A 56,951-nucleotide genomic window follows, 5' to 3' on the forward strand; every position below is an offset into this window, starting at 1 on the left:
CATGCCCCAGCGGCTCATGGCGAAAAGTCCGCCGGTGCGTCGCGGCTGCAGGCGTTCGGCCGCGAAGACGCCGAACTGGCAGCTGAAGGAACTCGACACCAGGATGATGGTGTTGATGAGGGCGAAGGGCACGTTCAGCTTCTCCGTCTCCATGGCCCAGAGCTCGCTGGAGGTGGAGCGGAGCGTGAAGTACATGGCAAAGAGGCCGGCGAAGAACATCAGCTCGCTCGACAGCCACACCACGGTCCCGACGGAGACCATGTTGGGGCGGTTGAGCGCAGGATGGGGAGCGGCGCTGGGGGCTTGGGTCGCAGATGTCACGGACTCATTATGTCCCCATGATCAGCACGATCACCAACGCGGAACGGCGTTCCCGTGTTCCCGTCGTCATGGACCGGTGGTCGGAGGCCCGCCATTCCGCGGAAGTACCCGGTACGGATCTTCTACGATTCGTAGATAATCTTGGACGGTGAGTCGAACTACGAGCCCCGCAGCGGTCGAACCCACCTGGCCGACGATCTTCGCGTCCCTCCTGGGCGGAGAGGACCTCAGTGCCGCACGGAGCCGCTGGGCCATGGACGAGATCATGGCGGGCGAGGCCAGCCCTGCCCCGGGCGCGGGCTTCCTGATCGCCCCCCGCGCGAAGGGGGAATCGGTCGACGAACTGCTGGGGCTGGTCGAGGCCATGCTCGGCAGGGCGCAGCGGATCGGGGTGACGGGGAGCACCCTGGACATCGTGGGGACCGGTGGCGACGGCCTCGGCACCCTGAACATCTCCACCATGTCCTCGCTGGTGGCGGTCGGCGCCGGCGCCAAGGTGGTGAAGCACGGCAATCGGGGCGCCTCCTCCGCCTCGGGCGCCGCGGACGTGATCGAGGAGCTGGGCGTGCGGCTCGACCTTGCTCCCGCTGACGTCGCCCGGACAGCGGAGCGCGCGGGGATCACCTTCTGCTTCGCGCAGGTGTTCCACCCGTCGATGCGGCACGTCGCCGTGCCCCGCCGTGAGTTGGGCGTGCCCACGACGTTCAACTTCCTCGGTCCGCTGAGCAATCCTGCGGGTGTCTCGGCGCAGGCGCTCGGGTGCGCGGATGCCCGGATGGCACCGCTGATGGCCGGGGTGCTGGCGGCACGGGGTGTCCGGGCACTGGTGTTCCGCGGATCGGACGGGCGGGACAAGCTGACCACCAGCGGATCGTCGACCGTCTGGGAGGTCCGGGACGGGCTGGTCGGTGTCCACGAGGTGCACCCCGACGACTTCGGTCTCGACGTGGTGTCGGTCGACGCCTTGCGCGGGACGGACGCGAAGGGCAACGCGGCGGTGGTGCGCGCCGTCCTGGCGGGGGAGGAGGGCCCGGTGCGCGACGCCGTCCTCCTCAACACCGCCGCCGGCCTCGTCGCGTCGGACGAGCGCGCGGAGGGCCCGCTCACGGAGCGGATCCGCGTCGCCATGGACCGGGCGCGCGAGTCGATCGACTCCGGCGCGGCCGGGCGTGCGCTCGTCCGCTGGGTGGAGGTCAGCCGGTCCTACTGACGTCCCGGCTCCGCGGCGATCGCCGACGGCAGGGGATCAGCTGTCGAAGCCGAGGGAGAAGGCCGCGTCGAGATCGTGCTGCGAGTAGGAGCGGAAGGCGATCTGCGTCGTCGTCGACCGGATCCCCTCCACCTTGGAGAGGCGGTCCGCGATCACATCGGCGAGATCCTCGTGACGGCTCACGCGGGCGATCGCGATCAGGTCCCACTCGCCTGTGACCGAGTAGACCTCGCTGATGCCCTCGATCTCGGAGATCGCCCGGGCACTCTCGGGGATACGCGATGCGTCGGTCTGGATGAGGACGAAAGCGGTGATCATGGCGTGCCTTTCGAGCGTGGGAGGTCGTCCACCACGCTACCGCGGCGCTGGCGGCGGCGTCGCAGGGCACCGACCAGGGCGCGCGGCAGGAGGAGGAAGATGCCGAGCACCAGCAGGGTGACCACCTGGAAGCTGAAGGCGACGCCGTCGCCGGACAGCGCGCGCAGGCCCAGTCCGAGGGCCACGGTCCCGAGCCACAGGACGACGGCGGTGGGCCGGGGCGCGGCCGGCGAGCGCCGGGCCCGCACCGCGAGCGCCGTGAGCGCATAGGCGAGGAGGAACGGCCACGCGGTGTCGAGCACACCGGGAAGGCTCACCCCGTGCTCGTGCGTCCGCCGCCCGGACGCCGCGAAGACGAGAATGAGGACGACGTCGACGACATGCCACCCGGGCACCGCACCCGACCGTCCGGGGTACGGCGAGGACGGGCGGGAGGTGTCGCTGCGGGGCATGGGGGACACCCTACTGGTTGTCGCGGACCGCACCCTGGACTAGGTTCGAGCCACGGACCGCGCACCCGCGGCTGGGACGAAGGACGGTTGCCGTGGGATCGATCACGCCGTGTCTCTGGTTCGACGGCCGGGCGGAGGAGGCCGCGATCCTCTACACCTTCGTGGTGCGCAACTCGCGCATCGTCCAGGTGTCCCGTGCGGGCCCGTCGGAGGACGATCCTGCTCTGGCGGTGTCCTTCGAGCTCGACGGACAGCCCTTCGTGGGACTGAACGGCGGACCGCTGTACTCCTTCACCGAAGCCGTCTCGTTCCAGATCCCCTGCGGGGGCCAGGAGGAGGTGGACCGGCACTGGGACGCCCTGACCGACGGCGGCGAGGCAGGGCGGTGCGGGTGGTTGAAGGACCGCTTCGGGGTGTCCTGGCAGATCGTCCCGTCGGCTCTCCCGTCGCTCATCGGAGGACCCGACGCCAAGGGGGCGCAACGTGCCGTCGCCGCGATGCTGACCATGCAGAAGCTGGACATCGCGGCCCTGGAGGCGGCCTACCTGGGCGCCTGACCGCGCAGTACGGGGCGGGACCACGGGGACGGATCCGACCTCCGGTCAGGGCAGCCTCGAGGGTCGGAGGACCGAGGCCATGGCTGCCCGTGCGGCATCGAGGGGCACCGGGCTCACGAGCACGGCCGGCCCGCGGCGGAGCGTGCCGCTGCTCAGCGGCCGGCAGCGCAGGCCTCCGCGGCCACGCATCGCCTTATGCGCGCCTGGGGCGAGCACGCGGTCCATCCAGGCGCACGGGTGGGCGTGGCGTCCGCCGTGGAGGTCCACCCGGCCACCCGCCGACTCGATCGAGAAGTCGTGCCCGATCAGGGGCGTGAGCTCGGCACCGCGCAGCACCACGTTGCGGCGGGGGGGCAGCGGGGCGCAGGGCTCCGCGCCGAGCTCCCCGGCAATCGCCTCCCGGGCCTCGACGGCGAACAGCGTCACGGCCGCGTCCATGTGCGCCGCCTTCCCGAAGAAGCGGTCTCCCACGATCCCCTTGCCGTCCACCACGTCCACGTGACCGGCATCTGTGGTGACGACGTCCGCGACGCCGTCCCGCGCCCGTCCGAAATAGGCGTGGGCGGGGGAGACGAGGAGGTGCAGGATCTCGACGTCGTACCGGTGCTCGGACATCATGCCCCCACGGTATCGGCTCACCACGCCTCGCCGGACACCGGGCACCGGGGCAGTCGGCGCATCCTGCAGGTCGATGCGGGGTGGAGACCCCAGGATGGACGGACGGATGGATGCTGTTCAGGGAACCGGAGGGGTCCGATCGGTTCGTGATGCTCTCGAGGGCCGCAGCCGCCGAGAACAGGAACTGCAGCATATAGGACGGCGGCGCAGCCCAGGGCGTGTCGTGATCGGTGCCGCTGCCCCGCGGAGGACAGGATGGCGGAGTGGATCGCCGGACCTTCATCAGCACACTCCTCGTCAGCGGTACGAGCATCGCTCTCACCGCCTGCACGACGCCGTCGTCCGCGCCCACGACGAGCGCACCCACGACGAGCGCACTGGCGCCGCCGTCGTCGCCGTCGGCCGTGCCGTCCGCGGCTCCGTCGCCGGCAGCGCCACCGGTTCCGGTCCCGTCGCCGCTTCCGCCCGTGGTCACGAAGATGCCATTACCGGCCGGTGTGATCACGGGGCTGCCCACGGCGGAACCCGTCCTCGCCTGGACGGTCGACGACGGGTCCGACGCCGAGGTCGTCCGCCTGTACATCGACTTCGCCCGGACGACCGGCACACGGCTGACGTTCTTCCTCAACGGCTCCTACCCGGCGTGGTCACAGCATGCGCGCCTGCTCCAACCCCTGGTCGCCTCGGGGCAGATCCAGCTGGGCAATCACACCTGGTCCCACGCCGACCTCACCGGTCTCGACGACGCCGGCATCGTCGACGAGCTGCAGCGCAACCACGATTTCATCGTCTCCACCTACGGCATCGACCCCCGCCCTTACTACCGGCCCCCCTACGGCTACCGGGATGGACGGACCGACGCAGCAGCCGCTTCGATCGGATACACCTGCCCCGTCATGTGGTACGGCTCCCTGGCCGATTCGGGTCTCCGCACCGATCAGGAGATCATCGATCTCGCCCACCGGTGGTTCCAGCCCGCCCACATCGTCATCGGGCACCTGAACTTCCTCCCCGTCACACGGGTCTTTCCCCACCTCCATCAGCTCCTGACCGACCGTGCACTGACGACCATCACCCTCGACGACCTCTTCCGGGCCTGAGAGTCCCGGGCCGTCGACCTTTCGCGGCACGCCGCGGGAAACAGATGACGGGTCCGACCGCGATCCACGACCCGGGAGGTTCCGTACTTCATCCTCGGCGGCTGCGTCGACGACGGAACCGTCGGGGATCGGCCTGGTGGGCGTCATGTGCACCGGCCCGTTCCCCGCTGACCGCCGGGGTGCGGTCGACGAGCACCCCGGCGTCCGCGCGGGGGCACAGGGTGTCGATGTCGCGGCGCAGGTCGGTGAGGACCACCGGAAGGGCCCGCAGCGGACGCAGGTGGGGACGGCGGGCGTGGTCGACGTCGTCCGGTGGGGTACGGGCCAGGCGGGCCAGGGCGTCCAGAGAGCACTCCATCCCTGCCGGAGTCATCCGCTCCGACCCGATGTGTTGGTGCGGAACCCCTTCGCGATCCGCGATCAGGTCCTGGTCCGGGGTCACCACGGCGTAGGCGAACGGCCACCGGCTGCCGGCTGACGGGTGCGCGAGGATGTCCAGGAGCGCATGGGCGGTGTCCCGGGCCTGCACCCAGGGGCTGCGTCGCAGCGCATGCCGGTTGCCCTGCCGGTCCGTGGAGTACCAGGGGCCTTTCCCGGACCGTCCGATCCGGCCCCCCTTGACCTCCAGGACGAGGATCGTGCCCTTCCACAGGACCACGAAGTCGGCCTCCCCCACCGCCTGCCCGGGGCGGCGGGGAAGACGGACCGAATGGTAGGCGACACCGTCGTCGGAGCAGACCGCGGTGAGGAGCCCGGCGACCCTGCGTTCGGCGTGGCTCCGGACGTCGACGTCCTCGGCGGGTGGGACCAGCCTCATGCATCCTCCGCCCTCCCGGTGCCCAGTGGGAACACGGTACGTCTGCTCCGGGTCGATGTCCTCGATCGTATCCTCGGGTCCCGTCACCGGGCGTCCGACGTGCAGCGGTGCAGGTCGACGGTGCAGGTCGACAGTGCCCCGGTCAGGCGGTGTAAGGGTCGCTGATGCCGATGTACTGGGTGGTGGTGTACTCGGCGATGCCCTCGGCTCCGCCCTCGCGGCCGAGACCCGAGTGCTTCACACCACCGAAGGGTGCGGCGGCATTGGAGATGACACCGGTGTTGAAGCCGACCATGCCGAACTCGATCTGCTCGGCGACGCGCAGCAACCGGTTCAGGTCACGGCTGTACAGGTAGGAGGCCAGCCCGTACTCGGTGGCGTTGGCCAGGGCGATGGCCTCGTCCTCCGTGGTGAAGGTGGTGACGGGGGCCACCGGCCCGAAGATCTCCTCGCGGAGGATCGCGGCGTCGTTGGGCACGTTGCCGAGGACGGTGGGCCGGTAGAAGTACCCAGGGCCCTCCACCGGTGCCCCACCGGTGACGGCGACGGCTCCGGCGGCCACCGCCGCACCGACGAGGGCATGGACGTCGTCGCGGGCGCCGGCGTCGATCAGCGGTCCCACCTGGGTGGACGGTTCGGTGCCACGTCCGGTCGAGAGCGCACCCATCACGGCGGCGAACTTCGCGGTGAACTCCTCGGCGACGCCCTGGTGGACGAGGAACCGGTTCGCGGCGGTGCACGCCTCGCCCATGTTCCGCATCTTCGCGGCCACGGCTCCGTCGACCGCCGCGTCCAGGTCGGCGTCCTCGAAGACGACGAAGGGCGCGTTGCCACCGAGTTCCATCGAGGTGCGCAGCACGTTCTGTGCGGCGTCGGCCATCAACTGCTTGCCGACGGGCGTGGACCCGGTGAAGGAGAGTTTCCGCAGGCGGGGGACCGCCAGCAGGGGCCGCGAGACCCCGGCGGCACTGGCGGGGGACCCCACGGGCAGGACGCCGGCCGGCAGACCGGCCTCGAGCATGGTCTGCGCGAAGAGGTGGGCCGTCAGCGGGGTCAGCTTCGCGGGCTTGAGGACCATGGTGCACCCGGCGGCGACGGCGGGTGCCACCTTGCGGGGGGCCATGGCGGGCGGGAAGGTCCAGGGGGGGATCAGCAGGCAGGGTCCCACCGGTTTGTGCTGGACGAGGATCCTGGTGGTGCCCTCGGGTGCGGTGAGGTAGCGGCCGTAGTCGCGGACGGTCTCCTCGGAGAACCAGCGCAGGAACTCGGCGCCGTACTTCACCTCACCGCGGGCCTCCGCCAGGGGTTTGCCCATCTCCAGGGTCATGAGCAGTGCGAAGTCCTCGGCGCGTCCGGTGACCAGGTCGAAGGCCCGCCGCAGGATCTCGGCCCGTTCCCGGGGAGCGGTCCGTGCCCAGGAGGACTGCGCCGCGGAGGCGGCATCGAGCGCTGCAAGGGCGTCGTCGCCGGTGGCCGAGGCGAGGGTGGCGAGTGTTGCGCCGGTCGCCGGGTCGTGGACGTCGAACGTGCCGCCGTCGGAGGCGTTCCGCCACCGGCCGTCGATCAGCACACCGGTGGGAACGGTGGCGAGGAGCCCGGATTCGCGGGCTGCGGTGGAGGCTGGTGCTGTCATGGGTGATCTCCTTCGATCGATGGCTGAAGTCAGTAGCCGGCGGGAGGGGCGCTGCCGTCGGCAGGGGGGACGAAGTTCGCGGCCAGGGCCTCGGACCCGCGGGCGAGCAGGGCGACGTCGGCCCCGACCAGGATGAACCGGGCGCCGGCGTCCAGATAGGACCGCGCGGTGCCGGGGTCGAAGGCGTTGACGCCGGCAGGTTTGCCGGTGCGCTGCGCGGCTGCGAGGCAGCGTTCCACGGCTGCTCGGACCTCGGGGTGCTCCTGTTGTCCGAGCAGTCCCATGGACGCGGCGAGGTCGGAGGGTCCGACGAAGATCGCGTCGACGCCGTCGACCGCGAGGATCGCCTCCACCGCGTCGACGGCTGCGGTGGACTCGATCTGCACGGTGACGCTGATCGTCGACGCAGCGGATCCGAGATAGCCCGGAACCCGGTTCCAGCGGGCGGCGCGCGCCAGGGCGGAACCCACACCGCGGACCCCCTCGGGCGGGTAGCGGGTGGCGGCGACGGCGGCCCGCGCGTCGTCGACGGTGTTGACCATCGGGATCAGGAGATTCTGCACCCCGAGGTCGAGGTACTGCTTGATGAGCACGGTGTCGTTGGCGGGTGGCCGGACCAGAGTCCGCACGGGGTACCCGTGGACGGCCTGGAGCTGCGCGAGGATCGATTCGAGCCCGTTGGGGCTGTGCTCGGCGTCGACGAGCAGCCAGTCCAGTCCGGCTCCGGCGCAGATCTCGGCGATCAGCGGGCTGCCGGAGCAGACCCACATGCCGGCCAGGGGGCGCTCCGCCTCCGTCAGCGCGACGGCGAAGGAGGGTGCTAGCGGAAGTGGCACGTCACTGCTCCCAGGGGTCCGTAGTCGGCGTGCACGGTGTCCCCGGCGGAGACCCACATGGGGCGGGTGAAGGACCCGGCGAGGATGATGTCGCCGGCCTTCAGGGTGTCCCCGTGGGGGGCGATCTTGTTGGCGAGCCAGTGCACGCCGGCGGCGGGGTGGTCGAGCACCCCGGCGGCGACGCCGGTCTCCTCGACCACCTGGTTCCTGTAGAGGATCGCGGAGACCCAGCGCAGGTCCACGGCGTCGGGGCGCACGGGTCTGCCGCCGATCACCATGGCGCCCATGGCGGCGTTGTCGGAGATGGTGTCCACGATGGTGCGCCCCTCCATCTCGATGCGGGAGTCCAGGATCTCCAGCGCCGGCACCACGTAGTCCGTGGCGTTCAGCACGTCGAAGAGCGAGCAGCCCGGACCTGCGAGGTCCTCCTTCAGCACGAACGCGAGTTCCACCTCCACCCTCGGGTGCGTGTAGCGCTCCCACTCCACGGAGCACCCGGTCTCGAGGACCATGTCGTCGAAGATGGCGCCGTAGTCCGGCTCGGTGATGCCGGTGGCCGCCTGCATGGCGCGGGAGGTGAGACCGATCTTCCGTCCCACCAGCGTCCGGCCGGCGTCCTCGTTGCGCTGCCGCCACAACCGCTGCACGGCGTAGGAGTCCTCCACCGCCATGCCCGGGTAGCGCGCGGTCAGCAGCGGGACGGGAACCCGGCTCCGGCCGGCCTCCAGCAGTTCATCGGCGATCGCCTCGATGGTCGCGGGGTCGAGCATCACGTACTCCTCACGTGTTCAGGGGATTCGGGTGACTCAGGGGATCTCGGCGCCGGTCCCGCGCCGAGCGGGACCGACACCGAGGGGAGCTTCAGAGCTGCGAGCCGACCTTGAAGCCCTTGTCCTCGCCGTCCTGCCGGGTGTACGAGAAACCGTCGGCGCCGATGGTGACGGCCAGCTCGCTCTTCTGCTCGCGTTCGACCACGGGCTGGGGATTCCCGTCCAGGTCCAGGACGAGGGAGGCCTCGGTGTACCAGGACGGGACGACGGCGTTGCCCCACCAGTCACGGCGCTGGTTGTCGTGGACGTCCCAGGTGACGGTCGGGTTGTCGGGGTCCCCGGTGTAGTAGTCCTGGGTGTAGATCTCGATGCGGTGGTCGTCCGGGTCGAGGATGTAGAGGTAGAACGCGTTGGAGACGCCGTGCCGTCCGGGCCCGCGCTCGATCCGGTCGCTGATGCGCAGGGCGCCCATCTTGTCGCAGATCTGGATGATGTTGTGCTTCTCGTGGGTCGCGAAGGCAACGTGGTGCATGCGGGGGCCGTCGCCGCCGGTCAGCGCGGTGTCGTGGACGGTCTGCTTGCGGTGCATCCACGCCGCGTAGGTGACGCCGTCGGAGTCCTTGATGTCCTCGGAGACCCGGAAGCCGAGATCCTCGAGGTACTTCCGTCCGCGGGGGACGTCGGGGGTGACCTGGTTGAAGTGGTCCAGGCGGACGAGTTCCCCGGCGGAGTAGAGGTCGTAGCGCTGGGTGAGGCGTTCGACGTGCTCGACGTCGTGGAAGAACTCGTAGGGGAAGCCGAGCGGGTCCTCGACGCGGATCGAGTCGCCGACGCCCCTGGTGAAGCCGTCGCGGCGGCGTTCGGTGCGGCATCCCAGTTCCTTGTAGTACGCCTCGGCGGCATCGACCTCCGCGGGGGACCTCACCCGGTAGGCGAACGCGGCGACGGCGGCGACCGGGCCCTTGCGGAGCACGAGGTTGTGGTGGATGAACTCCTCGAAGGAACGGAGGTAGATCGCCTCGTCGTCCTCCTCGGTGACGTGCAGGCCGAGGACGTCGACGTAGAACTGCCGGGAGCGCGCGAGGTCGGTGACCACGATGTCCATGTAGGCGCAGCGCACGATGTCCGGTGCGGGCAGGGACGGGGTGGGGATGAGATCGGTCATGGGGCTCTCTCTTCTTCGAGGGGGAGGGATGGAGGTGCGTCGGGTCTAGCCTTCGCCGACCGCGGAGTCGGCGACGGCACCGAACTTCGGCGTGTGCACGGTGCCGAGGGTGATGTGCACGGCCTGCTGGTCCGTGTAGAAGTCGATGGACCGGTATCCGCCCTCGTGGCCGAGGCCGGAGGCCTTGACGCCGCCGAAGGGGGTGCGCAGGTCGCGGACGTTGTGGCTGTTGAGCCACACCATGCCGGCCTCGACGTCCTGTGCGAAGGTGTGCGCCCGGGTCAGGTCCTGCGTCCAGATGTAGGCGGCGAGGCCGTAGCGCGTGTTGTTCGCCAGGGCGAGGGCCTCCTCGTCGCTGTCGAAGGGCGTGATGGCCACCACGGGGCCGAAGATCTCCTCCTGGAAGATTCGCGCCTCGGGGGAGACGTCCGCGAAGACCGTGGGGGCGATGTAGTTGCCGTGCGGGAGGTTCTCCGGGCGGCCGCCGCCGGCGAGCAGGCGGCCCTCGGACTTGCCGATCTCCACGTAGGAGGCCACCTTCTCGAAGTGCTCGGGATGCACCAGGGCCCCGACCTCGGTGGCGGGATCGTGCGGGTCCCCCACCACGATGGTCCTCGCGCGGGCCGCGTACTTCTCGCAGAACTCCTCGTACACCCCGCGCTCCACGAGGATGCGGGAGCCCGCGGTGCAGCGCTCGCCGTTGAGGGAGAACACCCCGAACAGGGCCGAGTCGATGGCGGCGTCGACGTCGGCGTCGGCGAACACGACGCAGGGCGACTTCCCGCCGAGCTCCATGGACAGGCCCTTGAGGTTGGCTGCGGCGTTGCGGAAGATCGTCTGACCGGTGGTCGTCTCGCCGGTGAAGGAGATCAGCGGCACGTCGGGGTGTTTCACCAGGGCGTCCCCGGCCTCCTCGCCGAGACCGTTGACGAGGTTGAACACGCCGTCGGGCAGACCGGCGTCCTTGAAGATCTGCGCCCAGAGCGAGGCTGACAGGGGGGTGAACTCGGCCGGTTTGAGCACCACCGTGTTGCCCGTGGCCAGGGCGGGCGCGAGCTTCCAGGACTCCAGCATGAAGGGGGTGTTCCACGGCGTGATCAGCCCGGCGACGCCGATGGGCTTGCGGTTCACGTAGTTGATCTGGGAGCCGGGGACCTTCATGGCGTCGTCGAACTGGGCCACGATCAGGTCCGCGAAGAAGCGGAAGTTCTCCGCCGCACGCAGCGCCTGACCCTTGGCCTGGGTGATCGGCAGACCGGTGTCGAAGGTCTCGAGCTCGGCCAGGCGCGACTCCTGGGCCTCGACGGCGTCGGCGATCCGGTTCAGCACACGGGCGCGCTCGCGGGGCTTCATCCGCGGCCAGGGACCCGTGGTGAAGGCTTCACGGGCGGCGGCGACGGCGGCCTCGACGTCCTCCTTCTGCCCGGCGGCCGCGGTGGCGTAGTTCTCGTTCGACACCGGGTCCAGGACGTCGAAGGTGGCCCCGTTGATCGAGTCGACGAACCTCCCCGCGATGTAGTGCTGGAGGTGGCTGGGCAGCTGCTCGGGGATGTGGTGCACGATGGTGGTCTCCGCGGAACGGGTCATGATGTGGGTCCTAACTGTGGTCGGTGCCGGTGTGGGCGAGATAGGCGTCGAGGGTGGCACTGCGGTGCAGGCGTGCTGCGCGCTCCACCTCGTCGGCGTCGGCCCGGGACTCGATGAGGTGCAGGAGTTCCTCGTGCTCCTCGACGGACTCGCGGGCGCGGCCGGGCACGAACCGGAAGGTCGAGGAACGTACCGAGGCCAGGCGGGCCCACCCGCGGTGCACCAGGTCCAGGATGTGGGGGTTGGGGCAGTTCTCGTACAGGACGTTGTGGAAGTCCTGGTTGAGCCGGGTGAAGCGGACGGGGTCGAAGTGCTGGAGGCACTCGCGCATCTGTGCGTTGATCGCGCGGGCCCGGATGATGTCCTCCGGCCCGATCAGGGGGCTGGACAGCGCCGTGGCGGCGCCCTCGATGATGCTCAGCGTCTGCATGGTGTAGAGGTACTCGGTGGGGTCGATGCCGGCGACGGTGGCGCCGACGTTGCGCTGGAAACTCACCAGCCCCTCGGCCTCGAGCCTGCGGATGGCTTCGCGGACCGGGACGACGCTGACGCCGAGGTCCTCGGCGATCTTCGAGAGCACCAGGCGGTACCCGGGCGAGTACGTGCCGTCCGCGATCTGTCCCTTGAGCGAGATGTAGGCACGTTCGGACTTGCTGCCCGTGACGGTTTCCGCCTCAGTCATCGGAGGCCCCGGCCGTCCGTGCCTCGTAGCGTGAGCGCCAGCGCGCGTTCATGGGGTAGAGGCCGTCCACGCCGTGGCCCTGCTGGACCATCTCGGCGATGAACTCCTCCTCGCGTTCCTGGGTCAGGGCGTCCTCCGCGAGCTCCTGTGCCAGGTGGGGCGGGATGACGAGGATGCCGTCGGAGTCGGCGACGATGATGTCCCCGGGCTGGACCGTGGTCCCGCCGCAGGCGATGGTGACATCGGTGTCCCAGGGGATGTGCCGTCGGCCGAGGACTGCCGGGTGCGGGTTCGCGTAGTAGGTGGGGATGTCCATGGCCGAGACCAGGGCGAAGTCGCGGACGCCGCCGTCGGTGATGATCGCCGCGGCGCCCCGGACCTGGGCGCGCAGGGCGAGGATGTCCCCGATGGTCCCGGTGCCCTTCTCGCCGCGGGCCTCCATGACGAGGATCTCTCCTTCGTTGACGGAGTCGATCGCCCGCTTCTGGGCGTTGTACCCGCCGCCGTGGGACTCGAAGAGGTCCTCGCGGTTCGGCACGTACCGCAGGGTGCGGGCCAGACCCACGACGCGCCGGTCGGGGCGGGTGGTGTGCAGGCCGTCGATGCTGACGTTGTCGAGGCCGCGCTTGCGCAGCAGGGAGGACAGGGTGGCGGTCGCCACGGATTCCAGGGCGTTCCGCAGTTCGACGGTGAGGACCGGGGTGGGGGCCGGCAACCCTGCCGCTTCGCGGGAGCCGAAGGCCTCCTCGCGCTGGACGTCGTCCGTCCTCGGGCGGGCACCGAAGTCCTCCAGCGGCGTCGTACCCTCGGTGGCCGTGGTGCTCAGGCGTCCGGTGGTCAGCCGTCCGTCGACGGTGGTGACCTCGACGTCGACGGTGTCGCCGGGGACGGCGACCGACGCCCCTGCCGGGGTGCCGGTGAGGATGATGTCCCCGGGTTCGAGGGTCAGCAGCTGGGAGAGGTCGGCGACGAGCCGCGCGAAGGGGAAGAGCAGGTCCGCGGTGGTGTCGTCCTGGACGAGGACGCCGTTGTGCCAGGTGCGCAGACGCAGTGCCGCAGGATCGACGTCGTCGGCCGGGAGCAGTCCTGGTCCCACGGGGGTGAAGCCGTCCCCGCCCTTCGAGCGGAGGTTGGAGCCCTTGTCGGCGTGGCGGAGGTCGTAGACCCCGAGGTCGTTGCCTGCCGTCACCCAGGCGACATGCTTCCAGGCGTCGTCCACGCGCACCCGGCGCGCAGGGGACCCGATGACCAGCGCGATCTCCCCCTCGAACGCGAGCAGCTCACACCCCGCGGGACGTTCGACGACCGACCCCGTCAGGGCCAGCGAGGACGACGGCTTGAGGAAGTAGGACGGCTGGTCGGGGGTGCGGCCGCGCTGCGCGGCCCGGCTGGGGTAGTTGATGTGCACGGCGATGACCTTGCCCGCCGCACCCAGCACATCCTGTATCACGTCCTGCATGGTCCGCTCCTTTGGGAATCCGATCAAATACTAAATCGTATACGAACTGTAGGAGGTGATCCGGGCCCCGTCAACAGCTCGTCCCCGGACGGTGCCACCGGTGCGGAACTGTTGCCCCCGTCACAGGTGGGACGTACGATTCGAGTGCAACAGTGGAACTCGTCGTTCGCATATAGAACAGATAGCGGTCCACACCACGATGAAGTGAGGAAAGCCCGTGCAATTCCACCACCACGGTTATGTCTCCGGTGAGCCGCGTCTCCGTCCCGTAGCCGGGGTCGGGGTGGGCCGTCCGGAGAGCCTGCCCGACGAGGTCGACGTGCTGATCGTCGGCACCGGGCCGGCCGGCATGATCACCGCCGCCCAGCTCTCGCAGTTCCCCGGCATCACGACGCGCCTCGTGGAACGTCGACCGCAGAGGCTGGCCATCGGTCAGGCCGACGGCATCCAGGCGCGCAGCGTGGAGACCTTCCAGGCGTTCGGGTTCGCCCAGCGGATCACCGATGAGGCCTACAGGATCGCCGAGATGGCGTTCTGGAAGCCCGACGGCGAGGATTCCTCACGCATCGTGCGGACCGCCAGGGTCGAGGACGATCCCACGGGCATCAGCGAGTTCCCGCACCTGATCGTCAACCAGGCCCGGGTGCTGGACTACTTCGCGGAGTTCATGAAGAACTCGCCCACGCGGATGGAGCCCGACTACGGGTACGAGTTCTCCGGCCTGGAGGTGGACGACGCCGCCGAGTACCCGGTGACGGTGACGTTCACCGGGACGGCGGGGCAGCTCCGGGGCAAGGAACGAGTGGTGCGCGCCAAGTACGTGGTGGGCGCCGACGGGGCCCGCAGCAAGGTACGCCAGGCCATCGGCTGCACGTTGGCCGGGGACAAGGCCAACCACGCCTGGGGTGTCATGGACGTCCTGGCGGTCACCGACTTCCCGGACATCCGGCTCAAGTGCGCGATCCAGTCCGGCAATGGTGGGAGCATCCTGCTCATCCCCCGTGAGGGCGGGCACCTGTTCCGCATGTACGTCGATCTCGGTGAGACGGACCCGGAGGACGACGGGGCCGTGCGGGCCACCACCATCGAGCAGATCGTCGCCAGGGCCAATGCCATCCTCAGCCCCTACACCCTGGACGTTCGTGACGTGCCCTGGCACAGTGTCTACGAGGTGGGGCACCGGCTCACCGATCGCTTCGACGACGTGCTGCCCGAGCAGATCGGTACCCGCACCCCGCGGGTGTTCATCACCGGGGACGCCTGCCACACCCACAGCGCGAAAGCCGGCCAGGGCATGAACGTGTCCATGCAGGACGGTTTCAACCTCGCCTGGAAACTCGGGCACGTCCTGGAGGGCCGCAGCCCGGAGAGCCTGCTCGCGACGTACTCGGCCGAGCGGCAGGTCGTGGCGAGGAACCTCATCGACTTCGACAAGCAGTGGTCCACGCTCATGGCCAAGCGCCCCGAGGAGTTCGAGGACCCCTCCGAGCTCGAGGACTTCTACGTGCGCACCGCGGAGTTCCCGGCCGGCTTCATGACGCAGTACCAGCCCTCCGTGCTCGTCGCCGGCCCCATGCACCAGGACCTCGCGACGGGCTTCCCGATCGGCAAGCGTTTCAAGTCCGCCCCCGTGGTCCGCGTCTGCGACGGCGTCCCGCTGCACCTCGGACACCAGGCCGACGCCGACGGCCGCTGGCGCATCTACGTCTTCGCCGACGGCACGACAGAGGGTGCCCCGGGTGGTGTGCCGGCGAGGTTGGCGCGTTTCGCCGACTGGATCACCACGGCTCCCGGCTCACCCCTGGCGGCCACCCCGCAGGGCGCCGACGTCGACGCCTGGTTCGACGTGAAGGTCGTCTACCAGCAGGACCACGCCCAGGTGGACATCAGCGGGGTGCCGAGGATCTTCACACCGGCGGTCGGGCCCTTCGGGCTCACCGACTACGAGAAGGTCTTCGCCGCCGACCCGACCGACGACATCTTCGACCTCCGCGGCCTCGACCGCTCCGGGGTCGTCGTCGTGGTCCGCCCGGACCAGTACGTCGCCGCCGTGCTGCCCCTGGACGCCACGGGAGACCTCGAGCAGTTCTTCGCAGGGGTCCACGCGCCGGCCCACGCCGCGGAGCCGGTCTCCTAGGATGAACCGTGTGACCGTCGCGACCAGCCCCCCGGACCCGGTGCCGACGAGGACCGCGCCGCAGAGCCAGACGCTCTCCCGCGGGATCCGTGCCCTCGAGGTCCTCGCCGCGTCCTCCCGGGCCATGTCGATCTCCGAGGTGGCAGGAGCGCTCGAGGTGCACCGCTCGATCGCCTACCGGATCCTGCGGACCCTGGAGGACCACGGCCTCGTGCAGCGCGACACGGCCGGATGCTTCCATCCGGGACCGGGACTGGCCGGTCTCGCCCGCGGGGTGGCACGGGACCTGCAGTCCGTCGCACGACCGGAGCTGACCGTCCTCGCGGCGTCGTTGCAGATGACGGCGTTCATCGCCGTGTGGGACCGGCGCGAGTGCGTGACGCTGATGGCGGTCGAACCACCGCACGGCGAGGGCACGCTGGTGCAGCGTCCCGGATCCCGGCACTCCTTCGGTGCCGGGGCGCCGGGCATGGCAATCCAGGCGGCGCTGGGCGAGCACGAGTGGGCACGGCTCTCGGCGGACGAGCCCTACCGGGAGGAATCCCGGCTGGCCGCCCGGAACGGGTACGCCTCCAGTTCCGACGAGGTCATCCCGGGGGTGAGTTCCGTGGCCGCCGCCGTCCACGTACCGGGGCGTCCGCCGGCCGCCCTGGCCGTCGTCTACCTCAACGACGACCGGCCCACGGGGCCCATCGGTGCGGAGGTCGTCCGCGCCGCGCACGCCATCGAGCGGCAGCTGCACTGAACGGTGTCGCCCCGGTGCGCACCGGCGTCCCGGCCGTCGGCATCCGCGCGACGGCCTCCGCCGGGCCCCGCCCGTGGGCGCGGGCCGACGTGCGACCAGGGCGTTCGTCTCCGTGGCCGTGCCCTGATCGTCGGTGGTGACGGGCCCGGACGGCAGGACGGTCGCAACGGTGCGAAAATGGTGCCACCCGGTATGCCGTGCCATGCCGCGCGAGGCAGGGAAGGAGCAGCGGTGCCGACTTCACAGGATCCCGTCGAGACGACGGACGGCCCGGACCTGACGGAATCCATCGAGGAGTGGTCGCGACTGTCCTCGCGTTCGTTCGTGCCACTGACCTGCACGACGACGTCGGCGGCCAGTTTCCGCGGTGGGATGCTGACGCGGGCGGCCGGGAAGGTCAGCATCGCGCACCTGCGCTTCAGCCCCCATGTCGTGGAGCGCGGCCCGATCGTCGCCGGGGACGCAGGGACCGGCAGGTACAAGGTCGGCGTGCAGCTGGATGGGCGCGCGACGGTGGAGCAGGACGGCAACCGCGCGCACCTCGGTGCGGGGGACATGGTCCTCTACGACACCTCCGCACCCTACCGGCTGGAGTTCCCCGACACCTCGCGGGTCCTGGTCCTGATGTTCGATCACGGGGCGTTGGACCTGCCACCGAACGCGGTCAGCCAGCTGCGGGCGCACCGGCTCGGTCCCGAGCAACCGGTCCACCGCATGGTGGGTTCCTTCCTGTCCTCGTTGGCCGAGAACCTGCAGGAACTGACGGGGATGACCGGGCAGCGGATGGGGAACACGGCGTTGGACCTGCTGACGACGTCGTTGAACCGCGAACTCGACGGGCAGGCCCTGGTCTCCTCGGACGAGAAGGAGCGGTTGCGCGCGAGGGTCCACGACTACATCGAGGCCCACCTGGCGGATCCTGACCTGAATCCGGCGATGATCGCGCAGGCCCACTACCTGTCGGTGCGACGTCTGCACCAGGTCTTCCACGACGAGGGAACCACGGTGTCGGCGTGGATCCGCACCCGCAGGCTGGAGCGCTGTCGCCGGGCGCTGGAGGACCCGGTGAGCGCCCGGATGCCGGTGGCGCGGCTTGCCGCCCGGTGGGGTTTCACCGACGGAGCGCACTTCTCCCGGATCTTCCGGACTGCGTACGGGGTGACCCCGTCGCAGGTCCGGTCGCAGGCCTCGTCGGGCTGAGACCTCTCCGCCGTCCGCGTCCCCGGCGGAGCCCGGGGGTGCACCGTTCGGCGTCGCGTCGTCGGCCGGCCGGGCGGAGGGATCGCCCCGCCCGGCCGGTGACCTGCGGCTGCGCGCTCAGCCGTCGATGACCTGGGGTGCGCCGAGGTGCTTGAGGCCCTCGACGCCGAACTCCAGACCGTAGCCGGACTGCTTCGCGCCACCGAAGGGCACGCGCGGGTCGATGGTGCCGTGCTTGTTGATCCACACCGTGCCGGCCTCGATCCTGGCGGCCACCTCCCGGGCCCTGACCGGATCGGAGGACCACACCGAGGCCCCGAGGCCGACCTCGAGTCCGTTGGCCATGGCGATCGCCTCGTCGACGGTCGAGTACCTGATGATCGGCAGGGCGGGCCCGAACTGCTCCTGTGCCACCAGGGCGTCGGTGTTCGCGATGTCGGCCACCAGTGTGGTGGGGTAGAAGTACCCGGGGCGTGCGGTGTCGGGATCCCCGCCGATCAGCACCCGTGATCCCGAGGCCTTGGCCTGCTCCACGAGGTCGGCGACGATGTCGTACTGGGCCCGGTTCTGCAGGGGTCCCAGGACGTTCGCCTCGTCCAGGCCGATCCCCATCGGCATGGTCCCGGCGATGGCGACGAGGGCCTCGCACACCTCGGAGTAGACGTCCTCGTGCACGTAGAGGCGTTTGAGGGCTGCGCAGGTCTGCCCGGTGTTGATGAAGGCACCCCAGAACAGGCCCTCGGCGATGGCTGCGGGGTCGACGTCGGGCAGGACGATCCCCGCGTCGTTGCCACCGAGTTCCAGGGTGAGGCGTTTGACGGTGTCGGCCGAGGACCGGATGATCGCCTTGCCGGTGGCTGTCGACCCGGTGAACATGATCTTGTCGACCAGCGGGTGGGAGGACAGGCCCTCGCCGATCTCGCGGCCTCCGGCGACGACGTGGAGGACCTCCTCGGGGATGGCCAGGTGCAGGACCTTCACCAGTGCCAGGACCGACAGCGGTGTGTACTCCGAGGGCTTCATCACGACGGTGTTGCCCATGCGCAGCGCCGGTGCCAGCTGCCAGACGGAGATCATCATGGGCCAGTTCCACGGTCCGATCGCCCCGACGACACCCAGGGGGCGGTAATGCAGCTCCGCCGTGGAACCGTTCTCCTCCACCAGGATCTCCGGCTCCAGTTCGAGCCCGGCGGTGGCACGCAACCAGGCCGCACAGGCCCCCACCTCGAAGCGGGCGTTGGGTCCGTTCAGCGGCTTCCCCTGTTCCCTGCTGAGCAGTTCGGCCAGCGCAGCGGCATTGGCGTCCAGGGCGTCCGCCGCCGCGACGAGGAGCGCCGACCGTTCGGCATGGCCGCGGGCCGCCCAGGCGGGCTGGGCGGCGCGGGCAGTGGTGACGGCCGCTTCGAGGTCGTCCACGGTGTGCTCGGGGGCGTGGGCGACGAGTTCCTCGGTGGCGGGGTCCAGGATGGGGCGTCCACCGTCGGAGGCCTCGATGGCGGCCAGCAGCTCGGCCGCGGTCGCGTAGGTGGGCGAGGTCAGGGTTTCGGCGGTCATGGTGCGTCTCCTCGTTGAAGAACCGGTGGGTGCGCGACGGAGGGCGTCCCCGGTGTCATGTCCCACCGGTCCTTCCGTCTCGTGTTCCTACTGTGCGCGGCGTCACACCCCGGGGGTTAGGACCGTAGCGCCCGGGTTCTTGACATTGCGCGCACGACTTCGGCCACGACGGTGGTGACAGCACGGTGAGCCCGTCGGTGTACGTGGTGCACGTGGGTGCCTGCCGGTGCACCGTGGGTGCCGTGGCGGGCCGGAGGTTTGTCTTTCCGCGCACGGCGATCACCATTTCGGGAAGGAACCCGGACGGGTCAAGGACATCGGCTGTACTTCTCGTCACGATGGGGGGAATCATCCGTCGAGGCCGCTGAGCGCGGCCGGGTCGCTTTCCCCTGGAGGACAGTCATGACTGACATCACCAACACCCCCGTCACCTCGCGCGGTGTCCGGCCCTCGATGCTCGGGGTGCGGCACCCGCTGGACCTGCTGACCCCGGCGGAGATCTCGGCGGCCCGGGACGTCGTGGAGCACGCCGGGCTGGTGGGCCCGAGCACCCGGTTCCCGCGTGTGATGCCGGTCGAGCCTCCCAAGTCGGTGGTCCTGGGCCACCGGGACGGTGACGACGACTTCGACCGCTCACTGGATCTCACCCTGCTCGACACCGACACCGGCCGGACGCGCCGGGTCGTCGTCTCGGTGACCGCCGGGACGGTGGTGTCCGAGACGACACTGGCCACCGGGGAGCACCCCTACGGGCAGGCACAGTACCTGTTCGAGGAGTACGACCGCGCCGCGCAGATCGTCAAGGACGATCCACGGTGGCAGGCGGCGATGGCTCGCCGCGGGGTCGTGGACACCACCCACACCTCCGTCACCCCGCTGGCACCGGGGTACTTCCCCCGCGAGGACGAAACCGGCAGACGCATGATCCGCTCCCTGACCTTCCACCGCCGTTTCGAGGGCGACAACGCCTGGGGTCATCCCGTGGAGGGCCTGATCGCCCACGTGGACCTCACCGCAGGCGTGGTCGTCCGCCTGGAGGACGACGGCGACGTCCCCGTCCCGCTGGGGGACGCGAACTACGAGCCCCGGTACACCGGCACCGCCCGCACCACGTTGAAGCCCCTGGACATCGTCCAGCCGGAGGGCCCCTCCTTCCGCACCGAGGGCAACGAGGTGACCTGGGAGAACTGGAGGCTGCGTATCGGGTTCAACGCCCAGGAGGGCCTCGTCCTCAACCAGGTGACCTTCCGCGACGACACCGGGGACCGGCCGGAGGAGCGCTCGGTGCTCTACCGCGGGTCGGTCCCCGAGATGGTCGTCCCCTACGGGGACACCACCAACACCCGCTTCTGGATCAGCTACTTCGACGCCGGCGAGTACCTCCTGGGGAAGAACGCGAACTCCCTGAAACTCGGATGCGACTGCCTGGGCGTCATCCAGTACTTCGACGCGTTCGTCGCCGACGACGACGGCCGTCCCATGGAGATCCCGCACGCCATCTGCATGCACGAGGAGGACTACGGCATCCTCTGGAAGCACACCGAACCCGGGCAGAGCCCCCAGGTACGACGCTCCCGCCGCCTGGTCATCAGCTACTTCGCGACCATCGGCAACTACGAGTACGGGTTCTTCTGGTACTTCTACCTCGACGGTTCCATCCAGGTCGAGGCCAAGGCCACCGGCATCGTCTTCGCCGGTGCCTGCGAGCCCGGTGCACCCAACAGGCACTCGGCCGAGATCGCCCCCGGGATCCAGGCGCCGGTGCACCAGCACCTCTTCTGCGCCCGCCTCGACGTGGCCGTGGACGGCATGGAGAACTCCGTTCAGGAGGAGAACCTCGTGAGTCTGCCGATGAGGGAGGACAATCCCTACGGCAACGCCTTCACCTGGTCCCGCACCGACGTGACCCGGGAATCGGAAGGTGCCAGGGACGCCAACACGGAGACCGGCCGCAAATGGTTCGTGACCAACCCCAACCGTCGCAACCCCGTCGGTGACCCCCCCGCCTACCCCCTGACCCCCCCCCCGGGCCCCCGCCTGCTCGCGGCCGAGGGCTCCTCGGCACGCGAGCGCGCGCAGTTCGCCCCCCACCCCCTCTGGGTCACCGCCTTCGACGAGAACGAACGCTTCCCCGCCGGGGACTTCCCCAACCAGCACGCCGGGGACGGCTCGGTCGATGGGTGCAGCAGGACCGCGCCCTGGAGAACACCGACGTCGTGCTGTGGCACACCTTCGGCCCCACCCACATACCCCGTACCGAGGACTGGCCGGTCATGCCGGTGGACTACTACGGGTTCTGGTTCAAGCCCTACGGCTTCCTCGACCGCAACCCCGCCCTCGACCTCCCGGACTGGTCCAGTGCGGGTGGTACGTGCTGCGGTACCGAGGTCGGCCACAGCGACCCGGTGCCGACCACCGACACCGCCCACGCCATCACCGGGACCGGTGACCCGGGCTCGGGCACGACCACCGCGGGCTCGGCTCCCGGCACCTGCGGCTGCGGGGACTAGACCATGGCCACCGACAACCACACCGACAACCACCCGGGCACCGGCACGGGCACTGCCACCCCCCGTGCATCGACCTTCCCCACCGGGTCTGCGTCGCAGGGTGGTCTCGGCGAGGCCCTGGACCGCCGGCGGTTGAGCACCGCGTCCCTGGTCTTCCTCATCATCGCCGCCTCCGCCCCGTTGACGGTCCTCGCCGGTGGCGTCACCTCCACGTTCGCCGTCGCCGGGCTCCTCGGTGTGCCCCTGGCGTACCTGCTCCTCGGGGCGATCCTGGCGGTCTTCGCCGTCGGGTACGGCGCCATGTCGGCGCGCATCACCAACGCCGGGGCGTTCTACGCCTACGTCGCCGACGGGCTGGGCCCACGCCAGGGCATCGGCGCGTCCTGGCTGGCGCTGATCAGCTACAACGCGATGCAGATCGGGATCTACGGGCTCTTCGGCTTCGCCCTGTCCTCCTTCCTCCAGGCCCGCGTGGGCATCTCCGCCCCCTGGTGGGTGTGCGCCCTCGCGGGACTGGTGCTCGTCGGGGTCCTCGGAGTGAGCCGGGTCGATCTCTCCGCCAGGGTCATCGCCGTGCTGGTGGCGCTGGAGTTCGTCGTGGTCGTCGTCGTCGACGCCCTGTCGCTGGGCGTCGCCCCCGAGGGCGTCAGCGCCCAGCCCTTCATGCCGTCGGAGTTCTTCACCTACGGCATCGGGGCCGTCCTGGCCTTCGGTATCGCGGCGTTCATGGGGTTCGAGTCCGGGGCGATCTACAGCGAGGAGGTCAGGAACCCCGCCCGCGCAGTCCCACGCGCCACCTTCATCGCCGTCGCGATCATCTCCGTCTTCTACGCCGTCTCGGCCTGGGCACTGGCCGTCGGTGTGGGGCCGGGGAACATCGTCGCCGCGTCCCGCGAGTACGGACCGGACCTCATCTTCGTCCTCATCGCCGAGCACGGGGGCCCGGTCCTGACCGACATCGCCCAGGTCCTGTTCGTCACCAGTCTCCTGGCCGCGCTCATCGCCTTCCACAACGCTGTCGCCCGGTACTTCTTCTCCCTGGGCCGTGAGCGGGTCCTGTCCTCCTGGCTCGGTACCGTCAGCACCCGCAACCAGGCGCCCCTGGCAGGATCGCTGACCCAGTCGAGTCTTGCGGTGATCCTCGTGATCGTCTTCGCGCTCGCCGGTCGGGGTTCGGACCTCGGCCCGCTCTTCCCGGTCCTGACGCTGTTCACCTGGCTCACCAACGCCGGGGCGTTCGGGCTGATCTTCCTGCTGGCGATCACCTCGATCGCGGTCATCGGCCACTTCCGGAGGGAGCCGACAGGGCATTCGCCGTGGGTCAGGTGGATCGCCCCGGCCATCTCGGCAGCCGCACTCGGGACGGTGTTCGTGCTGATCCTGATCAATTTCGACGTGCTCATCGGCTCCGACGGTCGCAGCCCCCTGTCCGTGGTGATGCCCGGGATCATCCTGGCCACCGGGGTGGCCGGGGTGGTGTGGGGCGAGCATCTCCGACGTCACCGGCCCGAGGTCTTCGCCGTCGTGGGCTCCGGTCGCGCCGGCGGTGCCCCGGAGGGCGGGACGGCCGCTCATGGACCCACCCGGCACTCGACCGGCCGCCATGACCACTGAGGCGCAGGCCACCGGACCACGGCAGTCGACCTCCGCGCCGGTCACAGGATCGAGGCGTGCAGGACGCGTCCTGCACGCGATCCTCGTGCTGTGCACGGCGGGTTCGACGGCGGCGCACGCGTGGATCGCACTCACCGGTGGGCACGGTCCGGGGTTCTCGCTCGTCATGGCCGTGATGAGCGTGATGTGTCTGCCCTGTGTGCTCGGACTCGTCCGCAGCCCGCACTCCACAGGTCCCGTGCGGATGGTCCTCGCGATGAGCCTCCTCATGGTCCTGCTGCACCTGCTGGCGATCACCCTGGGTACGTGCGTCACGGCGACGCACCACCTCCACCCCCTGTCTGTGCCCGCCCCGGAGGCATCGGTGGACCATGTGAGCGGGGGAGGGCACCTCGCCCTGATGGTGCCGCTCGTCGTCCTCGAACTCGTCGTGGCCGCGTTGGCGTCCTGCCGGCTGCGCCCCTCGTCCTGCAGCTCGTCGTCGTAGGAGGGGCGCCACCGTTCCGGTCGCCGGCCACAGGGTCACGGTCCGACACAGCTGCTGTCCGTCCCGGGCGCCGGGTGCCGTCCCGGACGTTCTCAGGCGGTCATGGTCCGCCCTGATCCATCGGACCGGGGATCGCTGGTGGCGGTGAAGGTGCTGTCGGTGGAGGAGATCTGCACGATGTTGGCGTGACCCAGCATCTCGCTGTGCGGGGGTACGAGTGTCAGGACGAAACCGGCCAGCTCCAGGGCCTTGCGGTCGTCCGCTGACACATCTGCCTCGCAGTACAGGGCGTTCTCCTCGTGGTCCACGCCCATCCCGCCGACGATCCAGCGAGGACTGCCCACGGCCTCCAGCGGCGTCGACCCGTCCAGTAGATGGCGCAGGACCTGGAAGTGGATCTGCGGTTGCGCCTTGCCTCCCATCGTGCCGATCACCCAGCGCAGGTCGGCGCCCTCCGTCACCATCACGGGCATGAGGGTGTGCCCGGGACGCTTACCGGGAGCAATGACATTGAGGTGTGCAGGGTCCAGGGAGAAGAACGATCCACGGTTGTGCAGGAGGATCCCGGTACGTGGTTCGAGGATCATGGAGCCGAAGGGATGGAACACGCTCTGGATGAGGCACACCGCGGTGCCCTCATCATCCGCGGCGACGATCGCCACGGTGTCTCCCCTGGGCTGGGGGAAGGCGTCCGCGAAGGGCTCACCCACCCAGGAGGCCGCGCGGTCGGCCATGTCCCGCATGTGCTCCGCGTCGAGCACGTCGGTCTCCGAGACGTGGGTGTGGGCGGGGTCCGACAGGAGCCGGTCACGATCCCTGTTCGCCTGGACCCACAGGGCTGCCATGGCCCCGGCATGTCGATCCGTGACGTCCAGGAGCTCACCCGCGTCGAGGACCTGGGGCAGCAGGAACCCCTGGGTGTTGAGCCCACTGGTGTGTACCCGGAACGCTCCGTGATTGTTCGAGAGCACGCGGGCTTCGGTACTGCTGTAGCCGCGGAAGTCCTCCTCGGCCAGCACCGAACCGCGAGCGCGCAGTCCTGCCACCAGGGTGCTGCCCACATCACCGTCGTAGAAGGCGCGGACGCCCTCCGACGCGATGGTTCCCAGTGTTCGTGCCAGCTCCGGTTGCCGGAGAAGATCCCCGGCCACCAGCGGTGTCCCGTCAGGGGCGAAGACCGCGCTCATCCCCGGGTCGTCGAGGATCCGGTCGAGGTACCGCCCGATGGCCCCGCCCAGCGAATCGGCGACGGCCGTACCCTCCTGCGCCAGGGTTGCCGCCGGCGTGACCAGTGCCTCCCAGGGGGTCCGGCCCGCTGCCTGGTGCAGGGCCGCCAGGCCGGAGAGCGCACCGGGCACGGTGACCGTTTCCGCCCCGTACACCGGCATGGTGGATCCGAATCTCCCGCGTAGTCCGTCGGGGTCTGTCGCCCCGGCCGCCGTGCCACTGGCGTTGATGCAGCGGATCGTCCCGTCGGGGGTCCTGACGAGGGCGATGAGGTCCCCGCCGATGGAGGTATTGTGCGGGTAGGTGACCGACAGGGCGAAGGATGCGGCGATGGCCGCGTCCACCGCGTTGCCCCCGTGGGCGTAGACGCCCGCGCCGATGGCGGTGGCGGTGTCGTGAGGTGTGGCGATGGCAGCGGAGCGTGACGATGAGGCATTCATGGTGACACAGGTCCTTTTGTCAGAATGATGGGCGGTGAGCCGTGGTACCCGGCGAGGGCGCTCGCCTCCGGTGGAGTGGCGGAAGTCCTAGAGCACTCTCCTGAGGAATTCCCTCGTGCGCTCGTGTCGGGGAGCGACGAGGACCTCGCCGGGCGGTCCCTGCTCCACCAGCTTGCCGCCGTCCATGAAGACCACGGTGTCGGCGGCTTCGCGTGCGAACTGGATCTCGTGTGTCACGACGATCATGGTCAACCCGGCTGATGCCAGGTCCGTCATCACCGTCAGGACATCACCCACCAGTTCGGGGTCCAGGGCCGAGGTCGGTTCATCGAAGAGCACGACCTGCGGGTCCATCGCCAGAGCCCGCGCGATGGCCACCCTCTGTTGCTGGCCGCCGGAGAGCTGGGCCGGGAGATGGTGCGCGCGCTCGGCGAGGCCCACCTGCTCCAACAGGTGGTGGGCCTGTTCGGAGGCCTCCTTCTTGCTACGGTGCAGCACGTGGAGGGGCCCTTCCATGACGTTCTGCAGAGCGCTCATGTGGGCGAAGAGATTGAATCGCTGGAACACCATGGCCGTCGAGGTGCGTTGCCGGGAGAGTTTCTTGTCGGACAGCTCGACGAGGCGGTCCCCTTCGCGGGAGTACCCGATGTACTGGTCGGCCACCTCGACGGTGCCACGTTCAGGGGTTTCCAGGCGATTCATGCACCGCAGGAGCGTCGACTTGCCCGAGCCCGACGGGCCGAGGATGCAGGTCACGCTCCCGGCGGCGACATCCAGGTCGATACCCTCGAGGACCTTCAAGGACCCGAAGGACTTGTGCAGGTCCCGCACCCGGACGAGGGCCGGGGCGAGGGTCGAGTTCTCGACGGTGGTGCTCATGACGATGCTCCTTCCTCGAGGCGGAGCGATGATCTGCGGGGCAGGATCCACTCACCGTTGAAGTGCTTCTCCAGCGCGTGCTGCACGATGGTGAGAACGCCGGTGAGCACGCCGTACCAGAGGGTTGCGACGATGAGCAGGGGGATCTGCTGGAAGTTCTGCCCGTACACGGCCGAGACCTGGAACATGAGGTCACCCACGCCGATCAGCATGACGATCCCGGAGTATTTGAGGATGGACACGAACTGGTTGATCGTGGGCGGGATGATGATCTTGGTGGCCTGGGGCAGGGTGACCCGTCGCATGATCAGGGAGGTGGTCATGCCCAGGGATGCGGCGGCCTCGACCTGCCCGCGGTCCACCGCCATGAGCCCCGAACGGATGATCTCGGCCATGTAGCCGGCACCGAACAGCGACAGGGCGATCAGGGCCGCCGGGATCTGACCGATGAGCTGGTTGGTGTTCGCCGACCAGATGTCCGGTCCGAACGGCACCCTGACGGTGATCGTGGGAAGGATCGAGGCCAGGAAGTACCAGAACAGCAACTGCACCAGCAGCGGGATACTGCGGGACGCGTAGACGGCCGTCGCGGACACCGCCCGCAGGACGGGGCTGGAGGAGATGCGCATGATGGCCAGCACCAGTCCCAGGACGGTTCCGCCCAGCATCCCGACGGCGGTGAGGAACAGGGTGATCTTCACCCCGTCGAGGACGACGGGGCTGAACAGGTAGTCACCGACGAGGTCCAGTCGAAGATTCTCGTTGGTCGAGACGAAACGCACGAGTGTGAAGAGGACCACGACCAGCACGGCCCAGTAGAAGTACTCGCTGATCCGGCGTCGACGGTGCATCGTGAGTGTCGGGGCAGCCTCTGCCATGCCGGTGGACGCGGTCCTCATCGGTTCGATGACGCTCACCTCAGAGTTCTGCGCTGTTGATCGGGGCGCCTTTGAGGCTGCCGAATCCGAGGTCGTACTGCTCCAGGAGGCGGTCGTACGTGCCGTCGTCCTGGAGCGCGACGATCGCCTGTGCCATGGCGTCCCGGAGCTCGACGTCCTCCTTGTGGGTGATCGCTCCGGCCGGGATGTTGTTGAATGCCTCGCCGACGACGTCGAACGTGTCCGGCGCCGCGGTCTCGGCGGCCACGACACCCATCATGGCGTTCAGCGCCGCATCCGCCCGCCCGGTCGTCAGGGACTGGGGAATGTCCGGTAGACCTTGAACCACGAGTTTGTCGACCTCTGGCCGGCCCTGCGCCACGCAGTCCTTCGATACGGAATCCGCGGCGCGTTCCCCGAGACTGTTGCCCATCACCACGGTCCGTGTCCCGCAGAGGTCCAGCTGTTCCGCGATGCCCAGCGGGTTGCCCTCCTGGACCATGATGCCGGCGCCGATGTTGAAGTAGTCGATGAAGTCGACGGTCTGCTGCCGCTCCTTCGTGTCCGTCACGGCGGACATGACGGTCTCGTAGCGTCTGGCGTCGAGACCTGCGATCAGTCCGGAGAACGGTGTCGTCGCGAACTCCGCCTCCAAGCCCATCGTCCCCGCGATCTCTCGGGCGAGGTCCACCTCGAACCCGGTGAGCTCCTGGGTGGCGGCATCGGTGAAGGCCAGAGGAGGCACGTTCGGGTCCACGCCGATCGTGAGCTTGCCGTCGGCTCTGATGGAGTCGGGAACTGCGTCCGCGATCGCCGAATCCGCCGTGCGCGTGCTCTCGCCGGTCGTATTCTCGGATACCGCGTCACCCCCGCAGCCGGTCAGGAGGAGGAGAGACCCGACGGTGGCCAGGGCGGTCAACATGCGCGTGGAACTCGTCATCAGGTTCTCCCTAAAATTGGTTCGACCATTGGACCAAATATCTGGTGCGCACCACTGTGACAGTGAGGAACGTCACGACGCAAGGGGTTAACCCGCGCGGCAACGTAAATTTTCTGTTTCAAGCTGCTTGCCATCCGACTGAAAGAGCGCCCCATGGATTTGTCTCGGTTCCTCTCCCCCCACCTCACCCGGGGGGAGAGCCTGGCTTCGGCCCTGGAACGGATGATCTTCGACGGGCGGATCGGACCCGGGGAGCGGATCCCCTCCGAACGCGCCCTGGCCGAACAGCTGGGGTATTCCCGCGGGAGTGTGCGCGAAGCACTGCGGGACCTGTCCCAGAAGGGGCTGGTGGTTCGCAAACCGGGAGCGGGGACGATCGTGCAGGGCTTCGACGCGTCCCCCATGGGGCGGACGATCAGAGCCGGCCTGCCGGGAGGGAACGTGGAGCTGCTTCAGGTCATGGAGGTCCGGGCATGCATCGAGCCGCCCCTGGCCGAGCGCGCTGCCGTACGCGCGAGTGAACAGGACGTGTCCCAGTTGTACAAGATCGTCGAGGACACACGAGCAGTGGAGTCCGGACCGGATTTCGTCGTGCTGGACCGTTCGTTCCATCTGGCCGTCGCGCAGTACACCTACAATCCGCTGCTGGTCAGCCTGCTCGACAAGGCGCAGGAGCTCACCGCGCTCTCGCGCAGTGACAAGTACCTCACGCCCAGTCGGATCTCGACCTCGGTGCAGGAACACCGCGCGATCGCGGACGCGATCGCGCGACGCGATGCGCCCGGTGCCTTCGGCGCCGCAGCGGCCCACGTCGCGTCCATCCGGGGCCGTATCCTCCAGGAGGCCCAGCAGTGACGGTGTCTGGGCCGACGGTGCCCGGGCCGACACCGTCCGATGTGACGCCGGAGACCGGGTCCTCGGTCCGACGTTCGCTCCGTCGGAATCAGGGCCCCAGGACGGGGGCGTCCACCGGCGTACCCGCGACGTACGGTCCGAAGAACAGATCCGACCCCTCGTGGGTCAGGGACGCAGCCTCGGCGGTGACGCCGTCGAAGCCGGCCAGGACGGCGAAGGGCAACCGCACCGCGGTGTCGTCGGGGTCGGCGATCTCCAGTATCCACCCTCCGGCGGTCCGGACGATCCCGGGATCGGTGATGGACACGCGCATCATGCCGCCGTGCCCGGTGAGCAGCACACGCCCCGCGAACCGCAGAGGGTCCTCGGTGGCCGGGAACTCGAAACGGTCGCCGGTGTCCGTGGCACCGCCGTCGCTGATGATCTCCCCGTCGTGCATGGCGCGGACGTAGCCGAGCAGGGAGTCCTTGATCGACCACCGCAGCACGCTCATGCGGGTGCACCGGGCACGGGCCAGGCGATCGTCCGGGCGAAGGCGATCAGTGCAATCACCCGCTCCGGCGGATCCTGGGTCGCCGACCAGATGACGTCGATGCCCACGGGTTCGACCGCGGGGAGGATCTCCTTCATCACGACAGGGTAGCCCTCGTAGCTCGCCGGGTTCGCCGGGCGCTGCACCAGGATCCCGTAGCCGAGACCGCGGCCCACCAGGGTCCGGACTGCCTCGTAGCTCGTGGTCCGATGCCGGATCCGCGGGCTCAGGCCCCGGCTCGCGAAGAGCGAGAGGGTGTGCTGGCTCGACGGTGGTGCATCCAGCAGGATGAGGTCGCGTCCCACCACGTCCTCGAGCCGTACCCCGTCGGCGGCCGCGAGAGGATCGGTGGCGGGCAGGAGGACGTGGGCGGGCAGGGAGAAGAGCCTCTCGCACCGCGGGTTCCCCGGGACCGACGTGTCGTAGACGAAGGCGACGTCGACGTCGCCCGACTCGATCCTGCCCTCCAGCTGGTCGTGGGTCGCCTCGAGGATGTGCAGGTCCACCCGTGGATGCGCTTCGCCGAAGTGGTGCAGCAGGGGCGGCAGGACGGTCGGCGCGAGCGTCGGGTAGCAGCCGATCGTGATCGGGCCGACGAGTTCGCCCTCGCCCGCCCGCAGGGAGGTGGCCAGCTCGCGTGCGGCGCCCAGCAGTGGTCGGGCCTGGTCGACCACGCGCGCCCCGGCGGTGGTCAGGGTGACGCCGTGGGCGCGGCGGCGGACGGTGAGCCTGGCTCCCAGGATGCGCTCGAGGTCCGTGAGGGCGTCGGAGAGCGCGGAGGAGGACACATGGAGGTGCTGCCCGGCAGCGCTGAGCGTCCCGTGATCGGCTGCGGCGACGAGATAGGCCAGCTGCCGGAGCGTGAAACCGGGTACCGTCACCACAAATCCGCCTCCATCGGACAATCATCGGGGTTGAACCCGCTTTTGCACCAGTGGTGGGCGGGTGATACTCGAGAAGAGCCCGCCTACCCTGCACACCGCTGGGAGCCCTGCCCGGCGATCACCGGACCGGAGTGCTCGATGTCGGGACGACACGAAGGAGTGGTCATGGCGGGGACGAACGACACGGCGCCGGTCGCGGACTGGATCACGATCCCTGACCTCCACCGCGACCCCTTCCCGATCTACGACCGGCTCCGGGCGGAGGGCGGTGTGCACTGGGTGCCGGGTGTCGGCCGGTACCTGATCACCAGCTACGAGGCCGTGCACGCCACCGAGTTCGACCAGGACACCTTCTCGGCGAACGAGGAGAACTCCCTGCAGATCCGGGCGATGGGACACTCGATGCTCCGGCGGGACGATCCCGAGCACTACCCCGAACGCAGGGCATGGCAGCCCGTCCTGCGCCCCGGAGTCGTCAAACGGGTATGGACCTCGGTGTTCGAGCGCAATGCCGAGCGCTACCTCGACGCCATGATCGCGATGGGTCCCGGCGCCGATCTCGTGCGGGACTTCGCCGCACCGTACTCCGCGGAGAATCTGCGGGAGATCCTCGGGTTCCACAACGCCACCCACCAGGATCTGCAGCGCTGGTCCCAGACCCTGATCGACGCGACCGGGAACTACGCCGACGACCCCGAGGTCTGGGCGAAGGGCAGAGCATCCTTCGACGAGGTGGACATCGCGCTGGACGAGATGCTGCGCTGGCACGCGAGGAACCCCGATTCCTCCCTCATCTCCGGCCTGCTGCGGATCCCCGACTACCGGATGCCGCTCGAGAAGATCCGCGCGAACATCAAGATGACCATCGGCGGGGGACTGAACGAACCACGCGACGCGATCGGCGTCGCCGCGTGGGCGCTGCTCACGCACCCGCACCAGCGGCGTGCCGTCGAGGCCGACCCGTCCCTGTGGCCGGTCGCGTTCGACGAGGCGATCCGTTGGGTCGCCCCCATCGGGCTTTACTCGCGGCAGGTCACCCGTGACACGGAGCTCGCCGGCGTGAGACTTCCCGCCGGCGCGAAACTCGGGATCTGCGTGCTCTCGGCGAACCGCGACGAGACCGTCTGGGATGATGCTCACCTCTTCGACATCCGGCGCGAAGTCAGGCCGCATCTGGCCTTCAGCAAGGGTGTGCACGTCTGCCTCGGCGCGTGGGTGGCCAGGGCCGAGGTCGCCACGGTGGGGCTGCCCGCCCTGTTCGGCCGGCTCCGTGGCATCGACCTGCACCCCGAGCGCCCCGCCGCGATCGGCGGGTGGGTGTTCCGCGGCATGCTTGACCTCCCGGTCACCTGGGATACGGCCCCGACCTCGTCGCAGGTGCCCGGAGACCGATCCTCCAGAACGCTTCCCGACACCCCGGACCCGGACGCGGCCCCCAGCATCGCCGTCGTCGGCTTCGGACCCGCCGGCTGCTTCTCCGCCCAGGCGATCCGGCGGATGTTCCCTGACGCCGAGATCGACGTGTTCGACCGGAACCCCGTGCCCTACGGGCTCGTCCGCTACGGGGTCGCGGCGGACCATCAGGGCACCAAGTCGGTCACCCGCCAGTTCGACCGCCTCTTCACCCACGACGGGGTGCGCTTCCACGGGGGAGTGGGCCTCGGGACGGATCTCGACCTCGCACAGCTCCGGACAGGCTTCGACGCGGTGGTCCTGGCCACCGGACTGCCCGCCGACGCCCGACTCGACATCCCCGGAGCCCGCCTCGCAGGCGTCCTCGGCGCGGGACAGGTGACACGGATCCTGAACGGGCACCCCGACGAGAGCGGACCGGTCCCGGCGCTGGGCCGGGACGTCGTCGTCGTCGGCCAGGGCAACGTCGCCCTCGACCTCGTGCGGCTGATCGTCCGGCTGGAGGAGGGGCTCCACGGCAGCGACATCGACGACGACGTGCACACGCGGCTCGTCGGCGCGGTGCGCACCGTCCACGTCGTGGGCCGTTCGATGCCGGCGCAGGCGAAGTTCGACCCGGTCATGGTCAGGGAGCTGAGCACCCTTCCCGGCGTGCAGCACGTCGTCCACGGCCTCGAGGACCTCGGGAGCGCCGAGGGGAAGGACGCGCGCGTCGACGCCGTCCGGGCACTGGCATCCACCGGTACCGCCGTCGGCCTCGATCGCGGCGCCGGGAGGATCCGCGTCGAGTGGTGGTTCGGGACGGCACCCGAGCGGATCGTGGGCGAGGACGCGGTGGAGGTGGTGCACTTCACCGGACCCGGAGGTCCTCTCCACCTGCGCGCCGACACCGTCGTCACCGCCGTCGGGTTCACCGCCGGCCCGGACCGGTGGGCACTGCCCGGAGCCCACCCGGAGGGGCGCGTCGAACCGGGGCTCTACGTCGCCGGGTGGCTGCGTCGCGGCCCGCGGGGCACCATCCCCGACCAGCGCACCGATGCCCGGTCCCTCGCCCGCATCATCTCCGAGGACCTCGGTGCAGGCCTGATCGGCACCTCCGCGCCCGGAGCCACCGCCTTCGGCGACCTGACCGGCGAGATCGACTTCACCGCCTGGCGGCGCATCGATGCCCACGAGACCCGCACCGCCGCACCGGGACGCGTACGCACCAAGCTGCGTACGCACCAGTCCCTCCTCCGAGCGGCCCACGATCCCGGGATCGCGCTGCCTCCTGTGCACGCCACCGACCCGGCACGGCAGGACGACGGCGGGATCCCGCTGACGATCGTCTTCGGCACCGAGTCGGGCAACGCCGAGCTCATCGCCGAGGACCTCGGCCGCCACCTCGGCGGACGGGCACGGGTCACCGTCGTCGACCTCTCCGACGCCGCCGTCACCGACCTCGACCCCTCCCGCCCGCACCTGGTCGTCTGCTCCACCTACGGCGACGGCGAACTACCGACGGGCGTCCGCCCCTTCCGCGAGGCACTCCTCACCCGCACACCGGATCTCTCCGCCATGACCTACGCGGTGTTCGGCATGGGCGACCGCAGCTACTCGAGAACCTACTCGCGCGGTAGTGAACTCCTCGACGAGGCACTCTCGTCCTGCGGTGCTCGGCGCGTCGGCGAGTACGGACGCCACGATGCAGCCGGCCCGCTGGAGGCCACCGAGGTGGCCCGCGACTGGGCCGACGGCGTCCTGGCCGAACTCGGCGCGCGGTTCCTCACCCCGACGCGCTGAGCGCAGCCGCCGACCTCCAGGAACACCGGAGCCACCGGCATCGCCGCCGGACCCCGGGGTGGCCGGGGCGTGGACCCGCGGCGATCCACCGCGGTGCACCCTGCCTGTTCCGCACGGTACGGCCGAGCTTCCCGCTCCGCCCCGGAGGCGACGGGTCGTGCCTCATCACCCCACGGAGGACACGTCGGGCGGGGTCCGCCGCTGGTCCTGCGAGCGAGTACGCCGTGCCACCTCCGACGGTGTGCGCCCGTACCGGGCACGGAAAGCACGGGTGAAGTGCGCCGGGGTCGTGAACCCGTGGGTGGACGCGATGGTCGCGATCGGCACCGAGGCCAGGCGCGCATCGATCAGTGCGTCGTAGCAGCGCGCCAGGCGGCGCGTGCGGATCCGGCTCGCGACGGTCGACCCGTGCTGGGCGAACAGGGCGTGGAGCGCTCGCACGGACATGTGGTGGGCGCGTGCGATGCGCGGGGGGTCGAGGTCGGGGTCGGCGAGGTGGTCCTCGACGAAGGCGGCGATCCTTCCCATCATGGTGCTCCGGGTCGTGGACCTGTCGGCTGTGCTGCCGGATCCAATCAGGGTGGCGGCCAGGTCGACGGCCACCGCGCCCGGACGGCGGGCGTGGAGGGGATCGAGGTCGCCGCCGTGCTGTGCGAGGTGGGCGATGAATGCCCCGACGACGCCGGTGAGTTCCGGCCGCTCGTCCAGTACCCGTCCGGTCACCGATCCCAGGAGTTCGTCACCGGTCAGGAGCATCTCCCGAGGGAACGCGAGGACCGAGAGCCGGGTGTTCCCGGTCAGCAGCACGGAGTGGGCCAGATGGGCCGGATGCACGGTGACGTCGCCGGTGCGGAGCACGGTCTCGTGTCCTCCCTGGATGATCACCGCTGCACCGTTCTCGACGACGGTGAGGTGCAGCATCTGCTGCTGTGCAGGTGTGTACGAGCCGGGGTCGGGTGCGGTTCCGCGGGCATCGGCACGGATGTCGAGGACGCTGACGGTGCCGGCGTCCTCGTCCCGCGGGTCACCGCACCACGACCTCGTGCCGGAGGCCGGGTTCCCGAGGGCGGAGCAGGCCGTGGGGTCCGTGGGAGCGAGCTGGAGGGAAGGGCGGTTCATCGGTACGTCCATCACATGGGGGAGGGGGACCGGTACGACGTTCCCCCTCGCGGATGTCGGTCGTATTTCCGATCGGAGACACCTCGATGACATGGCGGGAGATCTGCATCACACGTCAACGGGGGTGCGCTGGTGGTCAAGATGGGCACGGGTCGAGCGCCGATAGTTGAACACATGCCTGGGACGACGGGGTTCCCGGGACGACCGAGGAGGACTCATGACCGGCGCCGACATCATCGTCACCAACGCTGTCGTTCGCACGATGGACCCGCACCGACCCCGTGCCACGGCCTTCGCCATCGGCGGGGGGAGGGTCCTCCGGGGCGGATCCGACGAGGACGTACGGGACCTTGCCGGTGAGGGCACCGAGGTGGTGGATCTGGCAGGTGCTGCGGTGATCCCGGGGCTGGTGGACGTCCACAACCACCATCTGATGGCCGGAGAGGCGGACCTGTACCAGCTGGGATTCTCACCGACCGCCGGCTTCGACGAGGTCATCGAGGCGGTGCGGGACTACAGTGCCGGGTTGGCGGCCGACGCATGGGTGATCGGTGAGGCCTTCGGGAGTGTGCTCATCGAGGACTTCTCGCACGTGTCGGCGCGATACCGTCTCGACGAGGCCGCCGGCGGGCGCCCGGTCGCACTGACCGACGACAGCCACCACAACCGGTTCGCCAGTACCCGTGCGCTGGAACTGGCCGGCATCACGGCCGACACGCCCGATCCCGACAAGGGGCACATCGTGCGTGACCCCGACACGGGGGAACCGACAGGACTGCTGCTCGAGTCCGCCACGATCTCGCTGACGGAGGCGGTGGACGCCGGCCTGCAGCGCACCCCCGAGCGGTACCGCGAGGCCAGCCGGCGGGCCCTGGAGATCCTGCACTCGTTCGGCATCACCGCGTTCCAGGACGCGGCGGCGACGGTCGAGATCATGGGTGCGCTGCGTGAGCTCGACGAGGCCGGGGAGCTGCACGCCTGGGTGTCCTCGTGCATGCTGTCCTCGGGTTTCCTGTTCGCCAACACCCCCTTCGGTGAGGAACTGGTCGTCCGCGGTGAGGAGTTCCGCACCGAGCACCACCGGCCGGATTTCGTGAAGGTGGCCCTCGACGGGGTACCACCGACCTACACCGGCGCGTTCCTCACCCCCTACCTCGACAGCGCCGAGCACGGCCACGGACACTGCGGTGTGACCACCATGGACCCGCAGGAACTCCGGGCGTGGCTGCTGTGGACGGCGGAGCGCGGTCTCGGGGCGAAGATCCACTGCACCGGGGATGCTTCGGTCCGGGTGGCTCTCGACGCCATCGACGCCGTCCGGTCGGCCGGGCACACGGAGCAGAGGTACCACATCGCCCACGGCCAGTTCGTGCACCCCCAGGACCGGGCGCGGTTCTCGTCCCTGGACGTGGCCGCCGACATCTCCCCCTACCTCTGGTTCCCCGGGGTCATCCCGGATGCGATCGCCGCCGTCAGGCCCGCGGAGCAGGCTGCACAGCTCCAACCGAACCGCGACCTCCTGGACCTCGGGGTACTCGTGGCCGGCGGGTCGGACTGGCCGGTGAGCGTGTCACCGAACCCGTGGGAGGGGATCCAGGGTCTGGTGACCCGGGCGGACCCGCTGGGGCGGGCACCCGGGACCCTCTGGATCGAACAGGCGGTCTCCCTCGAGGAGGCCCTGGAGATCTTCACGATCAACGGCGCCAGGGCCATGGGCCTGGACGACGTGACCGGGTCCCTGACCGTCGGCAAGTCCGCGGACTTCGCTGTCCTCAGCATGGATCCCTTCACCGTCCCCGCGGACCGCATCGTCGACACGTACGCCACCGAGACATGGTTCGCGGGGCGCCGTGTCCACACCCACCCCGTGACCTCCTGACCACACCACGCCACGACGGTCCACGGGGACACCGTTCCCCTCGCCCCACCCCTTCGCGCCCTCATGGACCTGCGCCACGTCCTGGCCACCCCCGATCCCACCGACCCGCACCCACCCATCCCACGTACCGAGGAGAACACCACATGCACACTCGTAGATTGTCCGCAGCAGTAGCATCGACCGGCGTCGCAGCGCTGGTCCTCGTGGGCTGCGGCACGACGACGGCCGACACGTCCGCGGCCGAGCCCGTCGAGCGCGGCACCGTCGACAAGATCCTCTTCGACTACCCCTTCACCGCCCTGCCCGTGTACGGGGCGATCTCCGGGATCGTGAAGGAACGCGCCGCGGAGAAGGGCGTCGAGGTGGTGTTCACCAACGACGAGATGGACCTGCAGAAACAGGTCAGCCAGCTCAACTCGTTCCTCACCAGCGATGTCGACGCCGTGGTGTCCTTCCCCGTGGACCCGGCGAGCCTGGAGAGCATCGCGCAGCAGTACCAGGGCGAGGGGAAGTACTGGGTCACCTACGGCGGTGACATGCAGAACCAGGACGCGACGCTGCAGTTCAGCTTCTACGACTCCGGGTACCAGCTCGGACAGGATGCCGCGCAGTGGGCGCTGGACAACGTCGGCCCGGACGCCGAGGTCATCGTGCTCAACGAGACCGAGCGCCAGATCGGCATCGAGCGCACCCGGGGCCTGATGGACGGCCTGAAGGAGGTGGGACCGGACCTGCAGATCGTGGCCGAACAGCAGGCCGTGACCCCCGAGGACGCCCTCTCGGTCACCACGGCACTGCTGGCACAGCACCCGGACGCCAATGTGGTGGTCACCGCCGTCGGCGATGCCGCGCAGGGCGCCTACCAGGCCCTGGTGGCCTCCGGCCGGGCCGAGGACGACCCCGAGACCTATGTGGGAGGCCTGGACCCGAACCTGTTCGGCCTGCAGAAGATGCAGGAGGGCAAGTTCTTCCGTGCAGCGACCTACTTCTCCCTGTCCGACCTCGTGATGAACGTCATCGACATCCCCGTCGCCCTCGGCGAGGGAGAGGCCGACGCCAGCGCCGACATCCCGGTCAGCCTCGTCACGAAGGACACCCCCGAGCTCGGCGACTACATCGCCGAGCTCGGCGGCTGAGCCGGCAGCCCGGGCGGGACGCCCCGCCCGGGCTGCGAGACCTCGCACCTCATCCCATCCTCGAAGGAGACACCATGGCCGTATCTGTCCACGGGCTCACCAAACGCTACGGAGCCACACTGGCCCTCGACGAGGTCACACTCGACATCCCCGACGGGCAGGTCCACGCCCTCCTGGGACACAACGGGGCCGGTAAGTCCACCATCATCAAGTGCCTCGGCGGCGGGACCTCACCCACCAGCGGCACCATCGAGCTGCACGGGCATACCCACCACGGTCTCACCCCCCGTGAGTCGATCGCGGCGGGAGTCGCCGTCATCTACCAGCACCTCACCGTCATCGACGGGCTCACCGTCGCCGAGAACCTCTTCATCGGCCAGGAACGCACCCGTGCAGGTCTCATCGACCGCTCCGGTCAGCGCGCCCTGGCACGCAGGGCCCTCGACCGGGTCGGCGCCCACGGCATCGACCCCGACATGCAGGTCCGTGCCCTTCCCATCGGGCAGCGTCAGCTCGTCGAGATCGCCAAGGCCCTGCAGCGCGATGCCCGACTGCTGATCCTCGACGAGCCGACCGCGGCCCTGTCCCGCGAGGAGTCCGATCGCCTCGGGAACCTCGTGCGTGACCTCGCCGATCGCGGGATCGCCATCCTGTACGTCACCCACCTCCTGGGGGAGGTCCTCAAGCTGGCCGACGCCGCGACGGTGCTGCGCAACGGCAGAGCCGTCTGGCACGCGCGAGGGGAGAGCATCACCCACGAAGCCCTCGTCGACGCCATCAGCGACGGCCAGGGGGCCGACCACGAACGCCCTGCACCGCCTGCTGCGAACCGCACTGCTGCCCTGGCCGTGCGCGGTCTCGGCTCACCGGGTCTCGGACCGCTGGATGTGACCGTGGCCGCCGGGGAGATCGTGGCCTGCTACGGTCTCATCGGCTCCGGTCGCACCCGCTTCCTGAACACCCTCTTCGGACGGATCCGCCGTACGGCCGGGACCGTCAGCGTCGACGGGGTGCCGCGCGAGGCCGACACCCCCCTGGCCGCGCTCAAGGGCGGGATCGCCCTCGTCCCCGGGGACCGTGCCCGCGAGGGACTGTTCGGTACCCTGCCGGCCCTCGACAACACCGTCGTCGGAGTCGCACCGGAACTGGGCCGCTTCGGATTCCGCGCCCGCAGCAGGGAGCGCAGTACCTTCGACGCGGTCGCACGCTGGCTCTCCCTCCGCCCGCTGTCCCCGACCCTGCCGGCCGGGAGGTTCAGCGGCGGGAACCAGCAGAAGATCCTCCTGGGCCGATGGGTGAACGAGGTCGCGCGCACCCGGGTCCTGCTGCTCGACGACCCGACCCAGGGGGTGGACATCGGGGCGCGGAAGGACATCTACGACGCCGTCAAACGTCTCGCCGCCGAACGTGGCGTCGGGGTCCTCGTGGCCACGAACGAATCCGAGGAGGTCGTCGACCTGGCCCACCGCTGCCTGATCTTCGAACGCGGCCGCATCATCGGCGAGCACGTCGTCGCCGACACCACCGCGGACAAGCTCCTGGCCCTGGTGCACAGCACCCACCCCGACACGCGCATCATCGACCCCGCCGAAGGATCCCCGCTATGAAGAACACCGGCCCGGTCACCGCCGCCGTCGAGACCCTCGTCCGCACCCCGCTGTTCGTCCTGCTCATCGTCATGGTGCTCGGGGTGCACTTCACCACCGACTCGTTCTTCGTCTGGCAGAACATCAGGGGTGTCCTCCAGGACAGCGCGGTCATCGCGATCGTGGCTCTTCCCGTGGCCGTCCTGCTGATCTCCGGATACATCGACCTCTCGGTGGGCTCCTCCCTCGCGCTCGGCGGTGTGGTCGCCGCCGTGGTCATGGACAAGGGATCAGGCAGTCCAGCGGTGGCGATCCTCCTCGCCGTCCTCGCCGGCGCCCTCGTCGGGCTCCTCAACGCGATCGCCGTGACGGTGCTCGGGCTGAACTCCTTCATCACGACCCTGGGCACGCTGACCGCGGTACGCGGGGTCGCCCAGCTCGTCAGCCCGACACCGAGGAACAACTTCGGTGACGCGTTCGGTTTCCTCGGCGTGGGCACCCTGGCCGGGATCCCGCTGTCGGTGTGGATCGCCCTCGTGCTGCTCGTCGCCGCCGCCGTGGTGCTGACGTCGACCCCGGTGGGCCGGCACGTCTACGCCCTGGGCGTCAACCGCGAAGCGGCGTATCTCTCCGGGATCCACGTCAAGGCCATCCCCTTCGTCCTGTTCGTCCTCTCCGGGGCGTTCGCGGGTTTCGCCGGGACCATCGTGGTCGCCCGGCTCAACAGCGCCCCTGCAGGTCAGATCGGGACCGGGTTCGAGCTCGTGGTCCTCACCGCGGTCCTCCTGGGCGGGGTCGCCCTCACCGGTGGGGAGGGGACGGTCTTCGGGGTCCTGGTCGGGGTCCTCTTCTACGGTGCCCTGAACAACTCCCTGGTGCTGCTGGGGGTGACGACCTTCTGGCAGTCCGTGGCCAGTGGTCTGGCGCTGATCGCGGCGATCGGGTTGAGCCTGGTGAGTCAGCTCCTGCGGGACAGGCTGGCCGCGGCGAAGGCGCGCCGACTGGCTGCAGCGACGGCCTAGCTGTACTGCCCAGGGACGTTGGTCCGCCCCGGCGACGACGGGGCGGACCTGCCCGGCCCCGAGGCGCACCGCCGTCGTCACCGACCCGCGAGGAGCGCGGCGCAGGGGTACACCCGGCGGAGGGTCCGCCCCTGCGCAGGGTGGTCCCGGAGGTCGTCACCCGGCGCCCGTCGAGGGCTCAGGCGCGGCGGGGGCGCAGGGTGCTGGGGGAGACGCCGAAGTGGGTACGGAAGGTCCGGCTGAAATGGGCCGGATCCAGGAAGCCGTTGTCGAGCGCGATCGAGGTCACCGAGCGCTGCGCGTGGAGCGGATCGCTGAGTGCGTCGTAGCATCTCTCGAGGCGGCGGTTGCGGATGACGGTCGACACGGTGGTGCCCTGGTCGCTGAAGAGCAGATGCAGGTACCGGACGGAGACGAAGTGGGTCGCCGCGATCCTCGCCGGATTGAGGTCGGGCTCGTCCAGGTGGGCGTCGATGTACTCCAGGACCCGCAGCAGGAGCGTCTGGTGGGTGCTCGTGACCGGCGCGGGTCCGCACTGCGCCTCCAGCAGCGTCGAGACGAGGTCCAGTGCGTTGCGCGAGAGGCGGTGCAGGGTGTGGGTCTGCAGATCGTCCGCCTGCTGGGCGAGGGACGTGAGGTAGGGGCGCACCATGGCCCCGATCCCCGAAGCGCCGTCGATCCGCGTCGCTGTCGACCTGGCGACCACGGGGCCGGGTAGTTCGAGCATCGACTTCGGGAACATGACGATCGACATCCGGACGTCCTCGGTGCAGATCAGCGAGTACGGACGATCGGTGTCGTAGACGGTCATGTCACCGGCCTGCAACCGGCTCTCACGCTCGTCCTGGACGATCATCGCCCCACCCTGCTCGAGCACGGTGAACTTCACGTAGTGCTCGGGGTTCCCCCCGATCAGTGCCGGCGTGCGGTGGACGGCGTGGGCCGTCGCGGTGATCGCCAGGACCTGCATGTCACCACTGGTACGACCGGTGAGTACACCGCGGAAATCCTCCGGGTGCTCGGTGATGACCTCCAGCGCGACCACGGCGTCGGCGACGGCGCTGCGGTACCCCTCGAACGGAAGGAGCGCGGCACGATGGTCGTCGTGCACTGTCGATGGGAACTGTGTCATATGCTCTCACCCCGTCGTGAACCGGATGCCGTGGACGCTTGCGGATCTCACTGTAGGCCTCATGTCTTCCGCTGAGGAGGGTCTCGGATCCATGACGGTGCCTCGATACCTCAGGGCATCGTCCTGGCCACGGCGGAGCGGATCGCGCCCAGGAGGATCGGCAGGTGCTCGTCCTGGAGCGCCAGGGGGGGCCTGATCTTCAGGACGGAACCGGTCGGGCCGATCTTGCTCAGCAGCACGTCCTGGGCCTTGATCTCCTCGACCAGTCGTTTCGTGGTGACAGGATCGGGTGTCCGGTGCTCCGGGTCCTCGAACACGGAGAACCCGAAGAAGAGGCCGTCGCCCTTGACCGGGCCGAGAAGGTCGTGGCCGGCGGTGAGCTCCGTCAGGTCCTGCCGGATCACCTGTCCGAGACGCCCGGAGCGTGGGACGAGGTGCTCGTCCTCGATGATGTGCAGGACCTCCAGCCCCACGGCGGAGGAGACGGGGTTGCCGGCGAAGGTGTTGAAGAACTCGTTGTGCGTCCCGAACTCCTCCAGCAGCTCATCACGCGTGACGACCGCGGCCAGGGGGTGCCCGTTGCCGAGAGGCTTGCCGAGGGTCACCAGATCCGGCAGGAGGTCGTAGCGCTGGTACCCCCAGAAGGTGCTGCCGGTACGTCCCAGTCCGGCCTGGACCTCGTCACCGATGACGAGGCCTCCGGCGGCCCGGACCCGGGCGGCGACACCTTCGATGTACCCCTCGGGGAGGGTCGGCAGGCCCTCGGTGGAGAAGATCGATTCGAGGATGACGGCGGAGATCCCGAACCCTGCCTCGACGAGCTCGGCGATGGCACGGTCGACGTGGACCAGCGCCTCGTCCCGGACCTCCTCGTGGGAGCGGCCGGCGTTGCTCGCGGCGTCCAGGTCCGGGACCGGGAAGGCGCGCACGTTTGGGGCGAGTCCCTCCCGGGTCTTCAGGCCCGTGGTGATCCCGGCCAGCAGGATCGTGTTGCCGTGGTAGCTGAAGTCGGTGACGAGGATGCCTGACGCCCGGGTGTGCTCCTGGGCGATCCGGAAGGCCAGCTCGTTGGCCTCGGACCCGCTGTTGGTGAACAGCACGCGATCGAGTTCGGGCTCGAAGGTGGCCAGGAGTGCCTCCGCGTACTCGAGGACACGCTCGTTGAGGTATCGCGTGTGGATGTTCAGGGTGGCCGCCTGGGACCTCAGGGCCTCCACGACGCGCGGATGCGCGTGACCCACGTGCGGCACGTTGTTGTAGGCGTCGAGGTAACGCCGGCCGGTGACGTCGGTGAGCCACACCCCGGAGCCCGAGACCAGGTGGACGGGCTCGTCGTAGAAGAGGGGGGAGTGGCGTCCGATCGTGGCGAAGCGTCGCTTGAGCAGGTCTGAGGTGGTCAACGTGGGTCCTTTTCCGGGAGGGGATGCGTGGACGTGCGCCACGGCGAGGGCTCGTCCTGGTCGTAGAGCTCGGCGAGTCGGGCCACCCATGGTGCGACCTCGGTCGCGACGAAGTCGGAGGCGGGATCACCCGGCCGTTCCGCCGCCCAGGCGAGATAGGTCAGGCCGCGGGCCAGCATGAACGCGTCCCAGGCGGCGAGTTCCTGCTCACCCAGCGGGCGTTCCCGCGTGTAACCGGTGATGAGGGCCCGCTCGTAGTCCGGGTAGCGGGGATGGTGGGCGTGGTGGAAGATCGCGGTCACGAGGTCGAAGACGAACCAGCCGGTACCGAAGTCGTCGAAGTCGATCAGGACGACCCCGTCGGTGGTCTCCAGGAGGTTCTCGGGACTCGCATCGGCATGGATGACACCGAACACCGAGGGCGACGTCGGCAGGGCGGAGAACTGTGCGTGAAGTGCCGGCAGGGCCCGGTCGATCGCGGCGCGCTCCCGGAGGGTCAGGGACGCCAGCGCACGAGGATCCCCCCACAGGGGTGCGGGCCCGGCGAGACCCGAGGCGTCCCATGCGGAACGACGGAAGTCGGCCGGGACGCCGATGCTGATCGCTGCGGCGTGCAGCCGGCCCAGCAATGCTCCGATCCGGACGAAGGCCTCGGGCTCGGGGTGGTGCCGTCCGGCCAGTACCGACTCGATGTCCCCGAAGGGCCGTGCGTCCTCGATCCAGCGCTGTGCCGAGACGTGGCGGCTCTCCCCGCCGGCGTGGACGAGCGTGAACAGCTCACCGGTACGCGTCGGGAGGACCTCCGGGACCTCGACGCCGGCCTGACGCAACGCCCGCAGGTACGTGAGCTCGGAGCGTAGTTCGTCCTCGTCCCTGTAGCCGGGCCGGTGGAGGCGGATCGCCGAGGACGCGCCGTCGGGATCCGTGGCACGGAAGACGTGGTTCTCGCGATACTTGATGAAGTCGAGGCGGGCCTCGGGATCGAGCCCGAAGGGGACGAGGGCGGCCCGGGCGACCTGGTGGGCGAGATCGATGTGCATGCTTCTCCCGTCGTGGCAGTGCTGCAACTCTGCCATACTCTGATTCTACTTTCCAGAATCAAATTCTGAATGGAGCGATATGTCAATGACCCTGAAGGAACGTCGGCGCGATGCGGTACGTGCCGATGTGGCGGCGATGACGCTGGACCTCATCCGCGAGGAAGGGATCGACGCGGTGAGCATCGAGAGCATCTGCAGCGCGTGCAGCACATCGCGCTCCACGATCTACTCGCACTTCCCCGACGGCCGGGACGGCGTCCTGCGCGCGGCCTACCAGCAGGCCGGGGAGACGTTGATCGCCCTCGCCCGGGACAGGGCCCGGACCGTCGCCGGGTGGGACGCCCGTATCGCCAGCTACGCCCGTACGATGCTCGAGTTCTCCAGCTCCCCGAACATCGGCAGCTTCTACAGCATCTCCGGACCGCACCTCATGGGCTTCCAGGCCAGGCGCGGCACAGGGGCGCAGAGCTACTTCGATGACATCCAGGGTGAGCTCACCGCCGCCCATGCGGCCGGTGACCTGCCGGAGGAGGCCGATCCGAGCATGCTCGCCACCCTGTTCGTCTCCAGCCTGCGCGACGCCGGCATCGCCGCCGCCGACACCCCCGAGCTCTGCGAGCGCCTCGTGGACTCGATCTGGACGATCCTAAACGGTCTGCGTGCGCTGGCGATGCACACGGCGGAGGTCCGTGCTCCGGGCGGGGGAGAGCGATGAGCGGGACGCCACCACCCCGGGACGGCGGAGAGGGAGCCGGTGACGTGCCGGTGGTCGTGGTCTCCGGTGGGGGTACGGGGATCGGCGCCGCCGTCGCGGCGCGTTTCGCCGCGGCGCAGTGGCACGTCGTCGTCCTCGGTCGCCGCCCCGAGCCGCTGCAGGAGGTAATGCAGCGCACCGGGGCCGTGCCGGTGATGGCTGATGTGGCCGATCCCGGGCAGGCCGCTGCCGCGGTGTCGGAGGTGGTGGGGCGGTTCGGCCGGATCGATGCGGTCATCGCCAATGCCGGTGGGCACGGTTTCGCGGCACTGGAGGAGACCACCGACGAGGAGTGGGCTGCGAGTATGCGCTCGAACCTGGACTCGGCGTTCGTCCTCGCCCGGGCCTCCATGCCGGCGCTGAAGGCCGCCGGCGGTTCCCTCGTCGTGGTGTCCTCGCTCGCGGGTCTCGCCGCCGGCCCCAGCACCCTCGGGTACACCACGGCCAAGCACGCCCTGCTCGGGTTGACCCGGTCGATCGCCCGCGACTACGGGGTGCACGGCGTGCGGGCGAACGCGATCTGCCCGGGATGGGTGCGCACACCGATGGCCGATGCGGAGATGGACGAGTTCGCCGTCCGTGCCGGCCTCGGAGACCGCGAGAGCGCCTATGCGCGGGTCACGGAGGATGTGCCCCTGGGACGGCCGGCCCGGGCGTCGGAGGTGGCGGAGGTCGCCCTGTTCCTGGCCTCACCGGCGGCCTCCTACGTCTCGGGGGCCGTGATCCCGGTCGACGGGGGAGCCACGAGTGTGGACGTCCCGACGACCGCGTTCGCCCACGCGGGGATGTGAGCCCGGACACAAGGGTGCGCTGAGAGGCAATGATCGTTCGCTGCCGGTCAACGACGAGAGCCCGTTCGCTTTGCAGACTTGAGATCTCATCCATCGACCGGGAGATCTCCGACATGACAGCACCCGTAGAACGCAGCGTGAATCACCTGGCCCGTAACCAGCTCGGCGTGCCCGGTGTGGTGTTCCTGGTCCTGGCGGCCGTCGCGCCCCTCACGGCGGCGGTCGTCGTCGCCGCCCTGGCCATCGCCCTGGGCAACGGGGGCGGGGTGGTCATGGCGTTCGTGATCGTGGCGGTGACGCTGCTGCTGTTCGCTGTCGGCTACGCGCAGATGTCCAAGGACCTGGTCAATGCCAGCGGTTTCTACGCCTTCATCGTCAAGGGTCTGGGCAGGACCGCCGGTCTCGTCGCGGGGTTCGTCGCCACCATGGGGTACAACTTCTTCGTCGCCGGTGCCATCGGGACGGCAGGGTTCTTCACCAGTCTGGTCCTCGAGCAGACCACCGGTCTGAGCGTGCACTGGTACATCGCCGGTGTGGTCATCATGGCCATCGCGTTCCTCCTGGCCCGGGGAGGCATCGACCTCAGCGCGGTCGTCCTGGGCATCGCCCTGGTCCTGGAAGTGCTCATCCTGCTCACCTTCAGCGTCTCCGTGCTGGTGCAGACCGGGTTCAGCCTCGAGGTCTTCAGCCCCGATGTCGTCTTCGGCGGATCTCTCGGCATCGGCCTGCTCCTGGCCGCGACGGCGTTCCTCGGGTTCGAGGCGACCTCCCTGTTCAGCGAGGAGGCCAAGGATCCCCACCGCACCATCCCCAGGGCCACCTACACCGCCATCGTGGTCGTCGGGCTCATCCACGCGGTCACCGTCTGGGCCATCGTCAGCGCCGTCGGCGTCGCCGACGCCCAGCAGACAGCCCTCGACAGCCTCGCAGGCGGGGATCTCGTCCTGGTCCTCGTCGAGCAGTACCTCGGCCCGTTCATGCTCGTCGCCGTCCTGATCCTGCTCGTCGTCAGCCTCCTGGCAGCCCAGCTGGCCTTCCACAACGTCGCCGCCCGCTACCTGTTCTCCCTCGGCCGGGCCGGGATCCTCCCCGCAGCCCTCGCACGCACCCGGACCGGCGGCGTCCCGCAGAACGCCCTGATCGCCAATGCAGGGTTCGCCACGATCGTCGCTGGGATCTTCGCCGTCACCGGCCTGGACGCGATCACCACCCTGGTGCCTATCATGATCGGCTTCGGGACCTTGTGCATCCTGGTCCTGCAGACGGCAGCAGCACTGGCCGTCGTCGTCCACTTCCGCCGCCGCCGTGATCCCCGGTGGGTCAGGACCTTCCTCGCCCCGGCCCTGGGGTGCCTGGGCCTGCTGGGCATCTGCACCATGGCCATCGCCAACTTCGCCGTCCTCGCCGGATCGGACGCCTGGTACGTGATGATCCTGCCCTGGCTCCTCGTCCTCGCCGTCGTCGCGGGCCTCGTCCACGGTGCCTACCTCCGCGCCAGGCGCCCGGAGGTGTACGCCCGGCTCGAGAGCGATCTGGAACGCTTCGATCCCGACGAGCAGGATCTTGCACCTGCTGACCCGCACCGGGCATCGACCGCGATCCGCTGAGGATCCGTGACAGGTCCACTCCCGGGGACCTGCCTCGCACGCCCCACCCATGGCACACCTGGTGTCCCCGTCGTCTTCTCCGGGCCGGGGATCGACACGATGATGAGCCGGTGGAGGTGAGCAGAACCCCGCGACGTCGTCAGGCCCCGGGCCGACATCCTCCGGCGACCACCCGAATGTGCACAGTGGTTGACAGTGCCGATCACGGATTGTCTACTGAACATTCGGTCACAAAATTTTGAGGAGACGACGATGTCCCAGGATCACTTTCTGCTGGCAGGGGATCATGCATCCCGATGGCTGGGCATCGAGGTGGAACAGGTCGGCGAGGGACACGCCCGGATCACGATGCTCCTACGCGAGGACATGCTCAACGGGTTCGGTATGGCCCACGGCGGGATGATCTTCGCCTTCGCCGACACCTGTTTCGCCCTGGCCAGCAACGATCCTGCCGGACCCAAGGACACGATCACCGTCGGTGCCGGTGTCGACATCAACTACGTCTCCTCCGCCCGTCAGGGTCAGGTCCTCGTCGCCGAAGGATCCTTACGAGCGCACACCGGTCGCAGCGGCATCTACGACGTCCAGGTCACCGCGGATGACGTACTGGTGGCCGAGTTCCGTGGGCGGGCGCGCACCATCCCCCATCGTCTGCAGGAGCGCTCTGCACAGATCTGTACAGCCCCGCGTGGGGTGGAGGCAGGGCCCGGCCCGGAGGTGGATGTGGTGGTCGGGTCGGCGCGGGACGATGCAGGTGCTCGGCGATGACGGCGTGTTCCGTGCCCAACCCGTACATCCCGTCCCTCGTGGCCGAGGACCGGTCGCAGCCCGATGCCGAGGAGATGATGAGCCGCGACCAGATCGAGTCGCTGCAGCTCGACCGGCTCCGGTGGACGCTGCACTACGCGTACGAGAACGTGGTGGCGTACCGGGAACTGTTCGACGCTCACGGGGTGCATCCGAGTGATTTCAAGGACCTCCCGGATCTGCAGCTGTTCCCCTACACGGACAAGGAATTCCTGCGCAAGGCATACCCCTTCAAGTCCCTCGCCGTACCCATGGCGGACGTGCGACGCATCCACGCCTCCTCGGGCACCACGGGTCAGCCCACCGTGGTCGCCTACACGCACAACGATCTCCAGACCTGGGCGACGCTAGTGGCCAGGTGCTTCCGGTTCTCGGGCATGCGCCCGGGGGACAAAGTGCACAACGCCTACGGATACGGGCTGTTCACCGGGGGACTCGGCGCCCATTACGGTGCCGAACGCCTCGGATGCGCGGTCATTCCCATGTCCGGTGGTCAGACGGAGAAGCAGGTGCAAATGATCCTGGACTTCGAACCGGAGACCATCCTCTCCACCCCGACCTACCTGCTGACCATCGCCGATGGTTTCAGGAAAATCGGACGGGATCCGAGGCAAACCTCGCTGCGCACGGCGATCCTCGGTGCCGAGCCCTGGACGGACGAGATGCGCCGCGAGATCGAGAGGACGTTCGAGGTGGACGCGTGCGACATCTACGGTCTCTCGGAGGTCATGGGACCAGGAGTGGCCGGTGAGTCGGGGCACTCAAAGGATGGGTCCCACATCTGGGAGGATCATTTCCGCCCCGAGATCATCGACCCATTCACGGACCAGGTGCAGGACACCGGCCGCCCGGGTGAACTGGTCTTCACCGCCCTGACCAAGGAAGCGCTACCGATCATCCGGTACCGCACCCACGACCTCACCCGGCTGCTGCCCGGCACCGAACGGCCCGGACATCGGCGGATGGGCCGGATCACGGGACGTTCGGATGACATGATCATCCTGCGCGGGGTGAATCTCTTCCCCTCGCAGATCGAGGAACTGGTTCTACAGGTCCCCGAGCTCAGCCCGCACTTCACCTTGGAGATCACCCGGCCCGATCGCCTGGATCAGATGACGATCGTCATCGAACGACGTGAGCAGGTGAGCATCGAGGCCGCCGAGGCCGGTGCGCAACAACTCCTGCACTCGATCAAGACGACGATCGGGTCCTCGGCGACCGTCCGGATCGCCGAGCCCGACACCTTGGCACGATCATCGGGCAAACTGCGCAGGGTCCACGACCACCGCCCCAAGGGCTGAGGAGCACCCGAGCCGGGCGGGCCAGGGCGGATGCGTGAGCCGACATAGACTCATCAGTCCCAGCACCATCACTGCTCCCGTCGAAACAGAGGACCTCCATGACCCATGCACCCTCACCTGCGCTCACACCGCGTCGGGGCCGGCCGGGCTACGACCGTGAGACGTTGCTGCGCGTCTGCGTGGAGGTGTTCAACCTGCACGGGTACGACGCGACGTCGATGGGGACCTTGTCCGAGCGTCTCGGGATCTCCAAGTCGGCCATCTACCATCACGTGGAGTCCAAGGAGGCGATCCTCGACCAGGCACTGAGCCGGGCCCTGGATGCACTCGAGGACGTCATCACCTCCGAGGACGCCGCCGCGGTGTCCGAGCTGGACAGGCTCGAGCACGTCCTTCGGCGCACGGTGTTCGTCCTGGTCGAACACATGCCCTACGTGACCCTCCTGCTGCGTCTGAGAGGCAACTCCGAGGTCGAACTGCGTGCACTGGAACGCCGCCGGACCATCACCGGTCAGGTCGCGGTGCTGATCGGACGCGCCCAGCAGGAAGGCTCGATCCGCACCGATCTCAGTAGCCGCTCGGCGGCCCGGCTGCTGCTGGGAATGATCAACTCCGTCGTGGACTGGTACAAGCCCGGGGCCGGCGAATCGACCGACGACCTCGCCGACACGGTCCTGACCCTGGCCTTCTCGGGACTTCGCACATAGCGGCGGGTTCGACCTCGCACCACCGGCCGGCGCCGCTGCGCACGCGAGGATCCTCGACTTCCGTCGAGGGACCGCCTCCACCCCCGGGCGTTCTCGGTGGTTCCAGGTGGTTCCCGGTGGTCTCCCGGTCCTTCGCCCGTTCCGGGTGCCCTCAGCCGGCCGGCCAGGTCTTGGCGACCAGTGTCAGCACGTCGTAGGTCGCGACGATCTCCTCGTGCTGGTTGTGCAGCACCGCGTCCCAGCGGACCTCCCCGTACTCGTCGGTCACCCTGGGGGTGATCTGCTTCGCCGTGAGGGTCACCCGGATCTCATCGTCGTAGGTCACCGGGGTGATGAACCGCAGGTTCTCCAACCCGTAGTTGGCCAGCACCGGTCCCGGCGCGGGATCGACGAACAGCCCGGCTGCCCAGGACACCAGCAGGTACCCGTGTGCCACGCGCCGGGGGAAGAACGGGTTGGCCGTCGCCGCGTCCTCGTCGGTGTGCGCGTAGAAGGTGTCCCCGGTCGTCGTGGCGAAGTCGGTGATGTCCTGGAGGGTGACCGTGCGCAGCTGGGAGGCGAACTGGTCACCGATGCGCAGATCGGCCAGCGACTTCCGGAAAGGATGCATCCCGGTCCCGTCCTCGGCGCTCTGCCGGGTCACGGTCCGCGCCGTCGCGCCGGCATACCAGACACCGGTGATGGCCGTGAGGATGTCCGGCGGGCCCTGCAGGGCGGTGCGCTGCATGTAGTGCTTCACCCCGCGTATGCCCCCGAGTTCCTCGCCACCGCCGGCCCGGCCGGGCCCACCATGGATAAGGTGCGGCATGGGGGAGCCGTGACCGGTCGAGGTCCTGGCATCCTGCCGGTTCAGGTAGTGGACCCGCCCGTGATGGGCGCTGATCCCTGCGGCGAACCGGGCGGCGGTCGGCCCGTCGTTCGTGCAGACCGTCGCCACCAACGATCCGCCGCCCAGGGCCGCCAGGTGCACCGCGTCGTCGACGTCGAGGTACCCGAGGACGCTGGTGACCGGGCCGAAGGCCTCGACGAAATGCACCTCCGGTGTCCGCGGGTTCTCGAAGGACAGGACCGTGACAGGGAAGAACGCCCCGGTCTCGGCGTCGGCGTCCCCGGTGTCCGCCTCCGGCCCGCCCAGGCGTACGGCACCACCGGCCGCGACCAGGCGTTCCACGGCCCCGCGCACCTCGGCCTGCTGCTCCTTCGACGCCAGCGCACCCATGGTCACGCCCTCGGCACGGGGGTCACCGATCACGACCTTCTGCCGTACCCGCTCGGCCACGGCCGCGACGACATCCTCGACGAGGTCCTGGGGGACGATGACACGGCGTATCGCCGTGCACTTCTGTCCGGCCTTCGAGGTGATCTCCACGAACACCGCCTTGATGAACGCCTCGAACTCGGGGGTGTCCACCGTGGCGTCCGGGGCGAGGATCGCCGCGTTCAGCGAATCGGTCTCGGCCGTGAACCTCACCCCACCATGGATGACGTTGTCGTGATTGCGCAGTGTCCGCGCCGTTCCCGCCGACCCGGTGAACGCCACATGATCGCGGTAGTCCAGGTGGTCGAGCAGTTCCCTCGCGGATCCGGAGATCAACTGCAACGAGCCCTCCGGGAGGATCCCGGAATCGACCATCAACCGTACGCACGCCTCGGTCACGTACCCCGTCGGCGTCGCGGGTTTGACGATCGTGGGCATCCCGGCGAGGAAGGACGGCGCGAACTTCTCCAGGAACCCCCAGACGGGAAAGTTGAAGGCATTGATCTGCACCGCCACCCCGGGCATCCGCGAGTACACGTGCTCGCCCAGGAACGAGCCGTCCTTCGAGAGCTGCTCCACGGAGCCGTCGATGATCACATTGGCGTTGGGAAGCTCACGGCGGCCCTTCGAGGAGAAGGTGAACAGCGTCCCGATCCCGCCGTCGACGTCGAAGAAATGGTCCTTCAGGGTGCTCCCCGTCCGGTAGGACACGTCGTAGAGCACCTGCTTGTGCTCGGTGAGGTACTGGGCGAGCTGCTTGAGCAGCAGCGCCCGTTCGTGCAGGGTCGATTCGCCCAGCGAGCGTTGTCCCGTGGTGCGGGCGAAGTCCACCGCGGCCCTGAGGTCCAGTCCCTGGGTCGATACGCAGGTCACCACCTCGCCGGTGGAGGCGTCCAGGACCTCGGTGACACCTCCGGGGTCCTGCGGTGTCCACCACGTGCCTTGCAGATAGCTCGGGAGGATGGTCTGGGTCTGGGTCTGGGTCACCACGGGAGTCCTTTCACCAGGAGCGCGGCTACACTGCCACGCTCCTGACCGATCGTTCGGTATCTACTGTCACGATAGTCCACGCACCCAGGAAGGGCCATGGGCGAGGTGGGCGGGTCCCTCACCACGGCCGCTTCGCCGGGAGGTGTCCGAGCAGGGCCCGGGCACCGAGGAGCCTGAGGACGTCAGGGGTCGTAGGTGAAGAAACCCTTGCCGCTCTTACGGCCCAGTTCCCCCCGCTCGACCATGTCGCGCATCAGCTGGGGAGGCTCGAACCTGGGCCCCAGGGTGGAGGCGAGATACTGTGCGATCCCCAGGCGCACGTCCAGGCCCACGACGTCGGTCAGGGCCAGGGGACCCATGGGGAACTTGTACCCCAGGACCATGGCGTTGTCGATGTCCGTGGGAGAGGCGACCCCCTCCTCCACCATGCGGATGGCCTCCAGGGCGATCACCACACCCAACCGCGAGGAGGCGAAACCAGGAGCATCGCGCACCACCACGGGTGCCTTGTGCAGGGCGGTGACCCACTGCACGCAGAGCTCCTGCAGTTCAGGAGCCGTCACCTGCCCGATCACCACCTCGACGAGAGCGGATGCCGGGACGGGGTTGAAGAAATGCAGGCCGCAGAATCGTTCGGGCCGTGTCAGATGCTCTGCCAGCCCGTTCACGGACAACGAGGAGGTGTTCGTCGCCAGCCACGCCGTGGGTGCGAGTCTGCGTTCGACCTCCTGCAGGGCGGAGATCTTCAGATCCCACTGCTCCGGGACGGCCTCGATGACCAACGTCGCGGCGGCGAAGTCGTCGTGGTCCGTCGAGACACTCAACCGGCCGCTGATCTCCTCGACGTCTCCCTCGATGCTCCCGCGCTCGAGAGAGGTACGTATGTCCCGGGCGATACGTGCCCGTGCCTGCTCGGCCGTGTCGTGGGAGCGCTCGACGACGGTGACCTTCGAACCGGCCAGGAGCAGGGCATGGGCTATGCCGGCCCCCATGCGGCCGCCGCCCAGGACCCCGGTGACGCCCGGGACGGTTCCGGGCCGGTGCTCGCTCATCGAGGGTCCTCCTGGCGGTCCGGGGAATCATGATGGCCGTGAGCCGGCGTGGGTTCGGGTGGGGTTCTGTGTCGATCCAGGAAGCCCTGCATGCGTTCGGCCTTGGCCGGGGACTCGAAGAGGATGGCCTGGGCGAGGTCGTCGATGTGCGGGTGCGCCGACGCGGACGCACGGAAGACACGTTTGGAGATCCGCACCGCCAACGGATCCTGACGTGCGATCCGGTCGGCGAGCGCGTGTGCCGCCTCGAGGAGGGTCTCGGCCGGGTGGATCTGCGTGATCAGGTGCAGGGCGAGGGCTTCCTCGGCGTCGAGGATCCGTCCCGCGAGCAGGATCTCCAGTGCCACGGGTTCACCGACCAGTTCCTTCAGCCGCCACATCCCTCCTGCGGCGGCCATGATGCCCAGCCCGGTCTCGGGCTGGCCGATCTTCAGGGTCGGGGTGCCGATCCGGAAGTCCGCGGCGTAGGCGAGTTCCGCGCCTCCGCCCAGGGCGAAGCCGTCCAGGGCGGCGATGACCGGCATGGGGAGGTCGTGGATCCGGACGAAGATGCGTGAGTTGATCCCGGCCAGGGCGTCGTCGCGGCCGCGCTCCCTCAATTGGGCGATGTCCGCTCCGGAGGCGAAGACGCCCTTGCCGCCGATGGTGGTGCCGGAGATGATCAGGATTTTCGCGGCCCGTTCCAGGTAGGTGCACACGGTGTGCAGTTCCTGGACCATGGTCGCGTCGATGGCGTTGCGTACCTCGGGTCGGTCGAGGCTGATGTGGAGCCTGTCGTCGCTCTCGTCGAGTCGGAGTGCGGTGAACTGCCCGGTGAGCCGTTCCTCGGACCGGCCCATCAGGGTCTCTCCACGAGCATGGCGGTGCCCTGGCCCACGCCGACGCACATCGTGGCCAGTCCGCGCTTGGTTCCTTCTCGTTCCATGCGGCCCAGGAGGGTCACGACCAGGCGTGAGCCCGAGGAGCCCAGGGGATGACCCAGGGCGAGCGCGCCGCCGTCCCGGTTCACCATGTCGGCATCCAGCCCCAGGCGTCTGATGCACGCCAGTGACTGGCTCGCGAAGGCCTCGTTCAGTTCCACCGCGCCGAGGTCGCCGATGCCCCATCCTGTGCGCTCGAGGACCTTCTGCGTCGCCGGCACCGGGCCAAGGCCCATGATGTGCGGTGGTACTCCGGCCGAGGCGCCGTCGACGATCCGGCCCCGGGGGATCAGCCCGTGCTTCTCCACGGCGGCTTCCGAGGCGACGAGGATCGCCGAGGCGCCGTCATTGAGCGAGGAGGAGTTGCCCGCGGTCACGACGCTGCCGTGCGAGACCACCGGGCGCAGCGCTGCCAGGGTGTCCATCGTCGTCCCCGGTCGCGGTCCCTCATCTGTGTCCACGACGGTCCGGGTCTCTTTACGGCCCTGGACGGTCACGGGCACGGTCTCGGCGGCGAAGTGGCCGGCTTCGATGGCGGCAAGCGCCCTGCGGTGCGATTCCACCGCGAACGCGTCGGCGTCCTGCCGCGTGATGCCCTCCAGGACGGCGACCTCCTCGGCGGTTTCGGGCATCGAGAGGGTCATCTTGTCGATGGCCTTGAAGGCAGGATTGGGGAATCGCCAGCCGATCGAGGGGTCGAAGACCTCGCCGGGTTTCGCGTAGGCGGTCGTGGGTTTCTCCATGACCCACGGGGCGCGCGACATGGATTCCACCCCACCGGCGACGACGAGGTCGGCGGCACCTGCCTTGATCATGTGGGAAGCCATGATGATGGCACTCAGACCTGAAGCGCACAGGCGGTTGACGGTGATGCCGGGCACGGTGTCGCCGAAACCGGCCAGCAGCCACGCCATCCGGGCCACGTTACGGTTCTCCTCCCCGGCCCCGTTGGCGTTGCCGAGGATGACCTCATCGACGGCGTGCGGGTCGATGCCGGCGTCGAGGACGACCTGCTTCAGGACGACCGCGGCAAGATCGTCGGGCCGCACCGCGGCAAGGGCTCCTGCGTAGCGGCCGACCGGGGTGCGCCTGCCTCCGACGAGGAAGGCCTGGGGGAGAGGGGGCATACGTGGCTCCTGCCGTGAGGGGGCCGATCAGCACCGAGTCCTAATTACTGACCGTTCGTTCGCCAAAGCGTTTCACGGGGACGGTGGACGGTCAAGGCCGCCTCTGCCGTACGGGTGCACCGGGCGCTCGCCGATCATGCCGCCGGTTCCCGGCGCCGGCCGTGATGAATCGGCGGGTACCGGGAACCGGCGGCATGTGCTTGGTGCGGAAAGGGGGCTGCCCGGTGTTCTCGGGTGAGATGGTGCTCTAGTGCTTGTTGCCGGTGATGGGCGCTGCCTGCATGTCGTCGGCGGCCGCGGGGTGGGAGGAGAGGTACTCCTCGCGGACCTCCTTCACGTGCAGGTCCGAGCCCTGGAGTTTCTTGCTGACCATGGACACCGCGACGAAGGACACCACGCCCAGGGCTGCGATGTAGGCGCCGATGGTCCAGGACAGGCCGGTCTCATTGAGCAGCAGCTGCGCGATCAGGGGGGCGAAGGCGCCTCCGAGGATGGAGCCGAAGGCGTACCCTATGGACACCCCGGAGTATCGGACCCGTGCCGGGAACATCTCGGCGTAGAGGGCGGATTGCGGGCCGTAGGACAGGCCCAGCCCTATGGTCAGGACGACGATGGCCAGCGCGAACAGGGGCAGGGACGCGGTGTCGAGCAGCCACCACATGGGGACCGCCCACACGATGATGACGGCGTACCCGATCTGGAAGGTGCGCACCCGTCCCCAGGAGTCGGAGATCCATCCGCCGAACATCGTGAAGACCAGCCATCCCACCCCGCCGACGAGGGTGGCGATCAGCGTCTCCGAGCGCTCCATGCCCAAGGTCTTGGCCCCGTAGGAGGCGAAGAAGGCGATCACCAGGTACCCGGCCGCGTTGTTCGCGACGAAGATCAGTGCTGCCAGGCTCACCTCGCGCTTGTTGTGCTTGAACAGCTGGCCCAGGGGAGCCGAGGACTCTTTCTTGCGCAGCTGCATCTCCTTGAAGACCGGGGACTCGTCGACGCTGCGCCGGATCAGGTGGCCGACGACGATCAGCAGGGCCGAGGACAGGAAGGGAATCCGCCATCCCCAGGACTCGAACTGCTCCGGGGTCAGGGTGCTGGTGAGGGCGAACATGAACCCGGTGGCCAGCAGCACTCCCAGGGGCACGCCGATCTGCGGGAACGCACCGAACAGGCCGCGCTTGTGCCTGGGGGCGTGCTCGACCGACATCAGCGCGGCGCCGCCCCACTCCCCGCCGGCGGAGATGCCCTGCATGATGCGCAGGAAGATCAGCAGTATCGGCGCCCAGACGCCGATCGCCGCATAGGTGGGAAGAAGGCCGATCAGCATGGTGGCCGCTCCCATACCGACCAGGGTCATGACCAGGACGATTTTGCGCCCGTACTTGTCGCCGAGGTGACCGGCCAGGATCGCACCGAGGGGCCGGAACAGGAAGCTGATCCCCAGGGACGCCCACGCGATGACCTGCGCCAAGCCGGCGTTGTCCTCCCCCAGGGGGGCGAAGAACTGGGCTGCCAGCACGAACGCGGCTGCCTGTGCGTAGATGAAGAAGTCGTACCACTCGATCGTGGTTCCCACCAGAGTGCCGGCGAGAACCTTGCGCTCCTCGCGGGTCGTGGTGTGAGAGCCCTCGGATGTCGATGCTGTGTGCGTCATGATCTCTCCCTGGGGATCGGGGACGACGTCGTCCCCGAACGGGTAGGTGGAAGGATTTACCGAACGA

48 protein-coding genes and 1 pseudogene (1 of these 49 only partly in view) are annotated in these 56,951 nt (G+C 69.2%); 21 read left to right on the forward strand and 28 right to left on the reverse strand.

Going from position 1 to position 56,951, the window contains the following annotated elements:
* A protein-coding gene (gene ctaE, locus AC792_RS13280; RefSeq protein WP_082177742.1) for an aa3-type cytochrome oxidase subunit III crosses the window boundary here: on the reverse strand, positions 1-321 show its 5' portion. It extends 318 nt beyond the left edge of the window; the window shows 321 of its 639 coding nt (coding positions 1-321); its start codon is at positions 319-321; the stop codon falls past the left edge of the window.
* A 148-nt stretch (positions 322-469) separates the two neighbouring features.
* Here ctaE and trpD point away from each other — a divergent pair, with 148 nt between their 5' ends.
* A complete protein-coding gene (gene trpD, locus AC792_RS13285) occupies positions 470-1,531 on the forward strand; it encodes an anthranilate phosphoribosyltransferase (protein ID WP_049830984.1) in 1,062 nt (353 codons plus the stop codon).
* Positions 1,532-1,567: 36 nt separating this feature from the next.
* On the opposite strand, the gene AC792_RS13290 is transcribed toward trpD, so the two are convergent.
* Both AC792_RS13290 and AC792_RS13295 read right to left on the reverse strand, forming a co-directional pair.
* Entirely contained in the window at positions 1,568-1,849 is a 282-nt protein-coding gene (locus tag AC792_RS13290; RefSeq protein WP_049830985.1) for an Lrp/AsnC family transcriptional regulator, read from the reverse strand.
* The gene (locus AC792_RS13295) at positions 1,846-2,301 is read right to left on the reverse strand and encodes a DUF3054 domain-containing protein (RefSeq protein ID WP_082177743.1); all 456 of its coding nucleotides are present in this window, start codon (positions 2,299-2,301) and stop codon (positions 1,846-1,848) included. Before AC792_RS13295 ends, AC792_RS13290 begins: the two co-directional genes overlap by 4 nt.
* Positions 2,302-2,393: 92 nt before the next feature.
* On the opposite strand from AC792_RS13295, the gene AC792_RS13300 reads away from it, so the two are divergent.
* Positions 2,394-2,858: a VOC family protein gene (locus AC792_RS13300; RefSeq protein ID WP_049830986.1), complete on the forward strand. Its 465-nt coding sequence runs from the start codon at positions 2,394-2,396 to the stop codon at positions 2,856-2,858.
* A 45-nt stretch (positions 2,859-2,903) separates the two neighbouring features.
* Here the strand turns inward: AC792_RS13300 and AC792_RS13305 are convergent, their stop codons facing one another.
* Positions 2,904-3,476 carry an MOSC domain-containing protein gene (locus tag AC792_RS13305; protein ID WP_049830987.1) on the reverse strand — a complete coding sequence of 191 codons (573 nt, stop codon included), beginning with the start codon at positions 3,474-3,476 and terminating at the stop codon, positions 2,904-2,906.
* A 263-nt stretch (positions 3,477-3,739) separates the two neighbouring features.
* On the opposite strand from AC792_RS13305, the gene AC792_RS13310 reads away from it, so the two are divergent.
* Positions 3,740-4,576 carry a polysaccharide deacetylase family protein gene (locus AC792_RS13310; protein ID WP_082177744.1) on the forward strand — a complete coding sequence of 279 codons (837 nt, stop codon included), beginning with the start codon at positions 3,740-3,742 and terminating at the stop codon, positions 4,574-4,576.
* Between the two features lie 88 nt (positions 4,577-4,664).
* Here AC792_RS13310 and AC792_RS13315 read toward each other — a convergent pair whose 3' ends face one another.
* The 8 genes from AC792_RS13315 to AC792_RS13350 all read right to left on the reverse strand — a co-directional run bounded on the left by AC792_RS13315 (position 4,665) and on the right by AC792_RS13350 (position 13,525).
* The gene (locus tag AC792_RS13315) at positions 4,665-5,393 is read right to left on the reverse strand and encodes a nuclease-related domain-containing protein (RefSeq protein ID WP_049830988.1); all 729 of its coding nucleotides are present in this window, start codon (positions 5,391-5,393) and stop codon (positions 4,665-4,667) included.
* A gap of 142 nt (positions 5,394-5,535) precedes the next feature.
* Positions 5,536-7,026: an NAD-dependent succinate-semialdehyde dehydrogenase gene (locus tag AC792_RS13320; protein WP_049830989.1), complete on the reverse strand. Its 1,491-nt coding sequence runs from the start codon at positions 7,024-7,026 to the stop codon at positions 5,536-5,538.
* Between the two features lie 29 nt (positions 7,027-7,055).
* Positions 7,056-7,796 (reverse strand): HpcH/HpaI aldolase family protein, encoded by a 741-nt coding sequence (locus AC792_RS13325; RefSeq protein ID WP_049831053.1) that lies wholly within the window; start codon positions 7,794-7,796, stop codon positions 7,056-7,058.
* Positions 7,797-7,846: 50 nt separating this feature from the next.
* Entirely contained in the window at positions 7,847-8,632 is a 786-nt protein-coding gene (hpaH, locus tag AC792_RS13330; protein ID WP_049830990.1) for a 2-oxo-hept-4-ene-1,7-dioate hydratase, read from the reverse strand.
* Between the two features lie 91 nt (positions 8,633-8,723).
* A complete protein-coding gene (hpaD, locus tag AC792_RS13335) occupies positions 8,724-9,797 on the reverse strand; it encodes a 3,4-dihydroxyphenylacetate 2,3-dioxygenase (RefSeq protein WP_049830991.1) in 1,074 nt (357 codons plus the stop codon).
* 45 nt (positions 9,798-9,842) lie between these two features.
* Positions 9,843-11,384, reverse strand: coding sequence for a 5-carboxymethyl-2-hydroxymuconate semialdehyde dehydrogenase (gene hpaE, locus AC792_RS13340; RefSeq protein ID WP_049830992.1), 1,542 nt, complete (start codon positions 11,382-11,384; stop codon positions 9,843-9,845).
* A 10-nt stretch (positions 11,385-11,394) separates the two neighbouring features.
* Complete coding sequence (locus AC792_RS13345; protein WP_049830993.1) at positions 11,395-12,066, reverse strand: GntR family transcriptional regulator; 672 nt, start codon at positions 12,064-12,066, stop codon at positions 11,395-11,397.
* A complete protein-coding gene (locus AC792_RS13350; RefSeq protein ID WP_049830994.1) occupies positions 12,059-13,525 on the reverse strand; it encodes a fumarylacetoacetate hydrolase family protein in 1,467 nt (488 codons plus the stop codon). Before AC792_RS13350 ends, AC792_RS13345 begins: the two co-directional genes overlap by 8 nt.
* 217 nt (positions 13,526-13,742) lie before the next feature.
* Between AC792_RS13350 and AC792_RS13355 the strand changes: the two genes are divergently transcribed.
* The 3 genes from AC792_RS13355 to AC792_RS13365 all read left to right on the forward strand — a co-directional run bounded on the left by AC792_RS13355 (position 13,743) and on the right by AC792_RS13365 (position 17,607).
* On the forward strand, positions 13,743-15,662 hold the full coding sequence (locus AC792_RS13355; protein ID WP_049830995.1) for an FAD-binding monooxygenase: 1,920 nt from the start codon (positions 13,743-13,745) through the stop codon (positions 15,660-15,662).
* Position 15,663: 1 nt separating this feature from the next.
* Positions 15,664-16,407: an IclR family transcriptional regulator gene (locus AC792_RS13360; protein WP_049830996.1), complete on the forward strand. Its 744-nt coding sequence runs from the start codon at positions 15,664-15,666 to the stop codon at positions 16,405-16,407.
* Positions 16,408-16,638: 231 nt separating this feature from the next.
* On the forward strand, positions 16,639-17,607 hold the full coding sequence (locus AC792_RS13365; protein WP_049830997.1) for a helix-turn-helix domain-containing protein: 969 nt from the start codon (positions 16,639-16,641) through the stop codon (positions 17,605-17,607).
* 117 nt (positions 17,608-17,724) lie between these two features.
* Here the strand turns inward: AC792_RS13365 and AC792_RS13370 are convergent, their stop codons facing one another.
* Entirely contained in the window at positions 17,725-19,161 is a 1,437-nt protein-coding gene (locus tag AC792_RS13370; RefSeq protein WP_049830998.1) for an aldehyde dehydrogenase family protein, read from the reverse strand.
* 453 nt (positions 19,162-19,614) lie between these two features.
* Between AC792_RS13370 and AC792_RS13375 the strand changes: the two are divergent.
* The 3 genes and pseudogenes from AC792_RS13375 (at position 19,615) to AC792_RS13385 (ending at position 23,772) form a co-directional block, all read left to right on the forward strand.
* Positions 19,615-21,671: pseudogene (locus AC792_RS13375) on the forward strand (primary-amine oxidase).
* A 3-nt stretch (positions 21,672-21,674) separates the two neighbouring features.
* A complete protein-coding gene (locus tag AC792_RS13380; RefSeq protein WP_082177746.1) occupies positions 21,675-23,285 on the forward strand; it encodes an APC family permease in 1,611 nt (536 codons plus the stop codon).
* Positions 23,275-23,772, forward strand: coding sequence for a hypothetical protein (locus AC792_RS13385; protein ID WP_049830999.1), 498 nt, complete (start codon positions 23,275-23,277; stop codon positions 23,770-23,772). The genes AC792_RS13380 and AC792_RS13385 overlap by 11 nt, the downstream gene beginning before the upstream one ends.
* Before the next feature lie 92 nt (positions 23,773-23,864).
* Here AC792_RS13385 and AC792_RS13390 read toward each other — a convergent pair whose 3' ends face one another.
* The 4 genes from AC792_RS13390 to AC792_RS13405 form a co-directional block, all read right to left on the reverse strand.
* Positions 23,865-25,439 carry a gamma-glutamyltransferase family protein gene (locus tag AC792_RS13390; protein WP_049831000.1) on the reverse strand — a complete coding sequence of 525 codons (1,575 nt, stop codon included), beginning with the start codon at positions 25,437-25,439 and terminating at the stop codon, positions 23,865-23,867.
* 87 nt (positions 25,440-25,526) lie between these two features.
* Positions 25,527-26,318, reverse strand: coding sequence for an amino acid ABC transporter ATP-binding protein (locus AC792_RS13395; protein ID WP_049831001.1), 792 nt, complete (start codon positions 26,316-26,318; stop codon positions 25,527-25,529).
* A complete protein-coding gene (locus AC792_RS13400; RefSeq protein WP_160317649.1) occupies positions 26,315-27,196 on the reverse strand; it encodes an amino acid ABC transporter permease in 882 nt (293 codons plus the stop codon). Before AC792_RS13400 ends, AC792_RS13395 begins: the two co-directional genes overlap by 4 nt.
* 40 nt (positions 27,197-27,236) lie before the next feature.
* Positions 27,237-28,136 (reverse strand): ABC transporter substrate-binding protein, encoded by a 900-nt coding sequence (locus AC792_RS13405; protein ID WP_049831003.1) that lies wholly within the window; start codon positions 28,134-28,136, stop codon positions 27,237-27,239.
* 153 nt (positions 28,137-28,289) lie between these two features.
* Between AC792_RS13405 and AC792_RS13410 the strand changes: the two genes are divergently transcribed.
* Positions 28,290-28,991, forward strand: coding sequence for a FadR/GntR family transcriptional regulator (locus AC792_RS13410; RefSeq protein ID WP_049831004.1), 702 nt, complete (start codon positions 28,290-28,292; stop codon positions 28,989-28,991).
* 88 nt (positions 28,992-29,079) lie between these two features.
* Here AC792_RS13410 and AC792_RS13415 read toward each other — a convergent pair whose 3' ends face one another.
* A complete protein-coding gene (locus AC792_RS13415; RefSeq protein WP_082177747.1) occupies positions 29,080-29,484 on the reverse strand; it encodes an HtaA domain-containing protein in 405 nt (134 codons plus the stop codon).
* Positions 29,481-30,404: a LysR family transcriptional regulator gene (locus AC792_RS13420; RefSeq protein ID WP_235436743.1), complete on the reverse strand. Its 924-nt coding sequence runs from the start codon at positions 30,402-30,404 to the stop codon at positions 29,481-29,483. The genes AC792_RS13415 and AC792_RS13420 overlap by 4 nt, the downstream gene beginning before the upstream one ends.
* 168 nt (positions 30,405-30,572) lie before the next feature.
* Here AC792_RS13420 and AC792_RS13425 point away from each other — a divergent pair, with 168 nt between their 5' ends.
* Complete coding sequence (locus tag AC792_RS13425) at positions 30,573-33,602, forward strand: cytochrome P450 (RefSeq protein WP_049831007.1); 3,030 nt, start codon at positions 30,573-30,575, stop codon at positions 33,600-33,602.
* A 165-nt stretch (positions 33,603-33,767) separates the two neighbouring features.
* Here AC792_RS13425 and AC792_RS13430 read toward each other — a convergent pair whose 3' ends face one another.
* A complete protein-coding gene (locus tag AC792_RS13430) occupies positions 33,768-34,721 on the reverse strand; it encodes a helix-turn-helix domain-containing protein (protein WP_049831008.1) in 954 nt (317 codons plus the stop codon).
* 217 nt (positions 34,722-34,938) lie between these two features.
* Here AC792_RS13430 and AC792_RS13435 point away from each other — a divergent pair, with 217 nt between their 5' ends.
* The 4 genes from AC792_RS13435 to AC792_RS13450 all read left to right on the forward strand — a co-directional run bounded on the left by AC792_RS13435 (position 34,939) and on the right by AC792_RS13450 (position 40,344).
* Positions 34,939-36,600, forward strand: a complete 1,662-nt coding sequence (locus AC792_RS13435; protein WP_049831009.1) for an amidohydrolase — start codon at positions 34,939-34,941, stop codon at positions 36,598-36,600.
* A gap of 143 nt (positions 36,601-36,743) precedes the next feature.
* Positions 36,744-37,736: a sugar ABC transporter substrate-binding protein gene (locus tag AC792_RS13440; RefSeq protein ID WP_082177749.1), complete on the forward strand. Its 993-nt coding sequence runs from the start codon at positions 36,744-36,746 to the stop codon at positions 37,734-37,736.
* Between the two features lie 74 nt (positions 37,737-37,810).
* Positions 37,811-39,343: a sugar ABC transporter ATP-binding protein gene (locus tag AC792_RS13445; RefSeq protein WP_049831010.1), complete on the forward strand. Its 1,533-nt coding sequence runs from the start codon at positions 37,811-37,813 to the stop codon at positions 39,341-39,343.
* On the forward strand, positions 39,340-40,344 hold the full coding sequence (locus AC792_RS13450) for an ABC transporter permease (protein WP_049831011.1): 1,005 nt from the start codon (positions 39,340-39,342) through the stop codon (positions 40,342-40,344). Before AC792_RS13445 ends, AC792_RS13450 begins: the two co-directional genes overlap by 4 nt.
* Before the next feature lie 178 nt (positions 40,345-40,522).
* Here the strand turns inward: AC792_RS13450 and AC792_RS13455 are convergent, their stop codons facing one another.
* From AC792_RS13455 to AC792_RS13465, 3 genes are all read right to left on the reverse strand, one after another.
* On the reverse strand, positions 40,523-41,476 hold the full coding sequence (locus AC792_RS13455) for a helix-turn-helix domain-containing protein (protein WP_082177750.1): 954 nt from the start codon (positions 41,474-41,476) through the stop codon (positions 40,523-40,525).
* Between the two features lie 110 nt (positions 41,477-41,586).
* Entirely contained in the window at positions 41,587-42,876 is a 1,290-nt protein-coding gene (locus AC792_RS13460; RefSeq protein ID WP_049831013.1) for an aspartate aminotransferase family protein, read from the reverse strand.
* Positions 42,873-43,952, reverse strand: coding sequence for a phosphotransferase enzyme family protein (locus AC792_RS13465; RefSeq protein ID WP_082177752.1), 1,080 nt, complete (start codon positions 43,950-43,952; stop codon positions 42,873-42,875). Before AC792_RS13465 ends, AC792_RS13460 begins: the two co-directional genes overlap by 4 nt.
* A 43-nt stretch (positions 43,953-43,995) precedes the next feature.
* Between AC792_RS13465 and AC792_RS13470 the strand changes: the two genes are divergently transcribed.
* The 6 genes from AC792_RS13470 (at position 43,996) to AC792_RS13495 (ending at position 49,883) form a co-directional block, all read left to right on the forward strand.
* Positions 43,996-44,631, forward strand: a complete 636-nt coding sequence (locus AC792_RS13470; RefSeq protein WP_082177753.1) for a TetR/AcrR family transcriptional regulator — start codon at positions 43,996-43,998, stop codon at positions 44,629-44,631.
* A complete protein-coding gene (locus AC792_RS13475; protein WP_049831016.1) occupies positions 44,628-45,461 on the forward strand; it encodes an SDR family NAD(P)-dependent oxidoreductase in 834 nt (277 codons plus the stop codon). Before AC792_RS13470 ends, AC792_RS13475 begins: the two co-directional genes overlap by 4 nt.
* A gap of 113 nt (positions 45,462-45,574) precedes the next feature.
* Positions 45,575-47,068 carry an APC family permease gene (locus tag AC792_RS13480; RefSeq protein ID WP_049831017.1) on the forward strand — a complete coding sequence of 498 codons (1,494 nt, stop codon included), beginning with the start codon at positions 45,575-45,577 and terminating at the stop codon, positions 47,066-47,068.
* 252 nt (positions 47,069-47,320) lie between these two features.
* Positions 47,321-47,836: a PaaI family thioesterase gene (locus AC792_RS13485; protein ID WP_082177754.1), complete on the forward strand. Its 516-nt coding sequence runs from the start codon at positions 47,321-47,323 to the stop codon at positions 47,834-47,836.
* Positions 47,833-49,176 carry a phenylacetate--CoA ligase family protein gene (locus AC792_RS13490; RefSeq protein ID WP_049831018.1) on the forward strand — a complete coding sequence of 448 codons (1,344 nt, stop codon included), beginning with the start codon at positions 47,833-47,835 and terminating at the stop codon, positions 49,174-49,176. Before AC792_RS13485 ends, AC792_RS13490 begins: the two co-directional genes overlap by 4 nt.
* 98 nt (positions 49,177-49,274) lie before the next feature.
* Positions 49,275-49,883 (forward strand): TetR/AcrR family transcriptional regulator, encoded by a 609-nt coding sequence (locus AC792_RS13495; protein ID WP_049831019.1) that lies wholly within the window; start codon positions 49,275-49,277, stop codon positions 49,881-49,883.
* Positions 49,884-50,034: 151 nt separating this feature from the next.
* Here AC792_RS13495 and paaZ read toward each other — a convergent pair whose 3' ends face one another.
* The 5 genes from paaZ to AC792_RS13520 all read right to left on the reverse strand — a co-directional run bounded on the left by paaZ (position 50,035) and on the right by AC792_RS13520 (position 56,884).
* A complete protein-coding gene (gene paaZ / locus AC792_RS13500) occupies positions 50,035-52,128 on the reverse strand; it encodes a phenylacetic acid degradation bifunctional protein PaaZ (protein WP_442853623.1) in 2,094 nt (697 codons plus the stop codon).
* 185 nt (positions 52,129-52,313) lie between these two features.
* Positions 52,314-53,183 (reverse strand): 3-hydroxyacyl-CoA dehydrogenase family protein, encoded by an 870-nt coding sequence (locus AC792_RS13505; RefSeq protein WP_049831021.1) that lies wholly within the window; start codon positions 53,181-53,183, stop codon positions 52,314-52,316.
* On the reverse strand, positions 53,180-54,022 hold the full coding sequence (locus AC792_RS13510; RefSeq protein ID WP_049831022.1) for an enoyl-CoA hydratase/isomerase family protein: 843 nt from the start codon (positions 54,020-54,022) through the stop codon (positions 53,180-53,182). The genes AC792_RS13505 and AC792_RS13510 overlap by 4 nt, the downstream gene beginning before the upstream one ends.
* Positions 54,022-55,230 carry a thiolase family protein gene (locus tag AC792_RS13515; protein ID WP_049831023.1) on the reverse strand — a complete coding sequence of 403 codons (1,209 nt, stop codon included), beginning with the start codon at positions 55,228-55,230 and terminating at the stop codon, positions 54,022-54,024. The genes AC792_RS13510 and AC792_RS13515 overlap by 1 nt, the downstream gene beginning before the upstream one ends.
* A gap of 247 nt (positions 55,231-55,477) precedes the next feature.
* Positions 55,478-56,884, reverse strand: a complete 1,407-nt coding sequence (locus AC792_RS13520) for an MFS transporter (protein WP_049831024.1) — start codon at positions 56,882-56,884, stop codon at positions 55,478-55,480.
* Between the last annotated feature and the right edge of the window lie 67 nt (positions 56,885-56,951).

This window comes from Arthrobacter sp. RIT-PI-e (assembly GCF_001187915.1).
Lineage (GTDB): Bacteria > Actinomycetota > Actinomycetes > Actinomycetales > Micrococcaceae > Arthrobacter_D.

Coding starts and splice junctions, on each gene's coding strand:
- AC792_RS13345 (WP_049830993.1), bottom strand. CDS start 12,066: ATGACTGAGGCGGAAACCGTCACGGGCAGCAAGTCCGAACGTGCCTAC.
- AC792_RS13455 (WP_082177750.1), bottom strand. CDS start 41,476: ATGACACAGTTCCCATCGACAGTGCACGACGACCATCGTGCCGCGCTC.
- AC792_RS13395 (WP_049831001.1), bottom strand. CDS start 26,318: ATGAGCACCACCGTCGAGAACTCGACCCTCGCCCCGGCCCTCGTCCGG.
- AC792_RS13495 (WP_049831019.1), top strand. CDS start 49,275: ATGACCCATGCACCCTCACCTGCGCTCACACCGCGTCGGGGCCGGCCG.
- AC792_RS13315 (WP_049830988.1), bottom strand. CDS start 5,393: ATGAGGCTGGTCCCACCCGCCGAGGACGTCGACGTCCGGAGCCACGCC.
- AC792_RS13450 (WP_049831011.1), top strand. CDS start 39,340: ATGAAGAACACCGGCCCGGTCACCGCCGCCGTCGAGACCCTCGTCCGC.
- AC792_RS13485 (WP_082177754.1), top strand. CDS start 47,321: ATGTCCCAGGATCACTTTCTGCTGGCAGGGGATCATGCATCCCGATGG.
- AC792_RS13515 (WP_049831023.1), bottom strand. CDS start 55,230: ATGCCCCCTCTCCCCCAGGCCTTCCTCGTCGGAGGCAGGCGCACCCCG.
- AC792_RS13435 (WP_049831009.1), top strand. CDS start 34,939: ATGACCGGCGCCGACATCATCGTCACCAACGCTGTCGTTCGCACGATG.
- AC792_RS13425 (WP_049831007.1), top strand. CDS start 30,573: ATGGCGGGGACGAACGACACGGCGCCGGTCGCGGACTGGATCACGATC.
- AC792_RS13325 (WP_049831053.1), bottom strand. CDS start 7,796: ATGTGGGTCTGCTCCGGCAGCCCGCTGATCGCCGAGATCTGCGCCGGA.
- hpaD (WP_049830991.1), bottom strand. CDS start 9,797: ATGACCGATCTCATCCCCACCCCGTCCCTGCCCGCACCGGACATCGTG.
- AC792_RS13380 (WP_082177746.1), top strand. CDS start 21,675: ATGGCCACCGACAACCACACCGACAACCACCCGGGCACCGGCACGGGC.
- AC792_RS13480 (WP_049831017.1), top strand. CDS start 45,575: ATGACAGCACCCGTAGAACGCAGCGTGAATCACCTGGCCCGTAACCAG.
- AC792_RS13510 (WP_049831022.1), bottom strand. CDS start 54,022: ATGGGCCGGTCCGAGGAACGGCTCACCGGGCAGTTCACCGCACTCCGA.
- AC792_RS13440 (WP_082177749.1), top strand. CDS start 36,744: ATGCACACTCGTAGATTGTCCGCAGCAGTAGCATCGACCGGCGTCGCA.
- AC792_RS13490 (WP_049831018.1), top strand. CDS start 47,833: ATGACGGCGTGTTCCGTGCCCAACCCGTACATCCCGTCCCTCGTGGCC.
- AC792_RS13505 (WP_049831021.1), bottom strand. CDS start 53,183: ATGAGCGAGCACCGGCCCGGAACCGTCCCGGGCGTCACCGGGGTCCTG.
- AC792_RS13320 (WP_049830989.1), bottom strand. CDS start 7,026: ATGACAGCACCAGCCTCCACCGCAGCCCGCGAATCCGGGCTCCTCGCC.
- AC792_RS13465 (WP_082177752.1), bottom strand. CDS start 43,952: ATGGCAGAGTTGCAGCACTGCCACGACGGGAGAAGCATGCACATCGAT.
- AC792_RS13405 (WP_049831003.1), bottom strand. CDS start 28,136: ATGACGAGTTCCACGCGCATGTTGACCGCCCTGGCCACCGTCGGGTCT.
- AC792_RS13475 (WP_049831016.1), top strand. CDS start 44,628: ATGAGCGGGACGCCACCACCCCGGGACGGCGGAGAGGGAGCCGGTGAC.
- AC792_RS13445 (WP_049831010.1), top strand. CDS start 37,811: ATGGCCGTATCTGTCCACGGGCTCACCAAACGCTACGGAGCCACACTG.
- AC792_RS13390 (WP_049831000.1), bottom strand. CDS start 25,439: ATGAATGCCTCATCGTCACGCTCCGCTGCCATCGCCACACCTCACGAC.
- AC792_RS13415 (WP_082177747.1), bottom strand. CDS start 29,484: ATGAGCGTGCTGCGGTGGTCGATCAAGGACTCCCTGCTCGGCTACGTC.
- AC792_RS13370 (WP_049830998.1), bottom strand. CDS start 19,161: ATGACCGCCGAAACCCTGACCTCGCCCACCTACGCGACCGCGGCCGAG.
- AC792_RS13305 (WP_049830987.1), bottom strand. CDS start 3,476: ATGATGTCCGAGCACCGGTACGACGTCGAGATCCTGCACCTCCTCGTC.
- AC792_RS13400 (WP_160317649.1), bottom strand. CDS start 27,196: ATGGCAGAGGCTGCCCCGACACTCACGATGCACCGTCGACGCCGGATC.
- AC792_RS13295 (WP_082177743.1), bottom strand. CDS start 2,301: ATGCCCCGCAGCGACACCTCCCGCCCGTCCTCGCCGTACCCCGGACGG.
- AC792_RS13290 (WP_049830985.1), bottom strand. CDS start 1,849: ATGATCACCGCTTTCGTCCTCATCCAGACCGACGCATCGCGTATCCCC.
- AC792_RS13360 (WP_049830996.1), top strand. CDS start 15,664: ATGAACCGTGTGACCGTCGCGACCAGCCCCCCGGACCCGGTGCCGACG.
- AC792_RS13520 (WP_049831024.1), bottom strand. CDS start 56,884: ATGACGCACACAGCATCGACATCCGAGGGCTCTCACACCACGACCCGC.
- AC792_RS13470 (WP_082177753.1), top strand. CDS start 43,996: ATGTCAATGACCCTGAAGGAACGTCGGCGCGATGCGGTACGTGCCGAT.
- AC792_RS13410 (WP_049831004.1), top strand. CDS start 28,290: ATGGATTTGTCTCGGTTCCTCTCCCCCCACCTCACCCGGGGGGAGAGC.
- AC792_RS13430 (WP_049831008.1), bottom strand. CDS start 34,721: ATGAACCGCCCTTCCCTCCAGCTCGCTCCCACGGACCCCACGGCCTGC.
- AC792_RS13350 (WP_049830994.1), bottom strand. CDS start 13,525: ATGCAGGACGTGATACAGGATGTGCTGGGTGCGGCGGGCAAGGTCATC.
- hpaH (WP_049830990.1), bottom strand. CDS start 8,632: ATGCTCGACCCCGCGACCATCGAGGCGATCGCCGATGAACTGCTGGAG.
- hpaE (WP_049830992.1), bottom strand. CDS start 11,384: ATGACCCGTTCCGCGGAGACCACCATCGTGCACCACATCCCCGAGCAG.
- AC792_RS13385 (WP_049830999.1), top strand. CDS start 23,275: ATGACCACTGAGGCGCAGGCCACCGGACCACGGCAGTCGACCTCCGCG.